Here is a 56,224-nt window from a genome sequence, read left to right as displayed (position 1 = left end):
ACAAGGAAGTCACCGCCACCGACGTTGCCCGCGTCATCGAGACCGCCAAGGCGGTGAACATCCCGACCGACCAGCAGGTGCTGCACGTGCTGACGCAAGAGTTCATCGTCGATGGCCAGGAAGACATCCGCGAGCCCATCGGCATGAGCGGCCTGCGCCTGGAAGTGCGCGTGCACATCGTGACGGGCGCGGTCAGCGCTGCCCAGAACATCGTGAAGTGCGTGCGCCGCTGCGGCCTCGAAGTGCAGGACCTGATCCTGCAGCCTCTGGCCTCCAGCCTGGCCGTGCTGACCGCCGATGAAAAAGAACTCGGCGTCGTTCTGGTCGATATCGGCGGCGGCACCACTGACGTGGCCATCTTCACCGGCGGCGCCATCCGCCACACCGCCGTGCTGCCCATCGCCGGCGACCAGATCACCAATGACATCGCGGCAATGCTGCGCACGCCGACGCCCGATGCCGAGGAAATCAAGCTGCGCTACGGCGTGGCCAAGCAGGTACTGGCCAGCCCGGACGAGTCCGTGGAAGTGCCGGGCCTGGGCGACCGCGGTCCGCGGCAAGTCAAGCGCCAGGCGCTGGGCGCCGTGATCGAACCGCGCGTGGAAGAACTGTTCACGCTGGTGCAGCAGGTCGTGCGCGACTCGGGCTACGAGGACCTGCTGGCCTCGGGCGTGGTCCTGACCGGCGGCTCGGCGCAATTGCCCGGCATGATCGAACTGGCCGAGGACGTATTCCTCAAGCCGGTGCGCGTGGCGGTACCCGAATACGAAGGCAGCCTGGCTGACGTGATGCGCAATCCGCGCTTCTCGACGGTGATGGGCTTGTTGCAGGAAGCGCGGATGCAGCGCGTGCGCGGCCGCAAGGTCGCTGCCCAGACCGGCAATTTCAAGAGCCTGCTGGCGCGCATGAAGGAATGGTTCATGAACTGAGTTGTAAAGGGGCAGGTTGGGGCCTGTCCTTGGTGCGGTCAGCGGTGGTAGCGCGGGCCGGGCCAGAAGAGGGGAGGCGCTTCAAACCCGTTGCGGGCCCGTCCGGCGACGAGTTTGAGGCGATTCACAAAACATAGGTTGTTGGGGAATTTTTGTGATTTGCGAAATCGGACTTGTGAGGGAGTCATCATGATGAACTTTGAGATGCTTGAGAACAACACCAAAGGGACCGTTATCAAGGTCGTTGGTGTGGGTGGTGCGGGCGGCAATGCCGTGGCGCACATGATTCGCAGCGGCGTGCACGGCGTGGATTTCATCTGCGCCAACACCGATGCGCAGGCACTGGCGGCGACCAACGCCCCGGTGCAGATCCGTCTGGGCCGTACCGGCCTGGGCGCGGGCGCCAAGCCCGAGCAAGGGCGCGCGTCGGCTGAAACCGCGCGCGAGGAGATCCGTGCCGCCCTGAACGGCGCGCACATGGTCTTCATCACCGCCGGCATGGGCGGCGGCACCGGCACCGGCGCAGGTCCGGTCGTGGCCGAGGTCGCGAAGGAACTGGGCATCCTGACGGTGGGCGTGGTCACCAAGCCTTTCTCCTTCGAAGGCAACAAGCGCCTGAAGATGGCCGAAGACGGTATTTCCGAACTGGCCAAGCACGTGCATTCGCTCATCGTGGTGCTCAACGAGAACCTCTATGAACTGATGGACGAGGACGCGACGCAGGAAGACTGCTTCCGTTCCGCCGACGACATCCTGCACAACGCCTGCGCAGGCATCGCCGAAATCATCAACGTCGAAGGCAACGTCAACGTCGACTTCGAAGACGTCAAGACGATCATGGGCGAGCAGGGCCAGGCCATGATGGGCACGGCGTCGGCTTCGGGCGCTGACCGCGCCCGCGTGGCCGCCGAGCACGCCATTGCTTGCCCGCTGCTGGAAGGCGTGGACCTGAACGGCGCTCGCGGCGTGCTGGTCAACATCACCGCCAGCCGCTCGCTGAAGATGCGCGAAACGCGCGAAATCATGGAAACGATCCGCAGCTACGCTTCGGACGACGCGACCGTGATCTTCGGCACCGCCTACGACGAGTCCATGGGTGAAAACCTGCGCGTGACCGTGGTTGCTACCGGCCTGGGCCGTGCGCAAGCGCGTCCGCAACTGGTGCAGAACACCGCTGAAGTGCTGCGTACCGGCACCGACAACCTGCCCATGGGTGGAATGCCGGCTGGCGGTCAAGGCGATTACCGCAACCTGGATATGCCGTCGGTCATGCGCAACCCGCGCAGCCAGGCGTCGGCCCAGGTGCGTGCTCTGGAAAGCTCGGGCATGGATCACTTCGACATCCCGGCATTCCTGCGCAAGCAGGCGGATTGAACCAAAGAGCCTGTTTCAGGCTCTAAACGTACTCCCTCATCTCCGGCCGCCTGTCCCCACAGGCGGCCGGAGGCGGAGCGGTCCGTGTTTCCCTTGCACGGTTTCAATAAGGGACGGAGGTATCGGTCGATCCGGACGCCAAATGGCGCCAGGGATCGGACAGAGTTACAATACGTCAGTTACGCCGGCAATCTGTTCGTCATCTTGCCGGCTTCCTGGCTCAAACACCCCAAGTCTCATGTTCCGACAGCGCAGCATTCAGAATCTCGTCCGCACGACAGGCGTCGGCGTCCACTCTGGACGGCGGGTCGAGCTCACTTTGCGCCCGGCACAACCGAATACGGGCATCGTTTTCCATCGCGTCGATCTGCCTCAGGTCGTGGACCTGCCTGCGCAGGCCACCGGCGTGGGCGATACGCGCATGGCATCGGTGCTGCAGCAGGGTAATGTCCGCGTGTCCACGGTGGAACACCTGATGTCGGCGTTGGCCGGCCTGGGCATCGACAACCTGCATATCGACCTCACCGCCGAAGAAGTCCCCATCATGGACGGCAGTGCGGCCACGTTTGTCTATCTGTTGCGCTCGGCAGGCATCGTCGAGCAGAACGCACCCAAGCAATTCATCCGTGTCTTGAAACCGGTCGAAGTGCGCGAAGGCGAAGGCCGCAACGAGAAATGGGCCCGCCTGGAACCCCATGAGGGCTATGCGCTGGCGTTCTCGATTGATTTCCGCCACCCCGCCATCGACTCCACGGCCAATTTCGCGGAAATCGATTTCGCCACGCACTCGTATGTGCGTGAAATCGCGCGCGCGCGTACCTTCGGGTTCGTCAATGAAGTCGAGGCCTTGCGCTCCATGGGCCTGGCCCGCGGCGGCAGCCTGGATAACGCCATCGTCATGGACGAGTACCGCGTGCTGAACAGCGACGGCTTGCGCTATGACGACGAATTTGTAAAACACAAGATCCTGGACGCCATCGGCGACCTGTATCTGCTGGGCAAGCCTTTGGTCGCGCGCTACGTTGCGTGCAAGTCGGGCCATGGCCTGAACAACCAACTGGCCCGCGCGCTGCTGGAGCAGCGCGATGCCTGGGAATTGATCACCTACGAATCGCAGGCAGAAGCACCGCAGGCGTTTCGTCACGAGTGGAAGCTGGCCTAGAGTCAGTCCCACCCCCTACCCGCTGACGCGCATCCCCTCAAGGGGGCGACGTCTGCGGACCGGCAGAGCCGGCTCCGCGACGTCCGCGCTATCATTTTGCGCGGCTGGGTTGATTCCTGATCGTTCGCGGTAATTTCCCCAGGCTGGCTTCCAGCGGATGGCTGTGGTCGTCATCCTCTAGCGCTTAAGGCGTAAACCAGCGGCAAACCATAGTACGGATCCGTCCGAGAACTTGGTTTCGCTTCGTTTCCGGGGGCCCTGGATCAAGGACAACCTGGGCGGCTTCAGCTACTCTTGTGGTGCTTCAGGAGCTTGGCCACTGCGTCGGCCAGAGGCCCGGGCCGCAGGTTGTCGTGCAGTGTCTCGAACGCGCCCAGGGCGGCATTGCCCAGCGGTTGCGCCTCTTTGGGAGGGCGCGGCTGGCGGGCGCCGGGCTTGGGCAAACCCGCTTGTACCTTGACGGCGATTTCGTTAAGGTTCCAGCCTTGGTCTGCCAGGGACCGCGCGATGCGCGGTGCCAATTGACGCATTTTGGCCGCATGCGCGGCACTCGGCACCACCAGGTGGAGGCACTGGTTTTCCAGCTTGCCCACCTGGCACACGGCGCCCAGCGGGGCGGGCAGAACCGCCGCCACCGCGTACTGAATTTGCAAGTGCTTGCGGGCGGTCGCTAGAACGCCGGCGCCCCGCATGTCATGACCCAGCCATCCCAGGGCGGTATTTTCCTGCTGCCGGCTGGAACTGGAACGTTGACGGTATGAAGTGGGTCTATTCATCCCGGCTTAAGAATTAGGAAGCAAACCTTGAAAATCGTGATTATGCACGCCCGCGACGGGCAGGACGGGCATTTCACCCTCGGCGGCGCACGCCTTGCGCTGATTCTGGGGGGCGCCTTGATCACGGCCGCCATCTTTGGCGCCGCGTTACAACGATACCTTACTCCGATCCTGCCGGCCGTACATACCGTGGGCTGGCCGCTGGCGGGCCAGCCGGGGCGAGACGCCGATTTCCTGCGCGGAAACATGAATCTGCTGGCTGCCAAGGTCGGGGCGCTGCAGGCCAAGCTGGTAAGCATCGACGGATTGGGCCAGCGCGTGGCCAAGGTGGCTGGCGTGGCCTACACCGATCCCGAGCTGGCCAAGCAACTGGCCGTGGCGCAGCCCGAGGCGCTGACCCAGCCCGAAGCCACCCAGGTCATGGATGATCTGTTCACGGACCACCCGCCTCCCAGCGCGGCCTCGGCCGAGGCCCTGGGCCGGCAGCTTGATGAGATCCAGGCCAGGCTGGCCCAACAGACGGACAACCTGAAGCTGCTGGATGCGGCGCTGACCAAGCGTTCGGCAGACCAGGCGCGCATGCCGACCGCCATGCCGATTACCGATTATCCCTATCTCAGCTCTTCCTATGGTTGGCGCCGCAATCCGGTGACCGGCCGCACCGCCATGCACGAAGGCCTGGATTTCGCCGCCCCGCCGGGCACGCCCATCCTGGCGGCCTCGGGCGGCGTCGTGCTGGAATCCAAATTCCAGCCGGGTTACGGCAATATGGTAGAAATCGATCACGGCGATGGCCTGATTACCCGCTATGCCCATGCGTCCTCACTGATGGTGAAGCAAGGCCAGCTGGTCGAGCGTGGCCAGCAAGTTGCCCGAGTGGGTAGCTCCGGCCGTTCCACCGGCCCCCATCTGCACTTTGAAGTCCGCCTGGCTGGGCAACCGTTGGATCCGCGCCTGTTCCTTGGCCCCCAGCAAACCGCCCCGCCTTCCACCGTGGCTCACGCTGCCCAGTGAACCTGGGCCGCCCGCGCCGGTCAAACCGGCCCGGCAGTGCTACCCTGGCCATAGGTCCAGGCTATTGCGCTCCAGGTGCGTTAAACTGGTTCGTTTCCCAGCGGACCCCCGCTCAACCAATAACATCAAGTCACGGGTGACGCTGCTCCGGCCTTTCGTGGGCGCGGCGTGGCTCGTGCGGCCGACATACGCATGGTTTCTCTGCTCAAAAAACTCATAGGCAGCCGCAACGACCGGCTGCTTAAGCAGTATCGCAAGCTGGTAACCCAGATCAATGGGCTCGAACCCAAGATCTCCGCGCTCTCCGACGCGGAGCTGGCGGCCAAAACCGAGGAATTCCGTTCCCGCCACGCCCAGGGCACTTCCCTGGACGATCTGCTGCCCGAAGCCTTCGCCGTCGTGCGCGAAGCCGGCAAGCGGGTGTTCGGCATGCGCCACTTCGACGTGCAGATGCTGGGCGGTATCGCCCTGCACAGCGGCAAGATCGCTGAAATGCGCACGGGCGAAGGCAAGACCCTCATGGCTACGCTGCCGGTCTACCTGAACGCGATCGCCGGCAAGGGCGTCCACGTGGTCACGGTGAACGACTACTTGGCGCGCCGCGACGCCGAATGGATGGGCCGCCTGTACCGCTTCCTGGGCATGAGCACGGGCGTGGTGGTGCCGCAGCAACCCAACGAAGAAAAGAAGGCGGCCTATCTGGCCGACATCACCTACGGCACCAATAACGAATTCGGCTTCGACTACCTGCGCGACAACATGGAATACCGTGTTGAAGACCGTCGCCAGCGTGGCCTGTTCTATGCCATCGTCGACGAAGTGGACTCGATCCTGATCGACGAGGCCCGCACGCCGCTGATCATCTCCGGTCAAGCCGAAGACCATACCGAACTCTATGTCCGCATGAACGCGGTGCCGCCCCTGCTCAAGCGCATGGCTCACGAGCCCAAGCCGCAGGAGCCGGAACCCGAAGGCGACTACTGGGTCGACGAAAAGAGCCAGCAGGTGTACCTGTCCGAAGCCGGACACGAGAACGCCGAGGGCATCCTGACGCGCCTGGGCATCCTGCCCGAAGGCGAATCGCTGTACGACCCGCGCCATATCGCGCTGATGCACCATCTGATGGTGGCGCTGCGCGCCAATACGCTGTTCTTCCGCGACCAGCAGTACGTGGTGCAGGACGGCGAAGTGGTCATCGTCGACGAGTTCACGGGGCGCCTGATGGTGGGCCGCCGCTGGTCCGACGGCCTGCACCAGGCGGTCGAGGCCAAGGAAGGCGTGAAGATCCAGCACGAGAACCAGACGCTGGCGTCGATCACGTTCCAGAACTACTTCCGCATGTACGAAAAGCTGTCCGGCATGACCGGTACGGCCGATACGGAAGCGTACGAATTCCAGGAAATCTACGGGCTCGAAACGGTCATCATCCCGACCAACAAGCCCATGGTCCGCAAGGACCAGAACGACCAGGTCTTCAAGACCGACGGCGAAAAGTACAACGCCATTCTCGAAGACATCCGGGACTGCCACGAACGCGGCCAGCCGGTGCTGGTGGGCACCACCAGCATCGAAAACTCCGAGTTGCTGTCGGGTCTGCTGAAGAAGGCCAAGCTGCCGCATGAAGTGCTGAACGCCAAGCAGCACGCCCGTGAAGCCGAGATCGTCGCCGAAGCCGGCAAGCCTGGCCACATCACCATCGCCACCAACATGGCGGGCCGCGGCACCGACATCGTGCTGGGCGGCAGCGTCGACAAGCAGGTCGATCTGATCCGCGCCGACGAATCGCTGTCGGAAGCCGAAAAGAACGCGCGCATCGAAAAGGTGCGCGCTGAATGGAAGCCGCTGAACGAGCAGGTCAAGGCCGCTGGCGGCCTGCGCATCATCGGCACCGAACGCCACGAATCGCGCCGTATCGACAACCAGCTGCGCGGCCGCGCCGGTCGCCAGGGCGATCCGGGCTCGTCCCGCTTCTACCTGTCGCTGGAAGACTCGCTGATGCGCATCTTCGCGGGTGACCGCGTGCGCGCCATCATGGAACGCCTGAAACTGCCCGAAGGCGAACCGATCGAGGCCGGCATGGTCACGCGTTCGATCGAGACCGCGCAGCGCAAGGTGGAAGGCCGCAACTTCGACATCCGCAAGCAATTGCTGGAGTACGACGACGTCGCCAACGATCAGCGCAAGGTGCTGTATTCGCAGCGCAACGACGTACTGGAAGCAGCCAGCGTGGGCGCTACCGTGCAGAACCTGCGCGATGCTGCCGTGACCGAGATGTTCAACACCTACGTGCCGCCGGAATCGGTGGAAGAGCAGTGGGACGTGCCGGCGCTGCAAAAAGCGCTGGAGGCCGACTGGCACGTGCAGCTGCCGCTGACGGAAATGTTGGAAAAGGAATCCAACCTGACCGACGACGACCTGCGCGAGCGCGTGGTGAGCGCCGCGCGCGACGCCTACCAGGCCAAGGTCGACCAGGTGGGCACGGAGTCGTGGTCGCAGTTCGAGCGTTCGATCATGCTGCAGGCCATCGACACCCACTGGCGCGAACACCTGTCGGCGCTGGACTACCTGCGTCAAGGCATCCACCTGCGCGGCTATGCGCAGAAGAACCCCAAGCAGGAGTACAAGCGCGAAGCCTTCGAGCTATTCTCGGGCATGCTGGATCGCATTCGCGACGACGTCGTGCGCGTGTTGATGACGGTGCGCGTGCAGTCGCAGGAACAGGTCGAGCAGGCCGAGGCCGAAGCGGCTCAGCCGCACGTGCAGAACGTGCAATACCACCATTCCGACTACGACGAAGCGCTGGCCCAGTCCGAACCGGAAGGCGGCGCGCAACCCATGCGCAACGCCATGCCCAAGGTTGGCCGCAACGATCCGTGCCCCTGCGGCAGTGGCAAGAAGTACAAGCAGTGCCACGGCAAGCTCGTCTGATCCCCTAGGAGACATCCATGCTGCATTCCGTCGGCCGCACAGAATTCGACCATGCCGTGGTCATGGTGCGTGACCGGCTGGATGAGCTGGCTCCGCATTTTGAACGCCAGGGCTTTCACCTCAGCGACAAGGCGGTGCACAACCTCGGGTCGTGCAACCGTCTGATCGTGCTGGAAGGCACGTATGTCGAATTGCTGGGCTGGCCGCCCGGCGCGCCGCCCGCCCGCAAGGAAATCGCGGACTCACCGTTCGGGCTGGAAGCGCTGGTGTTTCGCACCTATGACGCCGAAGCCACCCGCGAGCGCTTGCTGGCGGCGGGGTTTGCCGTCAATCCGGTCCAGGAACTGAGGCGGCCCGCCATGCTGGACGGCCAGGAAGTCGAGGCCCGTTTCCACACCGTGCGTTTTGCCGAGCAACCGCTGCCGGGCATCCGCATGTATTTCTGCCGCCATCTGACGCCCGAGTGCGTCTGGTCGCCCGAGCTCATGGCGCATCCCAACGGCGCGCGTAGCCTGCAACGCATCGATGCCCGCGCGCCCGATGCGCGGGCGGTAGCCGAACGCCTGGCATTGGTAGCCGGCGTGGACGCTGAAGCCGCCGCCAACGGCGGCTGGGACGTGCCGTTGGCCAACCTGCGCATCCATGTGAGCCAGGATGCGGCAGCTGCTGGACCCACGCTATCCACCCTGACCTTGGAAAACAAGGACGGCGCGCATTACACGCTGGATACCGGCCTGTAGTTCTCCGCCGAGCGGCTGGCGCCGCGTCACGAGTACCGCCCGCAGACATCGTTGCGGGCTTTTTTTTGCTCCGTTCCTGTCGTTGTCCCTGCGCGGGACGGGCGTGCGCTGGCCTGCGTCCGGGGAAACCCGGGTTGTTGATCAAAGTGTATGCACTTTAGTATGCACTTCATTCCCGATGATCAAACCGAACCCAGGCGATCCGGCATGACGCAATCCTCAATCGCAATCCGACCCGCGGCGCGCACCAAGGAAGCGCAGGCGGAGTTGTATGGCGCGGTCAAGGCAATGGCCGTGCGCTTCGAATTCAAGCCCGGCGAACGCATCAACGAGGTCGAGCTGGCCCGCAGGTTGAACGTCAGCCGTACGCCGCTGCGCGAAGTGCTGAATCAATTGATGGTCGAGGGTTTCCTGACCCGTTCGGTCAACCGCGGATTCATTGCGCGGCTGCTCGACGCGAAGCAGATCCACAGTCTCTACGAGTACCGGGCCGTGTTGGAGGCGGGCATCGTGCGGGCGGCCTGCGAAAGGGCAACGGACGAGGAGCTGGCCAGCCTGCGAAAGTTCGTGGAACGGTCGCGGGATGAGCCCGAAGACAGCGACGCCACGCGCCTGCTGGAGCTGGACGAGGCCTTTCATCTGACGCTGGCTCGTTACTCGCGCAACGAGGAGTTCGTGCGCGCGCTGGAGAGTGTCAACGCGCGCATCCACTTCGTGCGCTGGATCGACATGCAGCAAGGGCGGCGCAGTCATACCCAGGGCGAGCATCTGCGCATCGTCGAGGCGCTGGAGCGGCGCGACATTGGCGCCTTGCCGGACTTGATGAGCGCGCACATCGGCCGCCGCCTGGATCAGATTACCGACGTCATACGCACGGGTTTTTCGACGATTTACATGCGGGACCAGGCCGAACCCGCTTTGGCAGCGCCGGCCAACACCATACAAGCAGGGGAAAAACTATGAATCACGGGATAAAGCGCGGATTGGCTGCGCTATGCATGCTGTCGGCCACGGCAGGCGCTTTCGTCGCGGCGCCTGCTGCCGCCGCGGAAGAACGGCCGTTGGTGCTGGTCGTACCCTATCCGCCCGGTGGCAGCACCGACATCCTGGCCCGCATTCTGCAGCCGCGCTTGTCCCAGCAGTTGGGCGGCCGCGCGGTTGTGGTCGAAAACCGTCCGGGTGCCGCCAGCCAGATCGCCACGGCCTTCGTGGCGCGCGCCGAGCCCGACGGCAACACGCTGCTGGTCAGCTTCGATAACCACGGCATCAACCCCGCCGTGAAGCCGAAGCTGCCCTACGACACGTTCAAGGACTTCGTCGCCATTTCGCAGACCGTGCGCTTTCCGCTGGTATTGGGCGCCAACCCCAGCGTGCCGGGCGATAACCTGAAGGAGTTCCTGGCTGCGGCCGCCAAGCAGCCGCCCAACAAATTCAATTACGCCTCGACCGGCGTGGGTTCCTTGAACCATCTGGCGCCGGAAGAGCTCAAGCGCCTTTCCAAAGTCGAGTTGCTGCATGTGCCTTATGGCGGCGGCGGACCGGCCATCCAGGCGGTCGTGGGCGGCCAGGCCAGCATGACCTGGCTGAGCTTCGCGGCGCTGCGCGGCCAGATCCAGGCCGGCAAGATCAAGCCGCTCGCGGTGGCAGGCGACAAGCGCCTGCCCGATCTGCCCAATGTGCCCACGGTGGCGGAATCCGGTTTCCCCGGTTTTGTCGCCTATTCCTGGAGCGGCATGTTCGCACCCAAGGGCACGCCGGAAGCGACCGTGAAAAAGCTGACCGCCGATTTCCAGGCCGTGCTGGCCGACCCGGAGATCCGCAAGAAGATTACGGACGCGGGCTTCGAGATCGTGGCCTCCGACGGCCCGGCGCTGGATGCGTACGTGAAGTCGGAATACGACCGCTGGAGCGCCTTCATCAAGAGCAGCAACATCAATCTGGATAACTGAGCGACGCGCGGCCAGCGGCAATGCCGGCTGGCCGCGGCGCGTGCAACACAAGTGGAGATGACATGGAAAACATGACCGGCGCCGAAGCGATGGTGCGCATGCTGCAGCACAATGGCGTCAAGCACATTTTTGGCCTGTGCGGCGACACCAGCCTGCCGTTTTACGACGCGCTGTACCGGCTGGATCACGGCATGCAGCACGTGCTGACGCGCGATGAGCGCAGCGCCGGCTACATGGCGGACGCCTACGCCCGCGTCACCGGCAAGGTCGGCGTGTGCGAAGGCCCCAGTGGCGGCGGCGCCACCTATCTGCTGCCGGGCCTGGTGGAGGCTAATGAGTCCTCCGTTCCGGTGCTTGGCATCACGTCCGACGTGGCGGTGGGGTCGCGCGGCAAGTATCCCCTGACCGAACTGGACCAGGAAGCGCTGTACCGCCCGCTGACCAAGTGGAACCGCACCATTGATCGCGCGGACCAGATTCCCGGCATGGTGCGAGCCGCTTTTCGCGCCATGACGACCGGCAAGCCTGGCGCTGCCCATCTATGCTTCCCGTATGACGTCATGAAGCAGCAGGTGGACGCCTCTGATGTCTGGGCCCAACCCGAGCACGGACGTTTCCCGGCGATGCGCTACGCGCCGGATCCCCAGGACGTGGCCCGCGCCGCGCAGCGGCTGGTCGGCGCCCGGGCGCCGGTGATCATCTGCGGTGGCGGCGTGGTCATTGCAGGCGCCTGCGGCGCCTTGCAGGAACTGGCCGAATCGCTCAAGGCGGCAGTATGCGTGACCGTGAGCGGGCAGGGCAGCCTGGCCGACACCCATCCGCTGAACGCGGGCGTAGTTGGTTCCAACGGCGGCGTAATGGCGACGCGCGACGTGGTCGCGGCCGCGGACGTGGTGCTGTTCGTGGGCTGCCGCGCTGGCTCGACCTCGACCGAGCACTGGCGTTTCCCCAACCGCAATGTGCCCATCCTGCACATCGACATCGATCCCATGGTGATCGGCGCCAACTACCTGACCGAAGTGGGCATGGTGGGCGACGCCAAGCTGGCGCTGGAAGCCTTGGGCGCCGAGGTGGCGGCGCGCTTGGCGCACCGTCCGTCCGATGCCGCAGACGGCGCGGTGCTCGCAGGCCGCGCCAAGGAGGCGCGCCGGGCGCAGCTGGAGCCGCTGGCCAACAGCCTGGACGCGCCCATTCGTCCCGAGCGCGTGGTGCAGTCTTTGAACCGCCTGCTGCCCGACGACGCGGTAGTCTGCGCCGACCCCGGCACGCCTTGCCCGTATTTCTCGGCCTACTACGACGTGTCGCGTCCCGGCCGGCACTTCATCACCAACCGCGCGCACGGTGCGCTGGGCTTTTCCATGTCGGCGGCCCTGGGCGCCTGGGTGGGCCGGCCCCAGTCCAAATGCGTGTCGGTGATGGGCGACGGCAGCTTCGGCTTTACCGTGGGCGAACTGGAAACCATCGTGAGGCACAAGGCGCCGCTGCTGATGGTGGTGTTCTCGAACTCGGTCTATGGCTGGATCAAGGCCAGCCAGAAGGCGGGCTACGACAAGCGCTATTACAGCGTGGACTTCAGTCGCACCGACCACGCCCGCATTGCCGAAGCCTACGGGGTCAAGGCATGGCGGGTGGAGGATCCCGCCAAGTTGGACGCCGCGATCAAGGCTGCCATGGAACACGATGGTCCGGCCCTGATCGACGTGGTGGCGCAGCCCTTGCAGGATGCGGCCGCGCCGGTCAGCCAGTGGATGGGCTGATACGGTCTACCAGGTGGTTGACGCCGGTGCAGAGGTCGCCCTGGGCCACGCCGTAGATATGCAGTGACACGGCGATTTCCGTGCCGGCATTGCCCAGGCGGTGGATCTGGTGCAGCCCCTGCGTGGCGGTGACGATGTCGCCCGGACGGCGGGCAACCACGCCGCAGGCCTGGGCGGTGGCAGACTCATGGTCCCAGCGGTAATGGGTTTCGGTGAGTTCGCCCTGCAGCACCTGGTAGGTGCACCAGGTCTTGTGGCCATGCACCGGGCTGAACTGGCCCGGTCGCCAAATCAGATAGACCATCGTGAAGGCGCCATGCGGATCGGCATAGGCGACATGGCGGGTGTAGGACTCGGCCCGCCCCGCGCGCAGATCGGTCGGCAGGCCTTGCAGCATGTCGCCCGCCTGGGCGACGCTGGCGGCCAGCTCGCGCAGGAGTGCGCGCGCCGCATTCATCTGGGCGGCTTGAACCGACGCGCAAAGCGATTGCAGGCCGCCGCTGGCAACTGGAATGGAAGGCATGGCACAGGTCTCCAGGCAGAGCTTCCATGGTAGGAGCTTGCGCTGGAATGCCATTGCCAAATTCGGCGCGTGTGTGGCGCGGATTGGAAAAAAATTCCATCCCACCCGTACGTCCGGCAATCCTATACTGGTCCGCTTGGGCGGAGCGCTCCGCCGGGCAGCGCAATGACAGGAGAGTCAGGCATGGATCTGGGGATCAGCGGCAAGACGGCACTGGTATTCGGCGGCAGCCGCGGCATGGGCCGGGCATGCGCCATGCAATTGGCGCGGGAAGGCGTGGCGGTCACGATAGCGGCCCGCAACCCCGCGACACTGGAGCAGGCCGCCGCCGAGATATCGCACGAAACCGGGATAGGGGTGGGCTGGGTGTCGGCCGACCTGACCCAGGCCCAGGGGCGGGATGCGGCCATGGCCGCTTGCCCGCATCCCGACATCCTGATCAACAACGCGGACGGGCCGCTGCCAGGGGATTTCCGCAACTGGAGCCACGACGACTGGATCGCCGCGCTGGACGCCATGATGCTGGGTCCCATCGATATGATCCGGCGGGTCGTGGACGGGATGGTGGAGCGGCGCTTCGGGCGCATTGTGAACATCGTGTCGCGCAGCGTGAAGGCGCCGCACGCCGAGCTTGGGCTGTCCAACGGCGCGCGTTCCGGCCTGGTCGGCTTCGTGAGCGGCCTGGCGCGCCAGACCGTGCGCCACAACGTCACCATCAATAACCTCCTGCCGGGCGCGTTCGCCACGGACGCGCAGGTCCGGCACATCCAGGGCATGCTGGATCAGGCTGGCGGGAAGAGTTTCGAACAACTCTGGGACGAGCGGGGCCGGGCGAATCCGGCGGGCCGCTATGGCCAGCCAGAGGAGTTGGGCGCCCTGTGCGCCTATGTCTGTTCCGCGCAGGCCGGCTACATGACCGCGCAGAACATCCTGATCGACGGCGGCGGCTACCCGGGCACGTACTGAGGCGGGTGATCCGGCGCGGGGCGAGGCTGGACGCCGCCAGGCGGAACAGGCAACATTGGTGCCGATCCAGCCGAGGAAACCCATGGACCAGACGGACATCAAGATACTGGCCTTGCTGCAGAAGGACGCCACCTGTTCGGTCGCCGAGATCGCCGAGCAGGTCCATCTGTCCGTCACGCCGTGCTGGCGCCGCATCCAGAAGCTGAAGGATGACGGCGTGATTGCCCGCAACGCCATCTTGCTGGATCCCTGCGCGCTCGGGTTGAACCTGACGGTCTTCGTGTCCATCAAGACCAGCCAGCACAACGAGAAATGGACGCAAAGCCTGATCAACGCCGTGATGGCCTTGCCCAACGTGGTGGAGTTTCACCGCATGGCCGGCGACGTCGATTACCTGCTCAAGGTCGTCGTCGAGGACATGGCGGCCTATGACCGTTTCTACCGGCGCCTGATTGCCGCCGTGGACCTGCTGGACGTCAGCGCCAGCTTCTCGATGGAAGTCATAAAAAGCACCACCGAACTGCCGCTTGATGCGGTGTAGGCGGGCGCGCGCAATTTTTTTTCCATGGCGGGGGCCGCCGGGGATGCAAATTCCATTCGACGCTTCGGCCAGCCCCCATCACGCAATTCTTTTGCGCGGGCTACGGCGTAGGATATTCCTCACTCCCAGCATGGGATGAATCGGGACATCAGAGGACCCTATGTCGTTGGCAGTACCCGCCGGCTGCGCCGGTACGGAAAATTCGCGGCGCGCGCTTTCGGTGGATGACCTGCTGGTCGGCTGGAACGGCGTCGACGATCTGTGGGTATTCGCCTACGGGTCCTTGATCTGGCATCCGGGTTTCGCCTGGCGCGAGCGCCGGCTGGCGACGGTGCGCGGCTACCACCGGTCCTTGTGCCTGTGGTCGCACGACCATCGCGGATCTCCCGACAATCCGGGGCTGGTGTTTGGCCTGGACCGCGGGGGCTGCTGTCGCGGCGTGGCTTTCCAGATCGCCGCCGACGACGTGCCCGCGGTCTTCAACGCACTGTGGCGACGTGAAATGGTCACCGGGGCCTACACGCCCCGCTGGCTGACCTGTCATACCGAAGCTGCGCCGGTACGCGGACTGGTGTTCCTGTTGAACCGTGCCTGCCAGGAATATGCGGCGGGCATTACCGACGATCGCCTCTTGGCGTCGGTGCGCAACGCCGTGGGCCACTCGGGGCCTTGCCTGGACTACGTCATGGAAACCGAGCGCGCTCTGCGCGCGCATGGCATAGACGATTGGCGCTTGGGCGATCTGGTGCGCAGGCTAGGCCAGGCCTTCTGAGGCCAGGGGGCTTCAGAAGCTCCAGCGGCCGAACATGAACAGCACGTTGCCGGCGCCGGCGGATCCGGGGATGTAGGTCGCGTACAGCATCGCGTCCTTGTAGCCCGCGCTCACCAGCGGCAGGATGCCGGGAAACGGCACGTAGCTCATGATGTCGTGGCGCGCCGTCAGGAAGACGGTATAGCCCGCGCCGAGGCGGAAGTTCTCGCTGACATGCCCGATCTTCAGGAAGCCATAGCCGGCGATGGGCTCGATCTTGCTGTGCGAATCCAGGAAGGCCATGGCGTACAGGCCTTGCCAGTCGCCATCTTCGTCGTAGATGCTGCGGCCGTAGCCGCCGCCCCAGGCCAGCTCGTTGAAGCTGTCGATCTTTTCTTTGCTGTAGGTGGCACGGTTGTGCCAGGAGTAGCCGGTCAGGTACAGGTCATTGCCGCCCTCGGTCCAGATCTGGTCCAGGCGGTTGCAGGCGGACTTGGCCCATGAGGGCATGCTGTCACAGGCTTGGGCGGTGGCGGCGAAGGTGGCGAGCAGCAGGCTGAAAATTGCTGCCCGGAATCTTGCGGTCATTGTGGGCACTGAAAAAGGGGAGATGACAATTCCATTACTGTAATGGAACAGTCGTCATCCACCCTGTCAGCTAGCTGTCAAGCTTGCGCTGCTAGAGGGAAGCGGGCGTATTTTGCTGTTGTATCAGGGCTACAGCAGGAAAATTGTCGCCAGCCCCAGAAAGATGAAGAAGCCGAGCGAATCGGTGGCAAAGGTCAAAAGCACCGACGAGCCCATCGCGGGATCCTTGCCAAACCGGGCACGGACCATTGGTACCAGCACCCCCACGGATGCGCCGACCAGCATATTGCAGACCATGGCCGCCATCATCACCAGCGCGATGGATACGGAGTGCGAAATGACCCAGGCGAACAGGGCGGCCACCAGGCTGCCGCACAGCCCCACCATCAGGGTGACGAAAAGCTCGCGCTTGACCAGTTGCCAGAGGTTGCGGCCGGTGATCCGGCCCATGGCCAGGGCCCGGATGATCAGGGTCATGGTCTGGTTGCCCGAGTTGCCGCCGATGCCGGCCACAATGGACATCAGGAAGGCCAGGATCACGATCTGGCTCACCGTGCCTTCGAACTGGGAGGCCACGAAAGACGCCGTGGCGGCGGTACAGAGGTTGAACAGCAGCCAGGGGGCGCGGTTGCGCAAGGCCGTGGAAACCGGGGCGAAGATGTCCTCTTCCTGCAGACCGGCGCGCGACAGGGCCTGTTCCTGGGAGTCTTCGCGCATCACGTCCACGACGTCGGCGATGGTCACGCGGCCGATCAGGCGGCCCTGGTCGTCCATGACCGGCGCCGAGACCAGGTCGTAGCGTTCGAAGGCGCCGGCGGCGTCCGCGTCGGAGTCCAGCGGGTTGAGCGTCAGGAAATCGGAATTCATGACGGCGCGCACTTCGGTTTCAGGCTCGCTGACCAGCAGCTTCGACAGGGGGAGGATGCCCTGCAGCTTGTCCTGGCGGTCCACCACGAAGATCTGGTCGGTGTGGTCGGGCAGTTCGTGCAGGCGGCGCAGATAGCGCAGCACCACTTCCAGCGTCACGTCCTCGCGCACCCGCACCATCTCGAAGTCCATGATCGCGCCCACGCTGTCTTCCGGATAGCCCATGGCTTCCAGCAATTGCGCGCGTTCTTCTTCGGTCAGGCCTTTCTGGACCTCGGCCACCACGTCGGGCGGCAGGTCGGGCGCCAGGTCGGCCAGCTCGTCGGCATCCATGTTGCCGGTGGCGGCAACCAGGTCCTGGCGGTCCATCGCTTCGATCAGCGATTCCCGCACCCAGTCTTCGACTTCCAGCAGCACGTCCGCGTCGTGCTCGGGGCTGACCAGCTTCCAGATGGCCTGCCGCTCGTCCTTGGGCAGCGACTCCAGGATGAAGGCGATGTCGGCCGGATGCAGGCCATCCAGCAATGTCTTGAGTTCGGCTTCGTGCTGGCGATGCACCAGGTCCTCGACCAGCGAGGCCTTGGAATCGCCTTCTTCCTGGCGATGCACCAGGTCGGCAACCAGTTGCTGGCGGCGCAGGCGTTCCTGCACTTCCGCCAGGGCGTGTTGGGCGTCTTCCGGGTCGAGGCGGCGGGGCGTCGCGGGCGGTTTCTGCGCGGCGGCGGACTGCGTCATGCGTTACGGCTCAAAGGGTGGGAAGGGGGCGGCGGCGGCGGGCTTCGTCGGTAGCGACGTAGGTCAGCGTGGCCTCGGTGACCTTGACGATCTCGGCGTCCAGCCGCTGGCGCTCCGCGTAGACCTCGACGGACACCGTGACCGACGTCGTGCCTGTCTTGATGATGGAAGCATAGAAACTGAGCAGGTCGCCCACGAAGACCGGCTCTTTGAACTGGAAGGCATTGACCGCCACGGTGGCCACGCGTCCGGCGGCGCGGCGCGCGGCGGGGATCGAGCCAGCGATGTCGACTTGGGACATGATCCAGCCGCCGAAGACGTCCCCGTGGATATTTGCGTCCGCCGGCATCGGCATGACGCGCAATACCGCGTCGCGATCGGCGGGCAAAGTCGTAAACGGGGTTTTGGTGCTGGAGGTCATGCGGCCGACTCCACTGCTAGGGAACCAGCCGATTATGCAGGAAAAACGAGACAGCGGCGTGCATGTGCAAGGCCCGCCGCGGCCGCCGGGCCGCGGTGGGCCGGGATCAGGAGGCCAGCTTGACGATGCCGTAGCCGCCAACCAGCAGCCAGAGGTACAGGATCAGGCCCAGCGCCATCACGCGCGGACCGGCCTTGCGAATCTGGGCGAAGCGCGTTTCGATGCCGAGGGCGGTCATGGCCATGGTCAGGGCAAAAACGTCCAGGCGGCGGATGGCAGCCACCAAGTCCGCGGGGATGATATTCAGCGAATTGATGATGGCCAGCACCAGGAAGCCCACCGCAAACCAGGGAATGGGGAGCTTTGCGCCCTTGGACTGGCCGCTGGCGGCATGCGAGGCCGCGCTGCGCAGGTACATGCCCAGGATCAGCAGGACCGGCACCAGCAGGGCCACGCGGGTCATTTTCACGATGGTGGCGACTTCGGTGGTGGCTGGGTCGATGTTGCTGGCCGCGCCGACCACCTGGGCCACTTCATGGATGGTGCCGCCGATGTAGATGCCCAGCGCCTGCGTGTCGAAGTTCAGCCAGCCTGCGTGGTAGAACACGGGGTAGAGGAACATCGACAAGGTACCAAACAGCACCACGGTGGCCACGGCCACCGCGCTCTTGTGGGGCGCGGCCCGCAGCGTGGGTTCGAAGGCCAGCACGGCTGCGGCGCCGCAAATGGCGCTGCCCGCGGCGGTCAGCATGGCGGTGTCGCGATCCAGGCCCAGCAGCCGTTGGCCCACTACCGTGCCGATCAGCAGGGTACCCACCACCACCGCGACCGAGACCGCGAGGCCGGGCAGGCCCACCGCCGCGATCTGCTGGATGCTGATGTTCAGGCCGTAGAAGGCGACGGCGATGCGCAGCAGGCGCCGCGCCGTGAAGTTCACGCCTACCCCCCAATCTGCAGGCATCGTGCCGCGCAGGAAGTTGCCGTAGAGCATGCCACAGACGATGCCCACGACCAGCGGCGAGAAGCCCAGCTGGCGGATGGCGGGCAGATCCGCCAACTGCATCACCGCGCCCGCCATCAGGCCGACGAACAGCACGCCATTGAGCTTGTCGCGCCAGGGCGTGGCGGCGGGAGCGGAGGCCGGCGAGGCCGGGGCGGCGGGCAGGGGGACGGCGGTGCTGGACGAGGTACTCATGGGCTGGCCTTTTGGGGGAGGCATATCTAAATAACTTCACGAAATATTAATTTCTCCCCTACTATTTGAAAAATCTTTATTTCGGATATGTAATATCCAAAATTCTGATATTTGTGTGCTCATGACCCCTGACCAACTGCTCACCTTCGCCAGTGTGGCCGACGCTGGCAACATCAGCCGCGCTGCGCAACTGCTGAATCTGTCCCAGCCGGCCGTTTCGGGCCAACTGCGGATGTTGCAGGAATGGTTCGGCGAGCCTCTGTATCGCCGCAGCGGACATGGCATCGCACTGACCGAGGCCGGCGAGCGCCTGGCCGAGCAGGCCCGGCAGTTGCGCCAGGTCTATCGACAGGCGCAGGCGGTGCGTGAATCCTGGCGCGGACTGGAAACCGGCGACCTGCGGCTGGGCGCCAGCACCACGCCTGCCAGCTATCTGCTGCCCAGCCTGGTGGCGGATTTCCGGCATGCGTTTCCGTCGGTCAGCCTGCATCTGTCCGACGGCAACACGCGTGAGATCGTCGAACGCCTGCCGGCTCTGGATCTGGCGTTCATCGAAGGCGATGTGCCGGCTGGCCTGCCTGCGGACACGGCGGTGCATGCCTGGCGCCAGGACGAGGTAGTGGCGGTGGTGCGCGCGGACCACGCGCTGGCAGGGAAGGGGGCGGTAACGCTGCGCGACCTGGCCACCTCACCACTGATCATGCGCGAGCCTGGTTCGGGTGTGCGCCGGTTGGTGGAGCGGGCCTTTGCGGATGCGGGCCTGGCACCGTCGGTGGGTCTGGAACTGGCCGGCGTGGAAGGAGTTAAGCAGGCGGTGCGGGCCGGCCTGGGCGTGGGTTTCGTGTCGGTTATGTCGATGCGGCACGAGGATGGCGCGCTGGCGGCTTTGCGCCTGTTGCCCAAGCCGCTGACGCGGACCTTGAGCATTCTGGTGCCGCATGCGGACGCCGCCGCCCGCGCCGCCGAACGCTTTCTGGCAATGTGCCTGGCGGTCGGGGCGGCGGAAGGCGTGTGAGGCTCAGGCCTTGGCCAGGCGCTTGAGCGCCAGTTGTACCCAGTAGGTGCCGCCCAGCGGCAGCAGTTCGTCATTGAAGTCGTAGCTGCCGTTATGCAGCATGCAGGGACCCAGGCCGTGACCGCTGTCGCGGTGCTCGCCGGTGCCGTTGCCGATCCAGACATAACAGCCTGGCAGTTCCTGCAGCATGAAGGCGAAATCTTCCGCGCCCATGGTGGGCTGCACGTGATCGTTGACGTTGGCTTCGCCGACGATGTCGCGCAGCACGTCGGCGCAGAACGCAGCTTCCTCGGCGTGATTGATGGTTGGCGGATAGTTGCGCTGGAACGTGAACTGCACTTCGCAGTCCATCGCGGCGCAGGTGTGGCGCGCGATTTCTTCCATACGGCGTTCGATCAGGTCCAGCACTTCCAGCGTGAAGGTGCGCACGGTGCCGCGCAGTTCAGCATGATTGGGCACGACGTTGTCGGCGCTGCCAGCGTGGATCTGCGTGATGCTGAGCACCGCCGCGTCCAGCGGGTTGCGGTTGCGGGTAATGATGGTCTGCAGGGATTGCGCCAGTTGCACCGCTGCCATGACGGGGTCGATGCCCAGGTTGGGCATGCCGGCGTGCGTGCCCTTGCCCTTCACGACGATGGAGAACTCGTTGCTGGAGGCCATGATGGGGCCGGCGGTCAGGCCGAACTGGCCGGCTTTCATGCCGGGCCAGTTGTGCATGCCGAATACGGCTTCCATGGGGAAGCGCGTGAACAAGCCATCGTCGATCATGCGCTTGGCGCCGCCGCCGCCTTCTTCCGCAGGCTGGAAAATCACGTAGACCGTGCCCGCGAAATCACGGTGCTGCGACAGGTATTGCGCCGCGGCCAGGAGCATGGCCGTGTGGCCGTCATGGCCGCAGGCGTGCATCTTGCCGGCATGGGTGCTGGCGTGTTCGAAGGTGTTGGCCTCTTGCATGGGCAGGGCGTCCATGTCGGCGCGCAGGCCCACCGCGCGATTGCCCGGCTGGTTGCCGCGGATGATGCCGACCACGCCCGTGCCGCCCAGGCCGCGGTCGATTTCTATGCCCCATTCTTCGAGCTTTGCCGCCACGACATCAGCGGTGCGGAATTCTTCGAAAGCCAGTTCGGGATGCGCGTGAATGTCGCGTCGGATCTTGGAAATGTCGTGATGCCACGCGACGATGGGTTCGAGCAGTTTCATGGAGCTCTCGGGCGAAAAAAGGGAACGCAACAAGGGTATCATCAATCAAAAACCAATTTAATGGAGACAAATACCATGACGCGTCCGTGGCTTGCCCATTATCCGCAGGGGGTTCCGGCGGAAATATCCACAGAGGGTTATGCCTCCCTGACTGACTTGCTGGACCGGGCCTGCAAGCAGTACGCATCACGCATCGCATGCACCGCCATGGGCAGCGACATCACCTACGCGCAACTCGACGCTCATGCGCAGGCTTTCGCCAATTGGCTGCAAAGCGTGGGCCTCGCCAAAGGCGAACGCGTAGCCTTGATGATGCCGAACGTGCCAGCCTATCTGGTCAGCATGCTGGGCACGCTGCGCGCGGGCCTGGTCGTGGTGAACGTCAATCCCCTCTACACCGCCGAAGAACTGCAGCGGCAATTGCTGGACAGCGGCGCGTCGGCCATCGTCATCCTGGAGAATTTCGCTCACACCCTGCAGCGCGTCACCGACCGCGGACAGCTCAAGCACATCGTCGTCACGGGGCCGGGCGATCTGCTCGGCGGCCTGAAGGCGCCGCTGGTCAACCTGGCCGCCCGCTATGTCAAGAAGATCGTTCCCGCGTGGCGGATTGATGGTGCCCGCATGCTGCCGGACGTGCTGAGCGACGGCGCGCGCCAGCGCTTCACGCCGCCTGCGCTGTCGATGGATGATGTGGCCGTGCTGCAATACACGGGCGGCACGACCGGCGTGCCCAAGGGCGCGATGCTGTCCCATCGCAATCTCGTGGCCAACGTGCTGCAGACGGAAGCGGTGGCGCAGCCCGTCGTGCACGACCTTGCTGACCAGCAGCTCACCATCATCAGCGCGCTGCCGCTCTACCACGTGTTTGCCATGACCGTATGCGGGTTGTATGGCCTGCATGCCGGCATGCGCAACGTGCTCATCATCAACCCGCGCGACCAACCCTCGCTCATCAATGCGTGGCGCAAGGTGCCCATCAATGTGTTCCCCGGCGTCAATACGCTGTTTAACGCCTTGGCGCACAACGAGGACTTTGCGCGCCTGGATTTTTCCGGTCTCCGGCTGACGTTGGGCGGCGGCATGGCGGTCCAGCAGCAGGTCGCCGAACGCTGGCTCAAGATCACTGGCAGGCCGTTGATCGAAGGCTATGGCCTGTCGGAAACCTCGCCGGTGGCCACCGTGAATCCCACCAATGCGACCGCGTATTCCGGATCCATCGGTCTGCCCTTGCCTTCCACCGACGTGGCCATCCTCGATGACGAAGGCCGTGAAGTGCCCCTGGGCGAGCGAGGCGAGGTCGCCATCCGCGGGCCGCAGGTCATGCTGGGCTATTGGCAGAAGCCCGAGGAAACCCGCCACTCCATGACCGCCGATGGATATTTCCGCACGGGCGACATCGGCATCATGGACGAGCAGGGCTATACGCGCATCGTCGACCGCAAGAAGGACATGATCGCGGTGTCGGGGTTCAAGGTCTACCCCAACGAAGTCGAGGCCGCCGTGGCGCAGCACCCCGGCGTGCTGGAATGCGCGGCCATCGGCGTGCCGGACGAGCATTCGGGCGAGGCGGTCAAGGTGTTCGTGGTGAGGCGGGATCCGACGCTGACCGAGGCGCAGATCCAGGACTGGTGCCGGGAAAAGCTCACCGGCTACAAACGGCCGCGTTACGTGGAGTTCCGCGACGAACTCCCCAAGAGCAATGTGGGCAAGATCTTGCGCCGGGAACTGCGTCCGGATGCCGTCGCGGGCACGCCCGGAAGCAAGGCGGCGTAGGAGGGCGTCAGTCCTCTTTGTCGAGGTGCGGGGCGATCATCTCGTGCAAGGCGCGTTCGATGAGCTTGTTGCCCGCCACGACGCGCCCACCGATGGGCCAGGGGTCCTGCTGGTGCATGTCCGAACATGCGCCGCCCGCTTCGCGCAGGATCAGCGTGCCAGCGGCCACGTCCCACGGCGCGAGGCCCATTTCCCAATAGCCGTCATAGCGGCCGCAAGCCGTCCATGCCAGGTCCAGCGCGGCCGCGCCCATGCGGCGCACGCCGCGGGCGCGGTTGATCGCGTCGTGCAGCATGGGCATGTATTGCGCGGCGAATGAAAAGTCGCGGAACGGAAAGCCCGTGGCCAGGACTGCGTCTTCGATGGTTTGCGTGCGCGAGCACGTGATGCGGCGGCCATTGAGCCACGCGCCCAGGCCATGGACCGCGGTAAAGAGTTCTTCGCGGCTGGGGTCATAGACCACGCCCACCACGGGCGTGTCCTCGGCCAGCGTTTCGGTGGCCGACAGGGGAGTACCCGCGTGTGCGATCAGCGCGATCGACACCGCGTAATGCGGGATGTCGTGCAGGAAATTGGTAGTGCCGTCCAGCGGGTCGATGTACCAGGTGGCGTGGCCCTGGGGCTTGCCGCCGGTCTCTTCGGCGACGATGCCGAACTTGGGCGTGCGCGCCTGCAGCTCCTGGATAATGGCAGCCTCCGCTTCGCGATCGGCCTGGGATACGAGATCATTGCGCGCCTTGCGGTCGATCACGAGATCCGCGCGGTGATGCGCGTAGGATTGCAGTATGGCTGCGCCGGCATGGGCTGCCGTGACTGCCGCGTCGATGGCGGCGCACAGGTCGATGGGCGAGGTCTGCGAACGGGACTTATCGTAAGTATCCATGAAACCAGTGTAAGCCCATGTATGCGTCAAATCCGTGGCGGAACCCGGAAACCGCCCCGCCGCGTGGCGTCCATCCAACGCGGCCACGTCCGACTATCCACGCTGATTCCTATTCTCCGTCCTGCCTGTTGCCGCCGTCCCCATGTCCTTCACTTATGCTCCCCTGATCCCCGCCAAGACGGAATTCGACGCCGACGGCCGGCTCTACAGTCCCGTCTATGGCGATGTCTACCACTCGCCGTCCGGCGCGCTGGGACAGGCGGAACACGTGTTCCTGCGCGGTAACGGCCTGCCCGAGCGCTGGCGCGGACGTGGGGCCTTTACGGTTTGCGAGACGGGGTTTGGCCTGGGATTGAACTTCCTGGCGCTCTGGAAAGCCTGGCGGGACGATCCCCAGCGTAGCGGCGCGCTGCATGTGGTATCCCTGGAAGGGCACCCCTTCGAACGAGAAGACCTGGCGGGGTTGCTGGCGCGTTACGCGCCCGAGCCCCTGGCTGAACTGGGGCGGCAGTTGGCGGCCCAATGGCCGGTTTTGTTACCTGGCCTGCATCGTCTGGAGTTCGAGGGCGGCGCCGTGACCTTGACCCTGGGTTTCGGCGACGCGCAGGTCCTGGCGTCCCGCCTGAGCGTCGCGGTCGACGCGTTCTTCCTGGACGGCTTCGCGCCCGAACGCAATCCCGAGATGTGGGCTTTGCCGCTGATGCGCAACCTGGCGAAGCTGGCGGCGCCAGGCGCCACGCTGGCCACCTGGGCCTGCACGGGCGAACTGCGCCAGACCTTGCGGACGGCGGGTTTTGATGCCCGGCGCGCGCCGGGCTACGGGGGCAAATGGCATATGACGGTGGGGGCTGCCACCGCGCCGGGCCGCGCGGCCCCGGGCATTCCCGGCGGGGATGTTCGCCACGCGGTCGTGGTGGGGGCGGGGCTGGCCGGCGCGGGCATTGCCCAGGCGCTGGTCGCGCGCGGATGGCGCGTGACGGTGATCGATGCAGGCCGGGCGCAGGACGCGCCGGCGCACGCAGGACATGCCGCGGCGGCGTTGACGCCCGTCGTGGCGCGCGATGACAACGCGCGGGCGCGCTTGTCGCGAGCCGGCAGCCAGCGCGCGCTGGCGCGTTGGCAAGGCCTGCCGGCGGGCGCGGCCCCTCGCGTTTGCGGCACTGTTCAGCTGGAGCGGGACGAGGGGCGGGCCGCCGCGTTGGCGGGCACCCTGGAGACCCTGGCCTTTCCCGAACACTGGGTGCGCCAGGTCGACCGTGATGAAGCCAGCGCCTTGGCGGGTTTGCCGCTGGCGCGGGGCGGCGTGTATTTCGGGCAGGGCATGTTGCTGCGGCCGAACCTGCTGATAGAAACCTTGCTGGCGGCGGATGGCGTGACGATTCTGCCTGGCAAGGTGGCGAAGGTCGATCGGGCCGGTCCGGGCTGGCGCGTTTTCGACCAGGCCGGCGCCGAGCTCGCCCGTGCCGATACCGTCATCCTGGCCAATGCGTTCGGCGCCCGCGCCGTGCTGGCCGAAAGCGGCCTGCTGGATCTTTTGCCGCGCGTGGCGCAAATGCATGCGCTCGCGGGAGAGGTGACGCTGGTGCCGGCGCAGGCGTTGGGCGGCGGCCCTCGCTGCATTGTCGGCGGCGAGGGCTACCTGCTGCCCGAAGTCGCCGCGGCATGCGTGGTGGGCAGCACCTATGTGCACGGCGCGGAACAGGCGCGGATAGGCGCCGAAGGCCAGCGTGTCACCCTGGACAAGGCGGCAGGCCTGCTGGGCGGCAGCTTTCCGGACTTCGATTCGCTGGAGCCCGGCAGTTTGCCGGGTTGGGCTGGCTGGCGGGCCGTGTTGCCGGGGCGCTTGCCGGCGGTGGGCGAAGTGCCGCAGGCGCCGGGCCTGTGGCTGGCCGTGGGTTATGCATCGCGGGGCCTGTCGTGGTCCGCGCTCATGGGTGACCTGATCGCAGCGCGCCTGAACGGCGAACCTCAACCCCTGGAAACGGACTTGGCGCAACTTATTGCACCACGATGAAAAAAGCAGGGAACGAGGGCCGGAGACTGGTCGCGGGTGGCGTAGAATGGCAGGAATTGCCAGGATTTGGCGCCAAATCGGCCCGAGTTGGCCGCGAACCTGGCTTTTTGGCGGTTAGAAGGCCTTCATGCCCCAAGGGCGTTGGCCGAAGGCTTTAGACCCCTTTTATGGATGAGATCGCAGTCCAAAAGAGGGACCGAGTTTATTTCAAAGCCCAAATCCGTCAAAATAGCGTCTTTTGATGGTTTTTGGCTTAAGCCGGGGGATGCTCTGTGCCGCCCAAGTTCGACTTTGCCCATACTACCCAGCTCGAAAACATCGAGCTGCTGACGTCCCGCCCCAGTCGCATCGATTTCGACGCGGGCGATGGGTTGCACCTGGTAGTCGAGGCGCATGCGCCGGGCGTCTTTCGCCTGCGCTGCGGCGAGGCTAATCACCTTAACGATGACAAGCCCGGCGCGCGTGCTCGCGCCGTGGCGGAGATGCTGCTCGCGCGCCAAGAGGCCGTGGGCGAGGCCACCATCGCTCCCGTGGAAGGCGGGGACGGCTGGCGGATCGCTCAGGGCGACGTCGTGCTGGAAGTCCAGTCCAACCCCGTGCGTATTGCGATCCATCGCAACGACGAGCGGGTGTTCGAGTCCGAGGTCTCCGCGCATACGCCTGCATTCGGGCATAACGCGCTGGACCAGGCCGACGACGCCGTCTGGACGGCAGGATTCACGCTACAGCCCGACGAGCGCGTCTACGGCCTGGGCGAGACTCCGGGCGACCTGAACCGCCGCGAAGAATCCGTGGTTTCCGACGATCCCGAGCACCGCGCCCTGCCATTGGCATGGAGCCCGCGCGGCTGGGGCGTCTATGTCAACACGATGCGGCGTGTGGAGCATTCGGTGGGTGTGGCCCCCGCGGATTCCGCCTACGTGCTGACCGTGGACGACGCCGTGCTGGATATCTTCCTGTTCGCTGGCGAACCGGGTGAAATCCTCAATCAGTACACCGCTCTAACGGGCCGCGCCGGCCAGCCGTCGCTTTGGGCGATGGGCGCGTGGCTGCAGCAGGCCCCGGGCGAAATGCCCACGCAGACCGTGGCCTTGGTGGCGCGCATGCGTGAAAACCAGATTCCGGTGGATGCCGTGACGCTGGCGCAGCCGGCGGCCTGGGGCTTTCAGTCGGACAAGACGGTTTTCGAATGGGATGCCCAACGCTACCCGGACGCCAAGCAGATGCTGGCGCTGTTCCATAAGCACCATGTGCACGTCGCCGCCTCGGGCTTCCCGGGCGTGCTGAAGACCAGCCCGCTGTTCGAAGAGCTCGAAGATCGTGGCTGGCTGCTGGCCAAGGACGACGGCTCGGCGCAGGTGTTCGACGGCAATGCCGCCACCTCGGGCCAGCCTTACGGCCTGTTGGATCTGACCTACCGCGACATCTACAACCTGTGGGTGGAGCGTCATCGCCAACTGGTGGAAGACGGCCTGGATGCACCCGCATGCGACGCCCAGATCGCCATTCCCGACGGCGTCACCGCCCGCAACGGCGAAACCGGCCCTGCGCTGCGCAGCATGTATCCGCTGCTGGTGCGCCGCGCGCTGTTCGACGCGGTCGCGGGCCTGAAGGTCCCGCCGGAAGGCGTGGTGCCGAGTTCCGACCTGTTCCCCGCCGCCCAGCGCTTGCCGTGGCAGGTGGGCCCGCAGGCCGAGAACACCTGGGAAGGTCTGCGCCACACACTGCGCACCGCCTTGTCGATCGGCGCCAGCGGTTTGCCCGTCCAAGTGCATGGCATAGGCTCGGCCACGCGCGACCGGGCTGGCATGACGCCCGAGCTTTACCTGCGCTGGCTGACCGCCGGCGTGTTCTCGTCGAACTTTGCCTTCCAGGGTGTGGACGGCCTGATGCCCTGGGACTTCGGTGAAGAAACCCTTGCGCACGCCAAGACCTGGATGCAGTGGCGCTACCGCCTGGTGCCCTACGTGCTGGGCGCCATCGAGGATTCGGCGCGCACCGGCCTGCCAGTGCAGCGTTCCATGGCCATGTCGTTCCCGAACGATCCCCATGCGCACGACTGGGACCTGCAGTACCTGCTGGGGCCGGCCTTGTTGGTGGCCCCCATCACCGAACCCGGCAAGCAGGTGCGCGTGTACCTGCCCAAGGGCGAAGCCTGGTGGGACCTGAACACGGGGCACCGCTACGAGGGCGGCACCACCTGGACCATCGACTGCGAACTGGGCCAGTTCCCGGTGTTTGGCCGCGAAGGGCACATGCTCTGTCTCGGACCGGCGGCGCAGCATACGGGCGAGTTCAACTCGGCCCGCATCCTGGACGAGGTCTGGATGTTTGGCATGCCTGTGCACAATCCGGTCGTCATGCGCAACAAGATCCGCGTCATGCAGATGCAGGGTTCCAGCTACATCAAGGGGCTGGAAGGCCTGCGCATTTCTCCGTCCGAGGGCCTGGAAGTCAAGCGCCGCGGCGCGGAAGTCCGCATCTCGCGCGCACGCTGACGAACCGGCTGCGGCCGGTCGGCAAAAAAATGGGCAGTCAGGAAGGCTTTCCTTCCTGACTGCCCTTTCCGCGTTATGGCGTATCTCCCGATAGAGGGCGGCCATGCACGGGTTCGGGGTTTTATATTACTTGTAGTTATAAAAAATGAAAGAAACAGTCGTTCTCTGTAGAAGAGAAAAGATACAAAATCGCTTGCCATGATTCAGATCGAGAACCTATCCAAGACCTACGCCACGCCGCATGGACAATTCCAGGCGTTGCGGGGCATCAACCTGCACATCCAGCAGGGCGAGGTCTTCGGCATCATTGGCCCCAGCGGGGCCGGTAAAAGCACGCTGGTCCAGTGCATCAACCTGCTGGAACGGCCCAACGAAGGCTCGATCTCCATCGGCGGCCAGTCGCTGACCGGCCTGAACGAAGCGCAGCTGCGGGAGCAACGCCGCCGCATCGGCATGGTGTTCCAGGGCTTCAACCTGCTGTCGCGCCGGACCGTTTACGGCAACGTCGCGCTGCCGCTGGAAATCGCCGGCGTCGCCAAGGCCGAGATCCCGGCCCGCGTGGAGCGCTTGCTGGCGCTGGTGGGCCTGGAGCATCTGCGAGACAGATATCCCAGCCAGATCAGTGGCGGCCAGAAGCAGCGCGTCGGCATTGCGCGCGCCTTGGCCAACAACCCGGACGTGCTGCTCAGCGACGAAGCCACGTCCGCGCTGGATCCTGAAACCACCCACAACATCCTGGCCTTGCTGCGAGACATCAACCGCAAGACCGGCGTGACCGTCGTCATGATCACGCACCAGATGGAAGTCGTGCGCGAAGTCTGCGACCGTGTTGCCGTGCTGTCGCAGGGCGAGGTGGTCGAAATGGGCAGTACGCGCGAAGTCTTCGCGCAGCCTCGCCACGAAGTGACCCGCGCCATGGTGTCGGCCGCCACCGCGTCCGACCTCACCGACGCCACGCTGGCCGCGGTCAAGGAACGCATCCAGGCGCTGGCAGCGGCTCAGCCGGGCCAGGCGGTGCGCCTGCTGCGCCTGTCGCTGACCGGCACCGACGCGTCGGGCTCGTTCCTGTCCGACCTGTACAAGCAGTATTCCCTGGACGTGGGCCTGATCCAGGCGCGCGTGGAAGACATCCAGGGCGTGGCCGTCGGCACGATGTTCGTGCTGGCGCAAGGCGCGCCCGCCGCGGTCAAGGACGCGATTGCCGCGTTGGCCGCCCGTGACATTACCGTTGAAGAAATAGCTCATGAGTCCGCAACTGATCGACCTGCTTATTACGTCGCTGCTTGACACCCTGCTGATGGTGGGCGTGGCCAGCGCCATCGCGGTGGTGATCGGCATTCCGCTGGGCGTGATCCTGACGGTGACGGCGCGCGGCAACATGCTCGAGAACCAGTCCGTCAACCACGTGCTGGGGGCGGTCATCAACGCCACGCGCTCGGTGCCGTTCGTCATTCTGATGGTGGCTATCATCCCCTTCACGCGCCTGGTGGCCCAGACCTCCATTGGAACCACGGCCGCCATCGTGCCCTTGTCGGTCGCTGCGATTCCCTTCATGGCGCGTATCGCAGAGAACGCCATGCGCGAGGTGGATCCGGGGCTGATTACCGCCGCGCGGGCCATGGGCGCGTCGCCGATGCAGATCATCATGAAGGTCCTGCTGCCTGAATCGTTGCCCGGCCTCATCGCCGCCACCGTCGTCACCGTCGTCAGCCTGATCGGCTATTCGGCCATGGCGGGCGCCATCGGTGGAGGTGGCCTGGGCGACCTGGCCATCCGCTACGGCTATCAGCGCTTCCAGTCTGACGTGATGGCCGCCGTGGTCATCGTGCTGATCGTCCTGGTTCAGGTCATACAGAGCCTGGGCGACCGCTACGTGCGCCGCATTTCGCATCGTTGATCCTGCCGGCGCCGCTACATTTTCTCCTCACTTCCGACATTCGGGATATCGCAACATGAGCATCAAGGTTTTGAAGTCGCTGGCCGCGTTCGCACTCGGCGCCGCCGTATTCGCCCAACCGGCGCTGGCCCAGGACAAGCCGCTGAAGATCGGCGTGACCGCCGGCCCGCACGCCCAGATCTTTGATGTGGTGAAGCAGGAAGCGGCCAAGCAGGGCCTGAACATCCAGGTCATCGAGTTCACCGATTACGTGCAACCCAACGTGGCGCTGTCCTCGGGCGACCTGGACGCCAACAGCTACCAGCACCAGCCCTACCTGGATAACGCCAATGCTGACCGCGGCTACAAGCTGGTCAGCATCGCCAAGACGGTGATCTTCCCCATCGGTATCTACAGCAAGAAGATCAAGTCGCTGTCGGAGCTGAAGGAAGGCGCCCGCATTGCGCTGCCCAATGATCCGACCAACGGCGGTCGCGCCTTGCTGCTGCTGCAAGCGAATGGCCTGATCAAGCTGCGTCCCGACGTCGGCTTGAAGGCGACCCCGATCGACGTGGTCGAGAACCCCAAGAAGCTGCGCTTCATTGAGCTGGACGCTGCTCAGCTGCCGCGCTCGCTGGATGACACCGATGCATCGGCCGTGAACACCAACTTTGCGCTGGAAGCGGGCCTGAACCCGGCCACGGACGCCATCGCCCAGGAATCGCCCGATTCGCCGTACGCCAACGTGCTGGTCGTGCGTGAAAAGGACAAGGATCGTCCCGAGTTCGCCAAGCTGATCAGCATCTATCACAGCCCGGCCGTGAAGCAGTTCATCGAGACGAAGTACAAGGGCGCCGTGGTGGCCGCCTGGTAAGTCCAGGACCGTGCTCAGGCCTTCGGGCTTTAGCTGACCGTCCAACTTGTGGGGGTCAGTTCAGACATGCGGCCGTTTTTGTTGCAGCCCCGCGCCGTTGCATGGGGCTGTTAGCATCTAATTTTGACAAACGGCGCCAAATCGGCCATAATTTCTGGCTTCGGTCGGGCTGATAGCTCAGTCGGTAGAGCAGCGGACTTTTAATCCGTTGGTCGCGAGTTCGAGTCTCGCTCAGCCCACCACCCCCCGCTTTTTTGCGAAGGCGGTAAGAGAATCAAGCACCTGCGAGTGATCGCGGTGCTTTTTTTTCGTCTGCGTTTTGGTGGTGCCCGTTCGCTGTGTGCCCAGTATTCACCGAGCCAGCACGGGGACGGGGGACGGGGTAATGGGACAACGGGAAAACGGGACAGCGGGACAGCGGGGCAACGAACAACGCGGCCGGAGCCTGTCATCTTGCCGGCCGGTCCTGCGCATCGAGATCAATGGCGAGCGATGTGGTGAACGTCAGGACAGGGTGCGGGCCGGCATGGCCGAGAGATCGTGCAGGCTCAGGCCGCAACTGCGGGCGCGCTCGGACAGCGATTCGCTGTGCGCCAGCGCGCGCCTGCTTTCTTCCAGCAGCACGTCCAGCTGCTCTTGCAGGGTGGCCGCCATGAGCCAGGCGCGTTCGGCGAACAAGGCCGAGAAGTTGTCGGCGCAAGTCTTGCAGATGGCCGCTCCGTTCTTTTCGAGCAGCGGGGCGCCTTGCGCAAGCGTCGATTGGCAAAAGATGCAGGCAAGTGCGCGGTTCATGCTGAGGCGGCCGGTCCTGGTGTGGGCGAGAGCGCGGACCCAGCAGGTATCCGCGCGATGACACCATAGACAACGGCGCGGGAGGCCAACTCTTAAGTCACGGGCCTTAGTCCACGACGAAGCCGCCAGGGCCGGACTGGCCCAACAGTTCTCGGGCGCATTGCGCGGCCTGGCCGACAGTGGCCACGGCCAGGAATGGCACGCCGAAAGCCCGGGTCATCTTTTCGCCGCGCTTGCGGATCTTGTCCAGCGCATCGGCGTTGCCCTCCACGGCGATGAACGCGCGGCAGCGCGCTTTCAGGCGCGGCATGTTGGCGGTCTGCCATTCGATCATTGCCTTGCGGTCGGCCTGGCCGGCTTCCTGCCGCATGTCGGGCACCACCATGACGAAGCTCTGGGGGTTGTCCACCAGCATCTCCATTTCGCGTATCCAACTGGCCGAATAGCCGTCGGGCGCGCCGCCATGCTTGGAGGTGACGATGGGAAACTGGGAAAGGTCGTGGAAGAAAAATTTTTCGGGGTTCATTCGAATTCTCCGTGAGGAAGGGCTGCTGCGGTTTTGCCGCAGCCGCAGTGGCCGTAAAGCACCAGGCTGTAGGAGTCCAGCAGGAAGCCGCTGCGCTTGGCGATCTTCCTGACCAGTTGACCCACGGCGGGATCGCTGGACTCCAGGATCCGTCCGCAATCGGTGCAGACCAGGTGGTCGTGGTGTCCTTTGTCATTGAGCTCGTACACCGTGGTGTGGGCGTCGAGCTGAGTACGTTTGAGCAAACCGGCGCCTTCAAGTTGCGTGATGACGCGGTAAACCGTGGCCAGGCCGATATTGCTGCTGTCCGAAAGCAGGTTGCGGTACACATCCGCCGGGCTCATGTGCAGGCCCGCGCGCTGATAGAAAAGATCCAGGATCTTCATGCGTGGGAAGGTGGCCTTGATGCCCGCATGGCGCAGCCTTGAGTGGTCCATAGGGGTTCTCCTTTTGGGGCTGATATCCAGGTGAGAATGATGTACATTTCCAACTGGATCCGCTCGCCGGAAACCGTCAACCTGTAGCTCAAACCTGCCAACCATGCTCCACGTGGCCGTTGCGCCCCCCCTGCCAGACGTATTGCTGACGCCGTTCAGCGTCCGGGGGCGGCGTGAATCCAAAGGCATTGCCGTGCCCTCTCATGTCCATGACGAGGGCATGCTGGTGCTGGTGCACGAGGGCCTGGTGGTGGTGCAGGCGGGCGTGCAGGTGTGGACGGTGATGCCTGGCAGCCTGGGCTGGATTCCACCGGGGGTGCAGCACGGCGCCCGCTGGTTCGGCGAGGCACGCGGCTCGTTCCTGTATGTGCGACGCGATGCCTGCGCCCGCCTGCCGGACCGTTGCCGGTCCTGGCCGGCATCCCGGTTGATCGAGGCCCTGATGGACCGCTTTACCTCGGTCCAACCGAACACCGTTTTGTCTCCTGCCTACCAGGAGCAACTGTTCGACGTGCTGCTGGAAGAGCTCAAGCAGCGCGAGCACGAACCCGTCCTGTTGCCCATGCCCGCCGATCCGCGCCTGCAGGATCTGGCCAATACGCTGCTGGATCGGCCCGAGGACACCGCCAGCATCGATGAATGGGCGCAGCGCCTGAATATGTCTTCCCGCACGCTGATGCGCCGTTTCCGCCAGGAAACCGGCGTCACGCTGGGACAGTGGCGCCAGCAGGCTCGCTTGCTGCGCGCGCTGGAACTCCTGTGCCGCGGCGGCTCGGTCACGGAGGCCGGCCTGTCGGTCGGCTATGAGAGCACCAGCGCCTTCATCGGCAGCTTCCGCGCCGCGTTCGGCGTGACGCCCACGCGTTATCTGGCGGAACGCGAGTAGCGCGGCCCCTGCCGGGCTTTACGGATTTTCACGGTTCTCCGACAGTTTTGCCGATCTTCCAAGGCACCCCCTGCCTAGTATGACGCCAGGGTCGGACAGGCTATTTCGTCCTGCCCGCCATGCTTCAGGGGTGTTTCATGAATGATCAGTTTTATCTGGCGTTGGCGCCGGCCAGGAGCGCGCCGTGAGCCAGCAACGTGTGGGCGCGCTGCTCATCCACGGCTTGGGCGGCACCGAATTCGACATGGGCGCCTTGCACAAGGTGCTGGCGCGCGCCGGGGTCGAACCCCACGGCGTGACCTTGCCCGGCCATGCCGGTTGTCCGGAAGACCTGCTGGACGTGCGGGTCGAGGACTGGATGGCGGTGGTGACGCAACGCTATCGCGAACTATGCGCGCAGTATGACGTGTTGCACGTCATAGGCATGTGTCTGGGCGCCTTGCTGGCGGTCGAGGTCTGCAAGCGCGAATCGCATACGCGCGGCGCCTTGGTGTCGCTGGCCGCGCCGGTATTCCTGGATGGCTGGAGCATGCCCTGGTACCGGGCCGTGCGCTATCTGGCTTATCGCCTGCCAGGCGTGCGGCGGCATATCCGCGTGCGCGAGGAAGATCCTTATGGCGTGAAGAGCGAACTGGTTCGCGCCTTCATCAAGGCGGGCTTTGCCCGCGGCGACGGATTCCACTACCAGTGGGTGCCGTTGGCCTGCGTGCGCCAGGTCGATCGGTTGCGCGGCATGGTCCGGCGGGGGCTGGAGCGGATGCGTTGTCCTACCCTGATCATGCACGCGGAAGAAGACGAGCTGACCAGCCCGCGTTCGGCCCGCTATCTGGAGCAGCGCATTCCCCACGCGACGCTGGTGATGCTGCAGGACAGCTACCACATGATCTGCGTGGATCAGGAGCGCGAGCGCGTCATGCGCAACGTTCTGGGTTTTCTGGGCAAGGATCCAGATATCGTGCGGGTGCGCAAACGCGTGCAGGCGCCCGCCGCTGATGCCCGCTCCGCACCCGCAATGCTGGCGCACGCCGGCCATTCCTGCGCGGGCTGAAATCCTCGCGCTTCAGGCCGCGGCGGGTTGGTTGGGATGCAAGGGGCCTTGCGGATCGTTCTCGGCGTCCGGCCGGGGCGGGACCGGGGCCAGGCCCAGCGACACGCGCAAACGCTGGCAATCGGGATTGGGCGAGCCGTCCGGCATCCAGATATCGAATTCCCTGCAGGGCGTGGGACGGTTTTCGTAGATGGCGCAATGGATGCCTGGCTGGCCGAGCTCGCCTCGTAGCGAAATGCAGCGGCCGCCGCCTTTTTCCGTGCCTTTCATGCAGGCGCGCAGCGGACTAAGTTGTGTGACCAGTTCGACGGGCACGTGGCCGCCGTTTTCGCCGGCCAACTCTCCGCAATAGAACGACACCCTGAAATGCGCGCAGCATGCGCCGCAGTCCAGACAGGGGTTGGCGGCCGGGTCGTCTCCTGCCAGGACGGCGGGCGAGACGAACGAGATGAGAGAAGACTCTAACAGGGTCATGGAGCGCGGAAGGCTGGAAACCTGTCCAAGGCCCGGCAAACTCGCAAAACGGGCCGCGTCCACGCAGGCCCCCCGTACAGCGCCGGGACGCGCGCGGACACGGCCGGCGCGGGATCAGGGCTGCAAATATTAGCTGGATATGATCCGCGGCCGCCATGATTTTTTTGTCCGGCTACCGTCTTTTATCGGGGACGTTGCTGCGGTAGCATCGGTAGCCCGAATGTCGCCAGGAGCCTGCCTTGAACGCCAATTCCGAATCTTCCGACGGCCTGGTCCGCTGCGGCTGGGTGGACACGTCCGCCGAATACATGGCCTACCACGACACCGAGTGGGGCTACCCGGAAGGCGATGACCGCGCGCTGTTCGAGCAACTGTGCCTTGAGGGATTCCAGTCGGGGTTGAGCTGGCGCACCATTTTGACCAAACGGGATGCGTTTCGCCGCGGCTTCGCCAATTTCGAGCCAGCCAAGGTGGCGCGCTTCGGGGAAAAAGACGTGCAGCGGCTGCTGGCGGATGCGGGCATCGTGCGCCATCGCGGCAAGATCGAGGCCGTGATCAACAATGCGGCCCGCGCGCTCGAAATGATCGAGCGCGAAGGTTCGCTGGGCGCCTACCTGTGGCGTTTCGAGGCCCCGGCCGGCGCGCCATCGACGCGCGGCGCGTCCACCTCGGCGCAATCCGAAGCCCTTTCCAAGGCATTGAAGAAACTGGGTTGGAAGTTCGTCGGGCCGACCACCGTCTACGCTTTCATGCAGTCGGTGGGCATGGTGAACGATCACAGCCCCGACTGCCACTGCCACGCTGCCAGCGAAAAGGCCCGCAAGGCGTTCAAGCGGCCGGCGTAGCGGGCGCCGGCCCGGGCTTCAGGCGGTGGGCCGCTCGCCTGTGCTGGTGGATTCGGGCGTCTGGCCCGGCAGGCTGTACCGGCCTTCGCGATAGGCCCAGCTGGGCCATAGCGCATGCGCCAGCGCTTCGGCGGCCAGGTCCGGATCCAGCGGCGCGGGCGTGTATTCCTCGGGCGCCGTATAGCGGTATTGCAGCGGCGTCTTGTTGGGCGCCATCACCAGCAGCGAGTCTTCCTTCAGATAGCCATAGGTGCTGTCGTATTGCATGATCGCCCGGCCCGGCGTGCTGCGGGTGAGGTCATGGCCGATCATGGGATGTTCGGTGTCCACGCCGATCAGCGACAGCAGGGTCGGGGCCAGATCGATCTGGCTGATCAGGCGGTCGTCGCGCCGCGGCTCGATGCCAGCGCCCAGGATCACGGCCGGAATATGGAAGTGGCGCACCGGCACCAGGCTGGCGCCGAAGACGCGCGAATCATGGTCCGCCGCCACCAGGAATACGGTGTTTTCCCAGTACGGCGAGGCCTTGGCACGTTCGAAGAACCGGCCCAGCGCCCAGTCGGCATAGCGCACGGTGTTCTCCACGGTGGCGGGGTTGCCGTCGGTCTGGATGCGGCCCGCCGGGTACTCCCAGGGCGAGTGATTGGATACGCTGAAGGCCAGCGTGAAGGTGGGCTGGTCGCCGTCTTCGCGCAGCAGCCGGTCCAACTGGTTGAACATGTCTTCGTCCGAAGCGCCCCAGGTGCCGACGAAGGCCGGGTCGACGAAGTCGGCGCGGTCCACGATCTGCTTGAAACCGTTGCCCAGGAAGAAGCCCTTCATATTGTCGAAGTGCGACTCACCGCCGTAGATGAAGCGTGAGTGGTATCCGTGGCGGCCCAGCAGGTCGGCCAGCGAGAAGAAACCGCGCTGCGAGCGCGGCAGCTTCAGCACCGCCTGGGCGGGAGTGGGCAGAAAGCCGGTGACCACCGCTTCCAGTCCGCGCACCGAGCGGGTGCCGGTGGCGTAGGCGCGGGTGAAGGTCCAGGCCTCGCGCGCCAGGGCATCCAGTTCCGGCGTGAGGTCCGCGCCGCCCAGGCCGGCGCAATATTGCGCGCCCAGGCTCTCTTCCAGGATGATCACCAGGTTGAGGGGCCGCGCAGTCTTGCGGGTGGCCAACTGGCGGTGCAGGCTTGGATAGTCGGGGTTGGAGGGCGGGTTGGGCAGGCCGGCCTGCGCCAGTACCAGCCCATGCATCTTGTCGTCGTCCATGCCGCCATAGACGGCAGAGGCGGACTTCTCGTTCTTCATGCTGTAGACGGCATAGAAGACGTTGTAGAGCGAATTCAGCGCCAGTGTGTTGAGCATGCCGTCCGAGCTGTACGCGACCGAGGACGGGTTGATCGGACGATGGCCCAGCGTGCCGCGGATGGCCAGGATGACGATGGCGAGGATCGCCAGGCTGGCCAGCGGCATCTGCCACCAGCTCAGCTGTGCATCGGGCTGGATGTGGCCGAACAGGCCGTAGGCACCCCAGGCAATGAGCGCCACGACGGCCAGGCCTCCCACCAGCGCGCCCTTGTAGCCGCGCCAGAGCATGCCGGAGACTTCGCGGGGATGCTTCAGGTATTCGACGAACAGTCGGTTGGGGCGGGAGTCGTATTCCAGGATGAAGGGCGGCGTGGCTACTTCCAGGAATGCCAGCAGAACGAACGCGACCAGATACCAGTACCCGGCAAGCGTGGCCGCCAGCGGAATGTGGCCGAACAAGGGTGACAGCACGGCCGGCAATGCGGCCAGCACGGCGATCTGGTGCGCATCAATGCGCAGCCCGCCGAGCAGCAGGGGGACCAGCCCCCCGGCATCGCGCACACGCTTGGACTGCCAGGCGGCCAGCGCCAGGCGGCTGAGCGTCAGCAGCGCAAATGCCGCCACCACGAAAATCAAGGTCGAATGCCGCATCGGGCCTCCAGGTTGTTCTGCTTTCCGGCCCCGGGGCCGGTTATTGTCGTTCAGGCATTTGAGCTGCGCCGGCGCCAAAAATTCGTTGTGCGTCGGCGTTCGGGCCCCATTTCGCGGCCTGCACTCATTTCGCTTTGTAACCGGCCGCTGCGGGGCCGGGCACGCGCCATGCTGCGCAATCCCCGGGCGACACGTGCCGCGCGGCATCGCGAGGGATGCAGAGCCTGGAAAAATCCGCACACATTATGGGGCCGGCAAGTCCGGCCAGGGCCGCGGGCCGCGATACCCTTGGAGGTAACGGAAGCCGGCAGCGGTACGCCGGCCGCAATGCCAAGGATAATAACCATGACGCGCTCAAGAAAAATAGCGATCGGGATTGTAGGGGGAGCGGCGCTCCTCGTGGCGATACTGGTAGTGGTGATCGCCACCTTTGACTGGAATCGCGCCAAACCCTTCATAAACGAGCGAGCCAGCGCCGCCATCGGGCGTCCTTTCGCCATCAATGGGGACCTTAGCGTCAAATGGACGCGCGAGCCCGACGAGGGCGGTTGGCGGGCCTGGGTGCCATGGCCGCACGTCATCGCCAACGATATCTCGGTGGGCAATGCGCCATGGGCCAAGGCGCCCCAGTTCGCCACGCTCAAGCGTGGGGAATTCAGCCTGGCCCCCTTGCCATTGCTGCGTCAACGCGTCGTCATCCGCCGCATCCAGCTGACCGAGCCCGCAGCCAACCTTGAGCGGCTGGCCGACGGCCGGGCCAATTGGGAGTTCACCCTGCCCGAAACCGGCGAACCTTCTCCCTGGGTGCTGGATATCAACGAGATCGGCTTCGACAAGGGCCGTGTGGGGCTGGTCGATGAAGTTCTCAAGGCGGACCTGAACGTGCAGGTGGATCCGCTGGGCAAGCCGGTGCCATTCGCCGACGTGGCCGGCGCAGCCTTCGCGGCAGAGGAGGGCGGCGCGGCGCCCTCGCCGCGCGACTACGTTTTTGGCTGGAAGGTGGAAGGCAAGTACAAGGGCCTGGCCACCAAGGGAGAAGGCAAGGTCGGCGGCATGCTGGCCTTGCAGGACGCCAAACAGCCCTTTCCGGTGCAGGCCGACGTGGCAATAGGCGGCACCAAGGCGTCGATTACGGGCACCCTGACCGATCCCGTCAACCTGGGCGCGCTGGACCTGCGGTTGAAATTGGCGGGTGCGTCGATGGCGCAGCTGTATTCGCTGACTGGCGTCACATTGCCAGACACGCCGCCGTATTCCACTGACGGCCATCTGGTTGCCAAGCTGCGCAATCCCGGGGGCGCGGTGTTCGAGTACAAGGACTTCAACGGCAAGGTGGGCAACAGCGATCTGCATGGCGACATCACCTTCGCATTGGGCCAGCCCAGGCCCACGCTGACGGGCAAGCTTTCTTCGCGGCAGCTGCGGATGGTGGACCTGGGGCCGCTGATCGGCGTGCCGTCGGGCAAGGTTGCGGGCGCCGAAACCGACAAGGCTAAGGACGCGCCGGCCAAGCCCAAGGGCGGCAAGGTGCTGCCCACGCAGGCATTCCGCACCGACCGCTGGCGCGACATGGACGCGGACGTCGCCCTGGATGCGGGCCGCATCGTGCACGACAGCAAACTGCCGTTATCGGACCTGTCCGTGCACCTGGTGTTGCAGGACGGCAAGCTGACTCTCGAACCTCTGCGCTTCGGAATGGCAGGCGGCACCATCAATTCCACGATACGGCTGGATGGCTCCAGCGCGACCCTGACCGGGCGTGTCGACATCAGTGCGCGCCGCCTGCGGCTCAAGCAGCTTTTTCCCGCTACCCCCGCCATGCAGAAGACGCTGGGTGAACTGAATGGCGATATGGCGGTGAGCGGCACGGGCAACTCGGTCGCGGCATTGCTGGGCACGGCCACCGGCGACGTGAAGATGCTGGTCAACGACGGAGTGATCAGCCGCAGCCTGATGGAGATCGCGGGGCTCAATGTCGGCAATTACGTGGTGTCCAAGCTGTTCGGCGACGATGAGGTGAAGATCAATTGCGGCGCGGCCGACCTCGAAATGAAGAACGGGGTCATGACGCCGCGGGTGTTCGTATTCGATACCGAGAACGCGCTGATCAGCATTACCGGCACGGCCGATTTCAAGAACGAGACGGTGGACATGGACATCACCCCCAGCAGCAAGGGCTTCCGGATATTCTCGCTGCGCTCGCCGTTGTATGTGCGGGGCACTTTCGGCTCGCCGGACGTAGGTGTGCATGTGCTGCCCCTGGCGGCGCGCGGCGCCGGCATGGTGGCGTTGGGCGTGCTGCTGACGCCGGCTGCCGGTCTGCTGGCGCTGGTCGCGCCAAGCACCACCGAAGAGAACGCTTGCGGCCCCTTGCTTGAACAGATGCGCAAGCCGCCCAAGGCGCCTGCGCCGGCCAAAGGCAAGTAGGGGACTCAGCCCGTAGACGCCATGCGCGAGCCGGCCCGGGTGTTGTCGTCCGCGACGCAGACCGTGTTGCGGCCGTGGTTCTTGGCGTAGTAAAGCGCCTGGTCGGCGCGTTGCAGGGCCGCGTCCATCGTTGCGCCATGTTCCGGATAGGCGGCCACGCCAGCCGAAATGGTAAGAGGCCCGGCCACGGCGGCGGGCTCGCTGGCCATGCGCAGGCGCAACCTCTCCACCAGGCTGATCGCAGCCTCCAGCGGCGCGCCGGGCAGCAGCATGACGAACTCTTCGCCGCCGGCGCGTGCCAGCGTATCGCCGCTGCGCGAGCCCTCGCTCATCAATTTCGCCAGGGCCTGCAGCGCGCGGTCGCCCGCCGCGTGGCCGTAGCGGTCGTTGACGGTCTTGAAATGGTCGATATCGATCGCCACTATCGCCACCGGCTGCTCTTCTGCCTGCAGCAGCGCGGCCGCTTCGTCCAGGCCCCGCCGATTCAACAGACCCGTCAACGTGTCCGTGGTGGTTTCGCGGCGCAGGTCGCGGATCTTGTGATGGATGGAGGCCAGCCCCATCAACAGTGCGCGCTTGAGTTCCGCGGCTTCGAAATACCATGAACGCACATGACGAATACGGTCGGCAGAGTCCGGGTTCTGCATATGCTTGGCGATACCGGCCAGCTCGCCCAGCGGACGCGCGATCCAGCGCGACAGCAGCCAGATGGACGCCACTGAAAGCAGCAGCAGCGGCAGGGTATGGCGGGCCGTGGCCAGCAACAGATTGCTCAAGGGCTGCAAGGTGGCGTCCACTGGGCGCTGCGCGATGATGCTCCACCCCATGCTGGGCACAGGCGCGTAACCGGCGAGCATTTCGCGGCCCTGTTCATCGGCGAAATGCATCTCGCCGGTTTCGCCGCGCAGTGCGGAGGCGAAGGCGCTGCGGTCGGGGACGGCGCGGCCCAGGCGGCTGCGGTCGGGGTGGTAGATCAGCGTGCCATTGCGATCCACCACGTACAGCGAGGACTCGCCCAGATAGAAGTGCTGGCCCAGCAGGTGGTCCAGCGCATTGTGCTCGTGCAGGTAGAGCGTGCCGCCAAGAAACCCGAGATAGCGGTCGTCCTTCGAGAAAATGGGATACGTGTACAGAATCATCCAGCGCGCGTTGCGGCCCATGAACGGAGGGCTGACCGTCGGTCGCTGACTGGCCAGTGCATCCCTGGCGGCCTCGCTGCGCAGCTGCTGGCCCAGCAGGTCATGGTTCGTGGTCGACGTTGCCAGCACCTTGCCTTGTGGCGACACCACGAAGGTGGAGTTGAAGTGGCCGAACTGCCGCCTCTGCCGCAGTGTCTCTGCCTCCATGTGTTCGGGGTGGGCTTCCATGTCGGCCAGCATTTCGGCGCTGTACGAGAGATAGCGCCGCAGATCGATCAGGAAAACATCGGTCGCGAAAGCGACCTTGGAGGCATAGGCGCGATTCAGTTCCAGCGCGTTGCGCAGCAGCAGATCGCGCTGCACCAGGTAGCTGGCATGCAGGCTGCCCGCCAGGGCGAGGATGACCGAAAAGAGGCTGATCCACAGGATGAGACGCCGCAGATCGATACGGAACATGACGCGATCCGTCAGGCCCGGGCCCGGCCCGGCGGCAAGCCAGAGGGAGGCGCGCTCCCGGTCAGCGCATCCCAGGCGCACATCGCTTGCTTGGCCACGGACTGCAAAGTCTTGCGGGTGGCGCCGTCGCGCGCCTGGATCGACATGCCGTGCAGCACGGTGGTGTAGAACGCGGCCAGGCTCTTGAGGTCCGTGCCGGTGGGCAGTTCGCCGTTGGATGCGCCGGCCTGCAGGCGGGCCAGGATGCGGCTTTGCATTTCGCGCCGGTTGTCACCCAGGAAGTCGCCTACGCCGGCCGGGTTCACGCAGCCTGCCGGCGCGCCCAGCACGATCAGGCAACCAGGCGGTGTGCCGCTGGCGGTGAAGCGTTCGGCGGAGGTGAGCAGCATGGATTGGACGCCTTCGCGGGCGGTGGGCGCTTCCTGAAGCGCGCGCCGCGCCGAACCGCCCTCGGTTTCGCGGTAAAGCTCCACGGCTTCGCGGAATAGTCCTTCCTTTGAGCCGAATGCGCCATACAGGCTGGGCGAATTGATGCCCATCGCCGCCGTGAGGTCGGTCAGCGATGCTCCGTCATATCCCTTCGACCAGAAGACGTCCATGGCCTTGCGCAAGGCCTGGGCCCGGTCGAAGTTCCTGGGGCGCCCACGTTCTGCCATGCGCATGATTTTACTCGCCGGAGATTTTTGTGGTGATCGATAAAAAAATGATTGACGAGCGAGGTTGCGGCAGGCGAATATATTTGTACTGATCACTACAAATATGGATCTATCCATGCGAAATCTGACTGGAAAAGTGGCCTTCGTGACTGGCGGCAGCCGTGGCATTGGCGCCGCCATCGTGCGGCGTTTGGCGGCCGACGGCGCCGATGTGGCCTTTACATATGTGAGTCCCGCGTCGGCGGCGACCGCGCAGGCGCTGGCGGCGGAACTGTCCGTGGATGGCCGCCGCGCGCGCGCCATCCAGGCGGACGCCGCGGACGCGGCCGCAGTCCGCGCCGCGGTCGAGCAAGCCATTGGCGAACTGGGCCCGATAGACGTGCTGGTGAACAATGCCGGCATTTTCCTCACCGGCGCGATCGGCGAGACCAGCCTCGACGACTATGAGCGCACCATGGACGTCAATGTGCGCGCGCCCTTTGTCGCCATCCAGGCTGCCCAGGCCTCCATGCCGGATGGCGGCCGCATCATCAACATCGGCAGTTGCCTGGCTGGCCGCGCGGGCCGTGCCGGCGTGGCGCTGTATGCCGCCAGCAAGTCCGCGCTTGTCGGCCTGACCCAGGGCTTGGCGCGCGACCTCGGAAGCCGCGGCATCACGGCCAACGTGGTCCACCCCGGCCCGATCGACACCGACATGAACCCCGCCGACGGCGCGCACGCCGCGGACCTCGTGGCCGTGCTGTCGTTGCCTCATTATGGCGAAACCAGCGACATCGCCGGCACGGTGGCATTCCTGGCTGGTCCGGAAGGGCGCTACATCACCGGCGCGAGCCTGTCGGTGGACGGCGGTTACGCCGCCTGACGCGACATGGCGCGAGCCTGCCGCAAAGTTTTTTCGGGGCGGCTTGCACAAACCAAAAAAGCTGCATATAATCTTGCTTCTTCGCACTACACACATAACGAAACGCAGCGGCAGCGGACTAAAAAACGCCCCATAAAGCGAATCGAAACTGAGTGAAGTAGCAGGGCTGTTAGCTCAGTTGGTAGAGCAGCGGACTCTTAATCCGTAGGTCGAGTGTTCGAGCCACTCACAGCCCACCAGAATTCAAAGGCCGTTGACGCACATCGTCAACGGCCTTTTTGTTTTCGTTTCTGTTCCCCGCTTCGGGGCCTGTGCAACGCGCCGCGCCCAGCACCGGGCATGGACATATCTCTGGCACGCTGTATGGAATCTCGCCGGGTTAAGCCCGAGCTTAATTCTGGGTAAACCATCGCTGAATCACAGCGGATGCAAGCCTCTTTATAGTGGTCTGACTGCCATCCCAGAGAGCCACGCATGTCCAGTCCCTCCGCTGTTCCCGCCTATCCCCGTGCCGTGCTGTTCGATCTGCTGACTGCCTTGCTCGATTCCTGGACCGTATGGAACCGCGCCGCCGGGTCCGAGGCTGCAGGACGGGCCTGGCGCGCGGAGTATTTGCGGCGCACCTATGGTTGCGGCGCCTATCAGCCTTATGAGCGCCTGGTGCAGGAAGCCGCAACGGCGGTCGGTCTGCCCGCAGCCGCGCCCGCTGCGCTGGAGGCCTGCTGGGACGAGCTGCCTGCGTGGGACGGCGCCCGTGAGCTGTTGTCGGCGCTGCGGCCGCATTGCCGCCTGGCCGTGGTCACGAACTGTTCCGCCCGCCTGGGGCGGCGCGCCGCCGATTTGCTTGGTGTGGACTGGGACGTGGTGGTGACGTCGGAGGAGGCTGGCTTCTACAAGCCCGACCCGCGTCCTTATGCGCTGGCGTTGTCGCAGCTGCGGGTGGAGCCATCACAAGCGGCGTTCGTCGCCGGTTCCGGGTACGACATGTTCGGCACCAGCAAGGTGGGCTTGCGCACTTACTGGCACAACCGTATCGGACTGACACTGCCGGAAGGCGCGCCGCGGCCGGAAGTCGAATCCGCCCGGCTGGACGCGGCGCTGCCATGGTTGCAGCGCTTTGGCTGAGCCGAGTCCCGGCGCTACCCGATCCGTCAATCCGCCGGCAAGGAAATCGCGTCGCCCAGTCCCTTGACTTCCTTCAGCACGAAAGAGGTGTAGACCTCTTTCACGCCCGGCAAGGCGCCAAGGACATAGCGCGCCAGATCGCCGAAAGCATCCAGGTCGCGGGCGATGACCGTCAACTGGTGATCGTAGCGGCCTGACACGCAATGGCAGGTCAGGACTTCCGGCACATGCCGGATGGCGTCCTCGAACGCCTTGACGTGTTCGGCGCCTTTTTTATCCAAAGAAATCCACACGAATGCGGTTACGCCAAAGCCGAGCTTTTTGACGTCGACTTCGGCCCGATAGCCGCGGATGACGCCTTCGTCTTCCAGACGCTTGACGCGCCGCCAGCAGGGCGAGGGCGTCAGCGACACGCGTTCGGCCAGATCGGCGCTGGACAGCCTTCCGTCGACCTGCAAAGCGGCCAGGATTTGGAGGTCAGTAGGATCGAAATTCTTGTTCTGCACAATTTTTCCAAGAAATTGAGAGTTTTGATAATTTCAATCCAAAATATTACACATTTGCGTTGAAAAATCGGAAATCTTCGCGATTCTGCTCCGGTATCTTTGTTTGGCCATTTGAGGGGGCATCGGCACTGGAAATGCTCCCCGTTTGATCACTATGGAGCAGACATGAAAGATCCGAATCCGATACGCGCGGCGCTGCGCGCCCTGGAGCCTTCCGAGGGTTGCTGGCTGACCCTCGCAAGTCCCGCGGTGGCCGAGGCGATGGCGCATTGCGGCTTCGACTGGCTGGTCGTCGACATGGAGCATGCGCCCAACGACGTGGCGGGCCTGACAGCGCAATTACAGGCGATCGATGCCGCGCGCGCGCATGGCGCCGCCGCGCATCCGATCGTGCGCGTGACGACGAACGATCCGGCGCTGGTCAAGCGCGCCATGGATTGCGGCGCCAGGACCGTCATTTTCCCGAATATCGACACCGCCGACGATGCGCGCAATGCCATCGCCGCGATGCGCTTTCCCTTCGAGGGCAATGGGGGCGTGCGCGGCGTGGCGGGACTGGTGAGGGCCGGCACCTACGGAATGGACCCTTCCTACGTCACGCAGGCCAATGAGCAGGCTTGCGCGATCCTGCAGATCGAGTCGGCGCAGGCGGTGCGCAACGTGGAGGCCATTGCGGCCTTGCACGGAGCGGACTGCCTCTTCGTTGGCACGGCCGATCTGGCGGCCAGTCTCGGCCGCTTGGGCGATATGACCCATGCAGACGTCCGCGATGCCGTCGCCCGCGTGATCGAGGCCGGCAAGGCGGCGGGCAAGGCGGTCGGCATCTTCGCCAACGATCCCGACGAGGCGGCGCGCTACCGCAAGCTGGGCGTGCAGTTCATTGCCTTGCACTCCGATGTGGCCTGGCTGGCCCGTGGCGCCCGCCAGGCGCGCGCGCAGTTCGACACGGCATGCCTCTGAGCGGGCAGCGCAACCCCCAACGTCCAAGGCGACAGGAATAGGAACAGGCATGAACACAGCAGTATCTTCCAGCGACTTCAGTGCGACGGCGCGCGCCAGCGTGCAGACTTTGCGTTCGTCGCAAATCCGGGAGGTCGCCAATGCAGGCATGGGCAGCGCCGACGTGCTGCCATTCTGGTTCGGCGAGCCCGACGAGCAGACTCCGGCCGAGTTCCGCGAGGCCGCCATTGCCCACATTGCCTCGGGGCAGACGTTCTACGTCCAGACGCTGGGCGTGCCTGCGCTGCGCGAGCGCCTGGCCGCCTACGTGAGCGGTTTGCACGGCCAGCGCGAGGTCGACAACATTGCCATCACCAGTTCGGGTACGTCGGCGCTCATGACCGCGGTCCAAGCCATCGTGGGCGCGGGAGACCACGTCGTCGCGGTGACGCCCCTGTGGCCCAACCTGGTGGAAATGCCCAAGGTGCTGGGCGCGCAGGTGACCACCGTTGCACTGTCGTTTTCCGAAAGCGGTTGGCGGCTGGACCTGGACGCTTTGCTCAGTGCGTTGACGCCGGATGTGCGGGCACTTTTGGTGAATTCGCCGAACAACCCCACGGGCTGGGTGATGACGGCGGAGCAGCAGCGCGTCGTGCTGGAGCATTGCCGCAAGCATGGCATCTGGATCATTTCCGACGACGTTTACGAACGCTATTACTACGAAGGCGCCGTGGCGCCTACCTTCCTGGACATCGCCGCGCCGGATGACCGTGTGGTCAGCTGCAACTCTTTTTCCAAAGCCTGGCTGATGACGGGCTGGCGCGTGGGGTGGGTCGTGGTGCCGCGAGGCTTGCTGCCGGAGATCGGCAAGCTCATCGAATACAGCAATACGTGCACACCCGGCTTTGTGCAAACCGCCGCGTTATGCGCGCTGGAACGGGGCGAGCCCGTAATTGCGCGCACGGCGGCGCGCTTGCGGCTGGCGCGTGACCACCTGGCCGCCAAGTTGGGGGCGGTGCCCGGCGTCGAGCTCGCTGGCGCCGCGCCCGGCGCGATGTACACGTTTTTCCGCATCCGCGGCGTCTCGGACAGCCTCGCGTTCTGCAAGGACCTGGTCGTGCGAGGCGGGTTGGGCCTGGCGCCGGGAACGGCTTTCGGTCCGGAGGGCGAGGGCTATCTGCGCTGGTGCTACGCCAGCGCGCACGACCGCCTGGACGAAGGCGTGGCTAGACTATCGCGCTTTCTGGACGCGGCCCGGAGCAAGACAGCCTGAACGGCGGCGCCAGACCTCAACTTTAGGTATGACTCATGAATACTGCAGAGCTTCCCCGTTCTCTGGAATGGATAGAACGGCTGGTGCGCTTTGACACGACCAGCCGCCTGTCCAATCTTGGCCTGATCGAAACGGTGCGCGACCACCTGGTCTCGGTGGGGCTGGCGCCCAGGCTCATCTACAACGCCGATGGCAAGAAGGCCAACCTTTTCGTGACCGTGCCTGCCCACGACGGCGGCACCCAGGGCGGCGTGGTGCTGTCGGGCCATACCGACGTCGTGCCGGTGGACGGCCAGGCCTGGAGCAGCGATCCGTTCGCGCCCGAAGTGCGCGATGGCCGGCTGTATGGACGCGGCACTTGCGATATGAAGGGCTTTATCGGGACGGCGCTCGCCATGCTGCCGGCCTTCACGTCGCGACGGCTGCGCGTGCCGCTGCATCTGGCGCTGAGTTATGACGAAGAGGTCGGCTGCCTGGGCGCGGACGCGATGCTGCGCGAGCTGGCGCGGCTGGAGATCCGGCCCGACAGCTGCATCGTCGGCGAGCCCACCGAAATGCGGGTCATCTCCGCGCACAAGAGCAGCAATCTGTACCGCTGCACCGTGCACGGGCATGCCGCGCATTCATCGTTGACCCCGCGTGGCGTGAACGCGATCGAATATGCCGCGCGGGCGATCTGCCACATCCGCGACATGGCCGATGGCCATCGGCAGAGCGGCCCCTTCGACCGTGATTTCGAGGTGCCGTACACCACGGCAAACACTGGCACGATCTCCGGCGGCCTGTCCGTCAATACGATTCCTGACCGCTGCCAGTTCGAATTCGAATTCCGCACCATTCCAGGCGTGCTGGCGCCAGACGTGATCGGCGGCTTGCGCCGCTACATCACCGGCGAACTGCGCGACCGCATCAAGGCGGAGAACCCGCAGGCCGACATCAAGCTGGAGGCGCTGGCCGAGGTTCCCGGCTTCGATACCGCCGCGGCCGCCGAAATCTCGCAATTGGCGCAGGCGCTGACCGGGTCGCGTGGCACCGAGAAGGTGGCGTATTGCACCGAGGCCGGCTTGTTCCAGCGGGCAGGCATGACGGCCGTCATTTGCGGACCGGGCAACCTGCAGCAGGCGCACCGGCCCGACGAGTATGTCGCGCTGGCTCAGATCAGCCTGTGCGAACAGTTCATGGAAAAGCTGGCGGGCCATCTGGCGATAGCCGGCCCGAGCATTGATCGATAGTTACTCTTCAAAAAAACAGAGGGAAAAATGGCTTACTCGGAGAAGACAACGTGGAACGCGGCGGCCGTTGGCCGCAACCAGGCGGCGCCATCAACCGACCGGCGCGCCCAGGCACGGCGCGCGGTGATCGCGGCGTCCATAGGCAACGCGCTTGAATGGTTCGACATGATCGCGTATGGCACTTTTGCGCTGATCATCGCCAAGCTCTACTTTCCGTCCGCCAGCGAGAGTTCCTCGCTGTTGCTGGCCTTGGCCACGTTCGGCGTGTCATTCCTGATGCGCCCGTTGGGCGCCATCGTGCTTGGCAGCTATGCCGACCGGGCGGGCCGCAAGGCGGCGTTGACGGCATCCATTTTCCTGATGATGCTGGGCACGCTGATCATCGTTCTGGTGCCCACGCACGCGCAGATCGGCGTGGCCGCCTCGATCATCATCCTGGTCGCCCGGCTGATCCAGGGCTTTTCTGCGGGGGGCGAGTTCGGCAGCGCGACGGCGTTTCTCATCGAGTACGCGCCGGACCGCCGGGCTTATTACGCGAGCTGGCAGGTCGCCAGCCAGGGGGCAGCGATTTTGTTGGCCGCCCTGTTTGGCGCGGTGCTTAACGCGACGCTGACCCAGGCGCAGCTGGAAAGCTGGGGCTGGCGCATTCCGTTCGTTTTCGGCCTGCTGATCGCCCCTGTGGGCTACTACATCCGCCATCATATGGATGAAACGCCGGAGTTCAGCGCGGCGCAGGCATCGGCTTCGCCGCTGAGCGACATGTTCGCCGGACAAAAGCTGCGCCTTTTGGTCACGGTGGGCTTCGTGGCGCTGGGCTCGGTGGGCAACTACCTGGCCCTGTACATGCCCACGTACTCGATCCGCCAGCTGGGCCTGCCGCCCACCATCGGCTTTCTGGCAACGCTGGTCACGGGCGTCATCATGACCGCCGGCGCGCCTTTCGTCGGCGCATTGGCCGACCGGATCGGACCGGCGCGCATCATGACGGCCGCGGCCCTGCTGACGGCAGTGCTGTGCTACCCCTTGTTCTATCTGCTGGTTTCGTATCCCACGGTGGGCATGTTGATGATCGTCCAGGTCATTCTGGGCTTGCTGGCGACGGCATACTTCGCGCCCATGCCGGCGCTGATGTCCGCCATCTTCCCCGTGCAGGTGCGCACCACCGGCCTGTCCCTGGGCTACAACATTGCGGTGACGATCTTTGGCGGTTTCGCCCCGTTCATCCTGACCTGGCTGATCGCCACCACCGATTCCAAGCTGTCGCCCAGTTACTACCTGCTGGCCATGGCCCTCATGGCCATGGTGTCGCTGAACGTGGCGCGCCGGACGTTCCAGCAGCGCTAGGGACCGGCGCCGGCCTCCACCCCGCAGGCCGGCTGCCGTGACCGCAGGAATGTAGCCTATTGTTGCGCGGTGGACCGCTAGCCACTTCGGTGAGCGGCCGCGCTATCTCTGCAGCCCTTCCGGAAGTACAAAATGTTGCCGGTCTTGCGTCCCGCGCTTGCTAGCATGTTCTGGCCGGAATCATCCGGCACACCGACGGATTAAGTGGAGGTTGCCATGAGCTCAAGAACAATATTCAACCGGATCGCAGTGGTTGCGGCAGCGGGGGCGCTGCTGGCGGGATGCGCCACGCAGCAGCAGACCAATACTGCCGTAGGTACGGGCGCCGGCGCGGCGATCGGCGCCGGTATCGGCGCCTTGATCGGCCATGGCAAGGGCGCGGCCATTGGCGCCGGTATTGGCGCGGTGGCGGGCGGCCTGGTCGGCTACAACTGGAAGGTCGTCAAGGAAGACGTGCAGAAATCGGGCGCTTCGTCGCTGGGTATCGACGTGGTGGAAATGCCCGATGGCAGCCTGAAGGTCAACATTCCCAGCGGCGTGTCGTTCGATACCGACAAGACGCAGCTCAAGCCGGCCTTGCTGCCCGTGTTGGACAGCGTGGCGCGTTCGCTCAACCAGCATCCTGAACTGCGGGCCAAGGTCGTCGGCCACACGGACAGCACCGGTGCGCTGGCGCACAACCAGACGCTTTCGGTCAACCGCGCCAAGAGCGTGACGGACTACCTGAGCAAGCAGGGTGTCGCCGCCTCGCGTCTGACGGTCGAGGGTCGCGGGCCCAACGATCCTATCGGCGACAATGCGACCGCCGAAGGCCGCGCGCTGAACCGCCGGGTGGAAATCTACCTGTACGCAGTGCAGCAGTAAGCCTGGGCCAGCCCAGTGTACGAGGCGGCTGGCGCAATGCGCCGCCGCCTTTTTTTCCGGAGTCCGTCATGAGCATGTTTCCTCCCGCCCGCATCGGCACCGATACCGCCGTGGCCGCCTTGTCCGGCTGGCAGGCGGTAGCGATGCGCGATGCCATTGAAAAGCGCTTCCGCTTCCCCAATTTCAATGCGGCGTTCGGCTTCATGGCGCGCGTCGCCATGTTCGCGGAGAAGCTGAACCATCATCCCGAATGGACCAACGTCTATAACCGCGTGGACGTGACCTTGACCACCCATGACGCCGGCGGCGTGACCGAACTGGACGTGCGCATGGCGCAGTTCATGGACGAAGCCGCCGCGCAGATGGGCGCCACCGCACCCAAGTCCTAGGGCAGGGCGCGCTCCGTCCCGGGACAGGCCGCCTAGTCGTCTGCGCCGGCATTCGGTTGCAGATGGTCGATCAGGCGATCCAGCAGATTGCCCAGCAGGCGCTGTTCGTCGGCGCTTAAGCAGCCGAAGATTTCGTCGTTGCGGCGGGCAATCAGGTCGATGATGCGTCGGTACTGCGCCAGCCCGGTCTGGGTAGGCGCCAGCACCACGCCGCGTCCGTCGGTCGCGGACAGGGTTTTCTCGACCAGGCCGCGGTCGACCAGCGCCTGCGCGGAACGGCTGGCCTGACCCTTGTTCAGATTGGCCGCGCGCGCCAGGTCGTTGACGGACAAGGGCGCGTAGCGGCCGATGGCCGCGAGGCAGCGCGCTTCGCCTAGCGGAATACCGCAGTCTTCCAGATAGGCTCGATTCGTGTCCCGATCCGTGATCTTGTTGAGCACGTGCAGGCGGTAGGTCAGGAATCGTTCGAGAGCGGGAGGGTTCACGTGGGCGGGAGAGGATCGGAGGCGGGATAGTTTGCCACAGCGCCATTGGCGAGGCAGGCGGCTTCCGCCTGCGCCAATAGCGCGGCCGCGTCGCGCGCGTCCGTCAATCGCGCGATCAGCGATAGGCTCAGGATCGACAGGAAAAGCGAAGTCTGCGCTTCGCCCACGCGCGTCAAGGTCTGCGCCATGGCGGTGTAGACCTGGTCCAGTTCGTCGTGGTTCATGCTTGTTCTTCCTTCCGCGCATCCAGAGTGATCGAAGGGTAGTAGGGCGTGAGCGCGGCGCGCAGGGTTGCGGCCGCAGGCGCGATCCAGCGTCCCAGTACGTAGCCGTCGGGCCGTAACAGATAGACGGTGCCGGCTTGCGCGCCATAGCGCTGCCGAAGTTGTCCGTGGGCATCCTGCAAGGCGCCGTTGCCGGCCTTCAGCACGCGGAGCGGGCGGAGGGCGCCGTGCGTGGCGGCCGCCAGGGCGTCCAGTTCCGCCGCCAGCCCGGCGTCCGGATCCAACGCCAGCGCCACGAAGCCAGCACCGAAGCAGGCGCTGAGGTACAGCGGCGCGCCTGCATCCTCCAGCAGGGCCTCGGGCGCGGGCTGGCCGGGTGCGGCGGCGGCGCCCGCTTGCGACGCGCCATCCTCCAGGTTCAGGGGCGAGGCGTCATACGAAATGGGCGCGGATTGCCGCGGGTTTATCAGCGGGCGCACACGCTCGTCCGATAACGCCAGGCGCAGGGCGGCTTCGCGCATCAGGCGGAAGCCGAAGTCTGGTGGGGCCATGAATTCCGTGCTCTTGGCGCCATAGGCCAGATTCTGGCGGGTGGCATGGACGCGCTCGACGCTATAGCTGTCCAGCAGGCTGTCGGGTGCCAGTCCGCGCATTACCCAGGCCAGCTTCCAGGCCAGGTTGCCGGCGTCGTCCAGTCCGGAATTCAGGCCCCGCACGCCGAAAATCGGCACCAGATGGGCGGCGTCTCCGGCAAACAGCACGCGTCCGTGGCGGTAGCGGTCCAGCGTCAGGCACTTGGCGTTGTAGATGGAAATCCATAGCGGCTTCCAGGGCGCGGTTTCGCCGATCATGTCCAGATGGCTCTGCACGCGAGGCAGTACATTCTCCGGCTTGACGGCCTCTTGCGGATCTTCGTCGTCGCGGATCTGATAGTCCACCCGCCAGACATTGCCGGGCTGGCGGTGCATGAGCAGCGTGGAGCCGGGGTTGGACGGCGGGTCGAACCAGGCCAGGCGCTCCACCGGGCGGGTCGATTCCTGTTCGATGTCGACGATGACATAGCGGCCTTCGTACTGCATGCCTTCCAGCTTCAGGCCCATGGCCTCGCGCACGGTGCTGCGGCCGCCGTCACAGGCGATCAGCCAGTCGGCGCGCACGGTCTGGCGGCTGCCTTCGGCGTCCACCTCCGCGCTGACGCCCGTGGCAGTCGCCCGCAGGCCGACAAGCCGCGCGGACCAGCGCAGCGCGGCCAGTTCCGGATGCCGCTGCATGGCCTGGTGGGCGTACTCCTCGACGGCGTACTGCTGGATATTGACCATGGGAGCGTACCGCTGCAGCGGATCGTGCGGCATTTCGAAATGCAGGACTTCGCTATTGCGGAAGTAGCTGCGGCCGCCGGTCCAGGGCAGTCCCGTGGCCGTCAGCGGGGCGTCGGCGCCGACCCAACCCATGATTTCCTGCGAGCGCCGCGAAATGCAGATGGCGCGGCTGCCGCTGCAATAGTCGTCGTCCGCCTCCAGCGTCAGCGAGGCGATGCCGTATTCGGCCAGCAGGGCGGCAAGTGTCAGGCCGACGGGGCCGCCGCCGGCGATCAGGACGGGGACGTGCGCGGGGAGCGGCATGATGTCTCCAATAATTGGTTGTTTGCGCAACTATATGCGCAAAAGGTTGCGCACGCAACCATATTCGACAGGCAAAAAAAACCCGCCGGATCAGGGCGGGTCTTGGGGCGCGAACCGGTATCAGTTGCGCACGTAATAGATACGCATCGCTTGCTGTTTCTGGGCGCCGTCCAGCACGCGCAGCACCACGACCTTGGCCGTGAAGCCGTCGGGCAGCTTCAACTGGCCCAGCGCGTAGTCATAGCGGTCGACGTTCAGGGCAGGGCCTTCCGGCGTGACGGTGGCGGCGCGCCCATTGGGGTAGGTGCCGTCGATGGAGAAGGTCAGTGTGCCCTTGAACGGCGCGCCCTGGCGGTCTTCGCGCATGACCAGCACTTGGTAGTCCAGCAGGCCGGGGGCGCGCTTGAAGGTGGCGGAGCGGATGCCCAGGTTGCCGCCGCGGGGATCGGCGGGCATGGCGTCCTGGAACAGCACCAGTTCCTTGTTCAGGGTTTCGATCTTGCTGCGGGCCTCGGCCAGGTCAGAGGTCAACTTTTCATGGCCGGCCTTGTTGGCGTCGCGCTGCTGCGTGGCTTCCTCGAGCTGGCTTTGCAGGCGCTGGCGTTCCAGGTTGGCCGTGCTGAGCTCGCTATGCAGTTGCTCGGATTGCTCCACGGTCAGGCGTTGCGGGCCGTAGTTGGTCTGCAGGAAGAGCACGCCACCGGCGCCCAGGGCGATGCCCACCAGCAGCAGGACCAGCCAGCGCGGCATGCGGCGCGTGCGTTGGCCGGGCTGGTACACGGAGGGCTTGAATACAGCCCGTTGCGATCTTCCAAACATCCCCATTCCTAGAAAACTTCCTGTGTGTTTGCTCGCCCGCGCGCAGCGCGCGCAGGTCAAAGCGCTAGAGAATACCCCGTTAGCCGGGGCCGTTGGGTGCGCGGACAAGCCTGGTTGCGCACCTTGATATTGTGAAATATGTGGACATCAGCGCGGCCGAGCGTCGAGTTCTGCATCCAGGTCCGCGAGCCGCTGCGGCGTGCCGACATCCGTCCACTTGCCTTCATGGCGCGCGCCGTGCACCAGATTGCGGGCCATGGCCTGCCGGAGCAAAGGCGCCAGAGGCGCCGCCGCGCCCCGAGGGACGTCGGCGAACAACGAGGGATGGTAGACGCCGATGCCCGCAAAGGTCAAACGCGGCTCCCCCTGGGCATGGACGGTGCCGTCGGCCTCGAGCCGGAAATCGCCAGCGGGATGCTGGGGCGGGTTGTCCACCAGCAGCAGCCAGGCGCCACCATCGGGCAGGGCGCGGGCCCGGCCTTCGGCCGCGGCGGGATCCCAGTCGCACCAGACGTCGCCGTTGACAACCAGGAAGGGCGCGTCGCCCAGCAGGGGCAGCGCCTGGGCGATGCCGCCGGCGGTTTCCAGGGCGGTGGCCTCCGCGGAATAGCGGATGCGCACGCCATGTGCGCCGCCATCGCCCAGCGCCCGCTCGATTTCGTGGCCGAGCCAGGCGTGATTGATGACGATGTCGCGTATACCTGCGGCCGCCAAGCGTCGCAGGTGCCAGACAATCAGCGGCTGGCCTCCCACGGACAATAGAGGCTTGGGCAGGCGGTCGGTCAGCGGGCGCATGCGTTCGCCGCGTCCCGCCGCAAGTATCATGGCGCGCATCAGAACGTGTACCCGACGCTGACCTGGCGGTTGTCCAGCTGGTCCAGCAGACGCAGCAGCGGCGTGAAGACGCCATAGCGTTGGGCCACCTGCCGGACGTAGCCGCTCACGCGCGGCATGTGAGCCTGGTAGTGCGCCTTGCCGTCGCGGTGGTGCAGGCGGGCGAATACGCCCAGGATGCGCAGGTTGCGTTGCAGTCCCATCCATTCATAGGCGCGGTGGAATTCGGCGAAATCCGCGTCTACAGGCAGGCCTGCGGCGCGTGCCATTTCCCAGTAGCGGATGGCCCAGTCCAGTTGCTGGGGTTCTTCCCAGGTGGTGCGGGCGTCCGTCACCAGCGAAGCCAGGTCGTAGGTAATGGGTCCCGCCAGCGCATCCTGGAAGTCGATGATGCCCGGGTTGGGGCCATATTGGGGCTGGTCGCAGACCATCAGGTTGGGCGAATGGTAATCGCGGTGCACCAGCACCTGGGCCTGGCCGCCATTGCTCGTCGACAGCAGCGCAAAGATCTTGTCCAGCCCGTTCGCGGTCTTGTCGTCCAGCGTGACGCCGTGGTGCTTCTGCACGTACCACTCGGGGAACAGCTTGAGTTCGTCGGCCAGGCGGGCGGTGTCATAGGTGCCCAGGCCGGCGGTGGACGCCTGCTGCAGGCGGACCAGGGCGGCCAGGGCCTCGCGGTACAGCGTCTGGAGCTGGCTGTCCGGCAGGCCGGCCTGGATACGCTGGT

At 65.2% G+C, this 56,224-nt stretch carries 53 protein-coding genes and 2 tRNA genes (2 of these 55 only partly in view); 33 read left to right on the top strand and 22 right to left on the bottom strand.

Translation table 11 applies throughout. From position 1 onward, the window contains the following. From ftsA to lpxC, 3 genes are all read left to right on the top strand, one after another. Positions 1–929: the 3' portion of a cell division protein FtsA gene (ftsA, locus tag CEY08_RS05360; protein WP_006217473.1), read on the top strand. Its footprint begins 298 nt before the window's first position; only the last 929 of its 1,227 coding nucleotides appear in the window; its start codon lies beyond the left edge, outside the window; the stop codon is at positions 927–929. A 189-nt stretch (positions 930–1,118) separates the two neighbouring features. After that, on the top strand, positions 1,119–2,303 hold the full coding sequence (ftsZ, locus tag CEY08_RS05355; RefSeq protein ID WP_063642288.1) for a cell division protein FtsZ: 1,185 nt from the start codon (positions 1,119–1,121) through the stop codon (positions 2,301–2,303). 238 nt (positions 2,304–2,541) lie between these two features. Next, positions 2,542–3,465 (top strand): UDP-3-O-acyl-N-acetylglucosamine deacetylase, encoded by a 924-nt coding sequence (gene lpxC / locus CEY08_RS05350; RefSeq protein WP_008160097.1) that lies wholly within the window; start codon positions 2,542–2,544, stop codon positions 3,463–3,465. Positions 3,466–3,749: 284 nt separating this feature from the next. On the opposite strand, the gene CEY08_RS05345 is transcribed toward lpxC, so the two are convergent. Continuing rightward, entirely contained in the window at positions 3,750–4,157 is a 408-nt protein-coding gene (locus tag CEY08_RS05345; RefSeq protein ID WP_082884715.1) for a DciA family protein, read from the bottom strand. 126 nt (positions 4,158–4,283) lie between these two features. Here CEY08_RS05345 and CEY08_RS05340 point away from each other — a divergent pair, with 126 nt between their 5' ends. The 6 genes from CEY08_RS05340 (at position 4,284) to CEY08_RS05315 (ending at position 12,629) form a co-directional block, all read left to right on the top strand. Then, a complete protein-coding gene (locus CEY08_RS05340; protein ID WP_063642362.1) occupies positions 4,284–5,255 on the top strand; it encodes a M23 family metallopeptidase in 972 nt (323 codons plus the stop codon). 192 nt (positions 5,256–5,447) lie between these two features. Next, on the top strand, positions 5,448–8,183 hold the full coding sequence (gene secA, locus CEY08_RS05335) for a preprotein translocase subunit SecA (RefSeq protein ID WP_042796420.1): 2,736 nt from the start codon (positions 5,448–5,450) through the stop codon (positions 8,181–8,183). A gap of 17 nt (positions 8,184–8,200) precedes the next feature. Then, a complete protein-coding gene (locus CEY08_RS05330) occupies positions 8,201–8,923 on the top strand; it encodes a VOC family protein (RefSeq protein ID WP_076816275.1) in 723 nt (240 codons plus the stop codon). A 207-nt stretch (positions 8,924–9,130) separates the two neighbouring features. Next, complete coding sequence (locus CEY08_RS05325; RefSeq protein WP_042796422.1) at positions 9,131–9,886, top strand: GntR family transcriptional regulator; 756 nt, start codon at positions 9,131–9,133, stop codon at positions 9,884–9,886. Further along, entirely contained in the window at positions 9,883–10,872 is a 990-nt protein-coding gene (locus tag CEY08_RS05320; protein ID WP_042796423.1) for a tripartite tricarboxylate transporter substrate binding protein, read from the top strand. Before CEY08_RS05325 ends, CEY08_RS05320 begins: the two co-directional genes overlap by 4 nt. A 62-nt stretch (positions 10,873–10,934) precedes the next feature. Next, on the top strand, positions 10,935–12,629 hold the full coding sequence (locus CEY08_RS05315; RefSeq protein ID WP_084738625.1) for a thiamine pyrophosphate-binding protein: 1,695 nt from the start codon (positions 10,935–10,937) through the stop codon (positions 12,627–12,629). On the opposite strand, the gene CEY08_RS05310 is transcribed toward CEY08_RS05315, so the two are convergent. Then, the gene (locus CEY08_RS05310) at positions 12,610–13,152 is read right to left on the bottom strand and encodes a cysteine dioxygenase family protein (protein ID WP_063961756.1); all 543 of its coding nucleotides are present in this window, start codon (positions 13,150–13,152) and stop codon (positions 12,610–12,612) included. The genes CEY08_RS05315 and CEY08_RS05310 overlap by 20 nt on opposite strands. Positions 13,153–13,335: 183 nt before the next feature. Here CEY08_RS05310 and CEY08_RS05305 point away from each other — a divergent pair, with 183 nt between their 5' ends. The 3 genes from CEY08_RS05305 (at position 13,336) to CEY08_RS05295 (ending at position 15,431) form a co-directional block, all read left to right on the top strand. Next, positions 13,336–14,118, top strand: coding sequence for an SDR family NAD(P)-dependent oxidoreductase (locus tag CEY08_RS05305; RefSeq protein ID WP_076816273.1), 783 nt, complete (start codon positions 13,336–13,338; stop codon positions 14,116–14,118). Positions 14,119–14,200: 82 nt separating this feature from the next. Further along, positions 14,201–14,659 carry an Lrp/AsnC family transcriptional regulator gene (locus tag CEY08_RS05300; RefSeq protein ID WP_042796425.1) on the top strand — a complete coding sequence of 153 codons (459 nt, stop codon included), beginning with the start codon at positions 14,201–14,203 and terminating at the stop codon, positions 14,657–14,659. A 160-nt stretch (positions 14,660–14,819) separates the two neighbouring features. After that, positions 14,820–15,431 carry a gamma-glutamylcyclotransferase gene (locus CEY08_RS05295; protein ID WP_063642283.1) on the top strand — a complete coding sequence of 204 codons (612 nt, stop codon included), beginning with the start codon at positions 14,820–14,822 and terminating at the stop codon, positions 15,429–15,431. A 12-nt stretch (positions 15,432–15,443) separates the two neighbouring features. Here the strand turns inward: CEY08_RS05295 and pagP are convergent, their stop codons facing one another. The 4 genes from pagP to CEY08_RS05275 form a co-directional block, all read right to left on the bottom strand. Then, positions 15,444–15,998 (bottom strand): lipid IV(A) palmitoyltransferase PagP, encoded by a 555-nt coding sequence (gene pagP / locus CEY08_RS05290; RefSeq protein ID WP_042796427.1) that lies wholly within the window; start codon positions 15,996–15,998, stop codon positions 15,444–15,446. Positions 15,999–16,127: 129 nt separating this feature from the next. Beyond that, a complete protein-coding gene (mgtE, locus tag CEY08_RS05285) occupies positions 16,128–17,600 on the bottom strand; it encodes a magnesium transporter (RefSeq protein ID WP_054457586.1) in 1,473 nt (490 codons plus the stop codon). A 10-nt stretch (positions 17,601–17,610) separates the two neighbouring features. Beyond that, positions 17,611–18,021 carry an acyl-CoA thioesterase gene (locus tag CEY08_RS05280; RefSeq protein ID WP_042796428.1) on the bottom strand — a complete coding sequence of 137 codons (411 nt, stop codon included), beginning with the start codon at positions 18,019–18,021 and terminating at the stop codon, positions 17,611–17,613. A 106-nt stretch (positions 18,022–18,127) separates the two neighbouring features. Further along, positions 18,128–19,216, bottom strand: a complete 1,089-nt coding sequence (locus CEY08_RS05275) for a YeiH family protein (protein WP_076816271.1) — start codon at positions 19,214–19,216, stop codon at positions 18,128–18,130. Positions 19,217–19,337: 121 nt separating this feature from the next. On the opposite strand from CEY08_RS05275, the gene CEY08_RS05270 reads away from it, so the two are divergent. Beyond that, positions 19,338–20,231: a LysR family transcriptional regulator gene (locus CEY08_RS05270; protein WP_042796429.1), complete on the top strand. Its 894-nt coding sequence runs from the start codon at positions 19,338–19,340 to the stop codon at positions 20,229–20,231. Between the two features lie 3 nt (positions 20,232–20,234). On the opposite strand, the gene CEY08_RS05265 is transcribed toward CEY08_RS05270, so the two are convergent. Further along, positions 20,235–21,431, bottom strand: a complete 1,197-nt coding sequence (locus CEY08_RS05265; protein WP_063642361.1) for a M20 aminoacylase family protein — start codon at positions 21,429–21,431, stop codon at positions 20,235–20,237. A 75-nt stretch (positions 21,432–21,506) separates the two neighbouring features. On the opposite strand from CEY08_RS05265, the gene CEY08_RS05260 reads away from it, so the two are divergent. Further along, entirely contained in the window at positions 21,507–23,207 is a 1,701-nt protein-coding gene (locus tag CEY08_RS05260) for an AMP-binding protein (RefSeq protein WP_063960633.1), read from the top strand. 7 nt (positions 23,208–23,214) lie between these two features. On the opposite strand, the gene CEY08_RS05255 is transcribed toward CEY08_RS05260, so the two are convergent. Then, positions 23,215–24,090 (bottom strand): inositol monophosphatase family protein, encoded by an 876-nt coding sequence (locus CEY08_RS05255; protein ID WP_076816269.1) that lies wholly within the window; start codon positions 24,088–24,090, stop codon positions 23,215–23,217. A 142-nt stretch (positions 24,091–24,232) separates the two neighbouring features. Between CEY08_RS05255 and mnmC the strand changes: the two genes are divergently transcribed. From mnmC to CEY08_RS05225, 6 genes are all read left to right on the top strand, one after another. Beyond that, positions 24,233–26,104 carry a bifunctional tRNA (5-methylaminomethyl-2-thiouridine)(34)-methyltransferase MnmC2/FAD-dependent 5-carboxymethylaminomethyl-2-thiouridine(34) oxidoreductase MnmC1 gene (gene mnmC, locus CEY08_RS05250; protein WP_076816267.1) on the top strand — a complete coding sequence of 624 codons (1,872 nt, stop codon included), beginning with the start codon at positions 24,233–24,235 and terminating at the stop codon, positions 26,102–26,104. A 272-nt stretch (positions 26,105–26,376) separates the two neighbouring features. Further along, the gene (locus tag CEY08_RS05245; protein ID WP_076816264.1) at positions 26,377–28,602 is read left to right on the top strand and encodes a glycoside hydrolase family 31 protein; all 2,226 of its coding nucleotides are present in this window, start codon (positions 26,377–26,379) and stop codon (positions 28,600–28,602) included. Between the two features lie 198 nt (positions 28,603–28,800). Further along, positions 28,801–29,889, top strand: a complete 1,089-nt coding sequence (locus tag CEY08_RS05240) for a methionine ABC transporter ATP-binding protein (protein WP_063642279.1) — start codon at positions 28,801–28,803, stop codon at positions 29,887–29,889. Next, positions 29,846–30,499: a methionine ABC transporter permease gene (locus CEY08_RS05235; protein WP_042796433.1), complete on the top strand. Its 654-nt coding sequence runs from the start codon at positions 29,846–29,848 to the stop codon at positions 30,497–30,499. The genes CEY08_RS05240 and CEY08_RS05235 overlap by 44 nt, the downstream gene beginning before the upstream one ends. 55 nt (positions 30,500–30,554) lie before the next feature. Next, complete coding sequence (locus CEY08_RS05230; protein ID WP_076816262.1) at positions 30,555–31,352, top strand: MetQ/NlpA family ABC transporter substrate-binding protein; 798 nt, start codon at positions 30,555–30,557, stop codon at positions 31,350–31,352. A gap of 166 nt (positions 31,353–31,518) precedes the next feature. After that, positions 31,519–31,594: transfer RNA gene (locus CEY08_RS05225), tRNA-Lys, on the top strand. Positions 31,595–31,856: 262 nt separating this feature from the next. Here CEY08_RS05225 and CEY08_RS05220 read toward each other — a convergent pair. The 3 genes from CEY08_RS05220 to CEY08_RS05210 all read right to left on the bottom strand — a co-directional run bounded on the left by CEY08_RS05220 (position 31,857) and on the right by CEY08_RS05210 (position 33,107). Further along, on the bottom strand, positions 31,857–32,144 hold the full coding sequence (locus CEY08_RS05220; protein ID WP_076816260.1) for an MSHA biogenesis protein MshH: 288 nt from the start codon (positions 32,142–32,144) through the stop codon (positions 31,857–31,859). 106 nt (positions 32,145–32,250) lie between these two features. Beyond that, positions 32,251–32,670, bottom strand: coding sequence for a hypothetical protein (locus CEY08_RS05215; protein WP_042796436.1), 420 nt, complete (start codon positions 32,668–32,670; stop codon positions 32,251–32,253). Further along, entirely contained in the window at positions 32,667–33,107 is a 441-nt protein-coding gene (locus tag CEY08_RS05210) for a Fur family transcriptional regulator (RefSeq protein ID WP_063642276.1), read from the bottom strand. The genes CEY08_RS05215 and CEY08_RS05210 overlap by 4 nt, the downstream gene beginning before the upstream one ends. Before the next feature lie 103 nt (positions 33,108–33,210). Between CEY08_RS05210 and CEY08_RS05205 the strand changes: the two genes are divergently transcribed. Then, positions 33,211–33,993, top strand: a complete 783-nt coding sequence (locus tag CEY08_RS05205) for a helix-turn-helix domain-containing protein (RefSeq protein ID WP_084738624.1) — start codon at positions 33,211–33,213, stop codon at positions 33,991–33,993. 184 nt (positions 33,994–34,177) lie between these two features. Next, on the top strand, positions 34,178–35,041 hold the full coding sequence (locus tag CEY08_RS05200) for an alpha/beta hydrolase (protein WP_076816258.1): 864 nt from the start codon (positions 34,178–34,180) through the stop codon (positions 35,039–35,041). 12 nt (positions 35,042–35,053) lie between these two features. On the opposite strand, the gene CEY08_RS05195 is transcribed toward CEY08_RS05200, so the two are convergent. After that, positions 35,054–35,515, bottom strand: coding sequence for a YkgJ family cysteine cluster protein (locus CEY08_RS05195; RefSeq protein WP_076816256.1), 462 nt, complete (start codon positions 35,513–35,515; stop codon positions 35,054–35,056). A 239-nt stretch (positions 35,516–35,754) separates the two neighbouring features. Here CEY08_RS05195 and CEY08_RS05190 point away from each other — a divergent pair, with 239 nt between their 5' ends. Then, positions 35,755–36,360, top strand: a complete 606-nt coding sequence (locus CEY08_RS05190) for a DNA-3-methyladenine glycosylase I (RefSeq protein ID WP_076816254.1) — start codon at positions 35,755–35,757, stop codon at positions 36,358–36,360. A gap of 18 nt (positions 36,361–36,378) precedes the next feature. On the opposite strand, the gene CEY08_RS05185 is transcribed toward CEY08_RS05190, so the two are convergent. Beyond that, positions 36,379–38,301 (bottom strand): LTA synthase family protein, encoded by a 1,923-nt coding sequence (locus CEY08_RS05185; RefSeq protein ID WP_076816251.1) that lies wholly within the window; start codon positions 38,299–38,301, stop codon positions 36,379–36,381. 345 nt (positions 38,302–38,646) lie between these two features. Between CEY08_RS05185 and CEY08_RS05180 the strand changes: the two genes are divergently transcribed. Next, positions 38,647–40,728: an AsmA family protein gene (locus CEY08_RS05180; protein ID WP_076816249.1), complete on the top strand. Its 2,082-nt coding sequence runs from the start codon at positions 38,647–38,649 to the stop codon at positions 40,726–40,728. 5 nt (positions 40,729–40,733) lie between these two features. Here CEY08_RS05180 and CEY08_RS05175 read toward each other — a convergent pair whose 3' ends face one another. Both CEY08_RS05175 and CEY08_RS05170 read right to left on the bottom strand, forming a co-directional pair. Beyond that, positions 40,734–42,323, bottom strand: coding sequence for a GGDEF domain-containing protein (locus CEY08_RS05175; protein WP_076816246.1), 1,590 nt, complete (start codon positions 42,321–42,323; stop codon positions 40,734–40,736). Positions 42,324–42,334: 11 nt separating this feature from the next. Continuing rightward, a complete protein-coding gene (locus tag CEY08_RS05170) occupies positions 42,335–42,979 on the bottom strand; it encodes a TetR/AcrR family transcriptional regulator (RefSeq protein WP_076818002.1) in 645 nt (214 codons plus the stop codon). A 115-nt stretch (positions 42,980–43,094) separates the two neighbouring features. Between CEY08_RS05170 and CEY08_RS05165 the strand changes: the two genes are divergently transcribed. The 3 genes from CEY08_RS05165 (at position 43,095) to CEY08_RS05155 (ending at position 44,966) form a co-directional block, all read left to right on the top strand. After that, positions 43,095–43,841 carry an SDR family oxidoreductase gene (locus CEY08_RS05165; protein WP_042796443.1) on the top strand — a complete coding sequence of 249 codons (747 nt, stop codon included), beginning with the start codon at positions 43,095–43,097 and terminating at the stop codon, positions 43,839–43,841. A 163-nt stretch (positions 43,842–44,004) separates the two neighbouring features. Further along, positions 44,005–44,080, top strand: a tRNA-Lys gene (locus CEY08_RS05160). Positions 44,081–44,315: 235 nt separating this feature from the next. Beyond that, positions 44,316–44,966, top strand: coding sequence for an HAD family hydrolase (locus CEY08_RS05155; RefSeq protein WP_076816244.1), 651 nt, complete (start codon positions 44,316–44,318; stop codon positions 44,964–44,966). A 26-nt stretch (positions 44,967–44,992) separates the two neighbouring features. Here the strand turns inward: CEY08_RS05155 and CEY08_RS05150 are convergent, their stop codons facing one another. Continuing rightward, positions 44,993–45,472 carry an Lrp/AsnC family transcriptional regulator gene (locus CEY08_RS05150; protein ID WP_042796445.1) on the bottom strand — a complete coding sequence of 160 codons (480 nt, stop codon included), beginning with the start codon at positions 45,470–45,472 and terminating at the stop codon, positions 44,993–44,995. Between the two features lie 165 nt (positions 45,473–45,637). On the opposite strand from CEY08_RS05150, the gene CEY08_RS05145 reads away from it, so the two are divergent. The 6 genes from CEY08_RS05145 to CEY08_RS05120 all read left to right on the top strand — a co-directional run bounded on the left by CEY08_RS05145 (position 45,638) and on the right by CEY08_RS05120 (position 51,513). Next, on the top strand, positions 45,638–46,432 hold the full coding sequence (locus CEY08_RS05145) for an HpcH/HpaI aldolase family protein (protein WP_042796446.1): 795 nt from the start codon (positions 45,638–45,640) through the stop codon (positions 46,430–46,432). 49 nt (positions 46,433–46,481) lie between these two features. Continuing rightward, complete coding sequence (locus CEY08_RS05140; RefSeq protein WP_063642269.1) at positions 46,482–47,684, top strand: pyridoxal phosphate-dependent aminotransferase; 1,203 nt, start codon at positions 46,482–46,484, stop codon at positions 47,682–47,684. Positions 47,685–47,719: 35 nt separating this feature from the next. After that, entirely contained in the window at positions 47,720–48,916 is a 1,197-nt protein-coding gene (argE, locus tag CEY08_RS05135) for an acetylornithine deacetylase (RefSeq protein WP_076816242.1), read from the top strand. Between the two features lie 27 nt (positions 48,917–48,943). After that, on the top strand, positions 48,944–50,260 hold the full coding sequence (locus tag CEY08_RS05130; RefSeq protein ID WP_076816239.1) for an MFS transporter: 1,317 nt from the start codon (positions 48,944–48,946) through the stop codon (positions 50,258–50,260). A 216-nt stretch (positions 50,261–50,476) separates the two neighbouring features. After that, entirely contained in the window at positions 50,477–51,124 is a 648-nt protein-coding gene (locus CEY08_RS05125) for a YiaD family glycine zipper/OmpA-like lipoprotein (RefSeq protein WP_076816237.1), read from the top strand. Between the two features lie 68 nt (positions 51,125–51,192). Continuing rightward, complete coding sequence (locus CEY08_RS05120; RefSeq protein ID WP_042796450.1) at positions 51,193–51,513, top strand: 4a-hydroxytetrahydrobiopterin dehydratase; 321 nt, start codon at positions 51,193–51,195, stop codon at positions 51,511–51,513. 32 nt (positions 51,514–51,545) lie between these two features. On the opposite strand, the gene CEY08_RS05115 is transcribed toward CEY08_RS05120, so the two are convergent. The 6 genes from CEY08_RS05115 to CEY08_RS05090 all read right to left on the bottom strand — a co-directional run. Then, positions 51,546–51,998 (bottom strand): MarR family winged helix-turn-helix transcriptional regulator, encoded by a 453-nt coding sequence (locus tag CEY08_RS05115; protein ID WP_076816235.1) that lies wholly within the window; start codon positions 51,996–51,998, stop codon positions 51,546–51,548. Beyond that, positions 51,995–52,222, bottom strand: coding sequence for a hypothetical protein (locus CEY08_RS05110; protein ID WP_042796452.1), 228 nt, complete (start codon positions 52,220–52,222; stop codon positions 51,995–51,997). The genes CEY08_RS05115 and CEY08_RS05110 overlap by 4 nt, the downstream gene beginning before the upstream one ends. Then, entirely contained in the window at positions 52,219–53,844 is a 1,626-nt protein-coding gene (locus CEY08_RS05105; RefSeq protein ID WP_076816232.1) for an FAD-dependent monooxygenase, read from the bottom strand. Before CEY08_RS05105 ends, CEY08_RS05110 begins: the two co-directional genes overlap by 4 nt. 120 nt (positions 53,845–53,964) lie before the next feature. Beyond that, positions 53,965–54,663: a DUF6776 family protein gene (locus CEY08_RS05100; protein ID WP_063642263.1), complete on the bottom strand. Its 699-nt coding sequence runs from the start codon at positions 54,661–54,663 to the stop codon at positions 53,965–53,967. Between the two features lie 147 nt (positions 54,664–54,810). Beyond that, positions 54,811–55,497: an N-acetylmuramate alpha-1-phosphate uridylyltransferase MurU gene (gene murU, locus CEY08_RS05095; RefSeq protein WP_042796453.1), complete on the bottom strand. Its 687-nt coding sequence runs from the start codon at positions 55,495–55,497 to the stop codon at positions 54,811–54,813. Beyond that, positions 55,497–56,224, bottom strand: partial view of an aminoglycoside phosphotransferase family protein gene (locus CEY08_RS05090; protein WP_042796454.1) — the 3' portion only. The gene runs 313 nt beyond the window's last position; 728 of the gene's 1,041 nt are visible here — the last part of the coding sequence; its start codon lies off the right edge, out of view; the stop codon is at positions 55,497–55,499. Before CEY08_RS05090 ends, murU begins: the two co-directional genes overlap by 1 nt.

It is taken from the genome of Achromobacter insolitus, from assembly GCF_002209555.1.
Taxonomy (GTDB): Bacteria; Pseudomonadota; Gammaproteobacteria; order Burkholderiales; family Burkholderiaceae_B; genus Achromobacter; species Achromobacter insolitus.
This window is presented reverse-complemented; position numbering and strand designations above follow the sequence as displayed.

Coding starts and splice junctions, on each gene's coding strand:
- CEY08_RS05170 (WP_076818002.1), bottom strand. CDS start 42,979: ATGGCAGAACGTGGGCGCCCCAGGAACTTCGACCGGGCCCAGGCCTTG.
- CEY08_RS05240 (WP_063642279.1), top strand. CDS start 28,801: ATGATTCAGATCGAGAACCTATCCAAGACCTACGCCACGCCGCATGGA.
- CEY08_RS05280 (WP_042796428.1), bottom strand. CDS start 18,021: ATGACCTCCAGCACCAAAACCCCGTTTACGACTTTGCCCGCCGATCGC.
- CEY08_RS05195 (WP_076816256.1), bottom strand. CDS start 35,515: ATGACCCTGTTAGAGTCTTCTCTCATCTCGTTCGTCTCGCCCGCCGTC.
- mgtE (WP_054457586.1), bottom strand. CDS start 17,600: ATGACGCAGTCCGCCGCCGCGCAGAAACCGCCCGCGACGCCCCGCCGC.
- pagP (WP_042796427.1), bottom strand. CDS start 15,998: ATGACCGCAAGATTCCGGGCAGCAATTTTCAGCCTGCTGCTCGCCACC.
- CEY08_RS05210 (WP_063642276.1), bottom strand. CDS start 33,107: ATGGACCACTCAAGGCTGCGCCATGCGGGCATCAAGGCCACCTTCCCA.
- CEY08_RS05270 (WP_042796429.1), top strand. CDS start 19,338: ATGACCCCTGACCAACTGCTCACCTTCGCCAGTGTGGCCGACGCTGGC.
- murU (WP_042796453.1), bottom strand. CDS start 55,497: ATGCGCGCCATGATACTTGCGGCGGGACGCGGCGAACGCATGCGCCCG.
- CEY08_RS05310 (WP_063961756.1), bottom strand. CDS start 13,152: ATGCCTTCCATTCCAGTTGCCAGCGGCGGCCTGCAATCGCTTTGCGCG.
- CEY08_RS05260 (WP_063960633.1), top strand. CDS start 21,507: ATGACGCGTCCGTGGCTTGCCCATTATCCGCAGGGGGTTCCGGCGGAA.
- ftsZ (WP_063642288.1), top strand. CDS start 1,119: ATGATGAACTTTGAGATGCTTGAGAACAACACCAAAGGGACCGTTATC.
- CEY08_RS05165 (WP_042796443.1), top strand. CDS start 43,095: ATGCGAAATCTGACTGGAAAAGTGGCCTTCGTGACTGGCGGCAGCCGT.
- CEY08_RS05205 (WP_084738624.1), top strand. CDS start 33,211: ATGCTCCACGTGGCCGTTGCGCCCCCCCTGCCAGACGTATTGCTGACG.
- CEY08_RS05140 (WP_063642269.1), top strand. CDS start 46,482: ATGAACACAGCAGTATCTTCCAGCGACTTCAGTGCGACGGCGCGCGCC.
- CEY08_RS05110 (WP_042796452.1), bottom strand. CDS start 52,222: ATGAACCACGACGAACTGGACCAGGTCTACACCGCCATGGCGCAGACC.
- argE (WP_076816242.1), top strand. CDS start 47,720: ATGAATACTGCAGAGCTTCCCCGTTCTCTGGAATGGATAGAACGGCTG.
- CEY08_RS05125 (WP_076816237.1), top strand. CDS start 50,477: ATGAGCTCAAGAACAATATTCAACCGGATCGCAGTGGTTGCGGCAGCG.
- CEY08_RS05185 (WP_076816251.1), bottom strand. CDS start 38,301: ATGCGGCATTCGACCTTGATTTTCGTGGTGGCGGCATTTGCGCTGCTG.
- CEY08_RS05215 (WP_042796436.1), bottom strand. CDS start 32,670: ATGAACCCCGAAAAATTTTTCTTCCACGACCTTTCCCAGTTTCCCATC.
- lpxC (WP_008160097.1), top strand. CDS start 2,542: ATGTTCCGACAGCGCAGCATTCAGAATCTCGTCCGCACGACAGGCGTC.
- CEY08_RS05130 (WP_076816239.1), top strand. CDS start 48,944: ATGGCTTACTCGGAGAAGACAACGTGGAACGCGGCGGCCGTTGGCCGC.
- CEY08_RS05235 (WP_042796433.1), top strand. CDS start 29,846: ATGAGTCCGCAACTGATCGACCTGCTTATTACGTCGCTGCTTGACACC.
- mnmC (WP_076816267.1), top strand. CDS start 24,233: ATGTCCTTCACTTATGCTCCCCTGATCCCCGCCAAGACGGAATTCGAC.
- CEY08_RS05300 (WP_042796425.1), top strand. CDS start 14,201: ATGGACCAGACGGACATCAAGATACTGGCCTTGCTGCAGAAGGACGCC.
- CEY08_RS05155 (WP_076816244.1), top strand. CDS start 44,316: ATGTCCAGTCCCTCCGCTGTTCCCGCCTATCCCCGTGCCGTGCTGTTC.
- CEY08_RS05145 (WP_042796446.1), top strand. CDS start 45,638: ATGAAAGATCCGAATCCGATACGCGCGGCGCTGCGCGCCCTGGAGCCT.
- CEY08_RS05305 (WP_076816273.1), top strand. CDS start 13,336: ATGGATCTGGGGATCAGCGGCAAGACGGCACTGGTATTCGGCGGCAGC.
- CEY08_RS05175 (WP_076816246.1), bottom strand. CDS start 42,323: ATGTTCCGTATCGATCTGCGGCGTCTCATCCTGTGGATCAGCCTCTTT.
- CEY08_RS05275 (WP_076816271.1), bottom strand. CDS start 19,216: ATGAGTACCTCGTCCAGCACCGCCGTCCCCCTGCCCGCCGCCCCGGCC.
- CEY08_RS05265 (WP_063642361.1), bottom strand. CDS start 21,431: ATGAAACTGCTCGAACCCATCGTCGCGTGGCATCACGACATTTCCAAG.
- CEY08_RS05180 (WP_076816249.1), top strand. CDS start 38,647: ATGACGCGCTCAAGAAAAATAGCGATCGGGATTGTAGGGGGAGCGGCG.
- CEY08_RS05345 (WP_082884715.1), bottom strand. CDS start 4,157: ATGCGGGGCGCCGGCGTTCTAGCGACCGCCCGCAAGCACTTGCAAATT.
- CEY08_RS05315 (WP_084738625.1), top strand. CDS start 10,935: ATGGAAAACATGACCGGCGCCGAAGCGATGGTGCGCATGCTGCAGCAC.
- CEY08_RS05105 (WP_076816232.1), bottom strand. CDS start 53,844: ATGCCGCTCCCCGCGCACGTCCCCGTCCTGATCGCCGGCGGCGGCCCC.
- CEY08_RS05340 (WP_063642362.1), top strand. CDS start 4,284: ATGCACGCCCGCGACGGGCAGGACGGGCATTTCACCCTCGGCGGCGCA.
- CEY08_RS05100 (WP_063642263.1), bottom strand. CDS start 54,663: ATGTTTGGAAGATCGCAACGGGCTGTATTCAAGCCCTCCGTGTACCAG.
- secA (WP_042796420.1), top strand. CDS start 5,448: ATGGTTTCTCTGCTCAAAAAACTCATAGGCAGCCGCAACGACCGGCTG.
- CEY08_RS05295 (WP_063642283.1), top strand. CDS start 14,820: ATGTCGTTGGCAGTACCCGCCGGCTGCGCCGGTACGGAAAATTCGCGG.
- CEY08_RS05325 (WP_042796422.1), top strand. CDS start 9,131: ATGACGCAATCCTCAATCGCAATCCGACCCGCGGCGCGCACCAAGGAA.
- CEY08_RS05220 (WP_076816260.1), bottom strand. CDS start 32,144: ATGAACCGCGCACTTGCCTGCATCTTTTGCCAATCGACGCTTGCGCAA.
- CEY08_RS05120 (WP_042796450.1), top strand. CDS start 51,193: ATGAGCATGTTTCCTCCCGCCCGCATCGGCACCGATACCGCCGTGGCC.
- CEY08_RS05320 (WP_042796423.1), top strand. CDS start 9,883: ATGAATCACGGGATAAAGCGCGGATTGGCTGCGCTATGCATGCTGTCG.
- CEY08_RS05330 (WP_076816275.1), top strand. CDS start 8,201: ATGCTGCATTCCGTCGGCCGCACAGAATTCGACCATGCCGTGGTCATG.
- CEY08_RS05255 (WP_076816269.1), bottom strand. CDS start 24,090: ATGGATACTTACGATAAGTCCCGTTCGCAGACCTCGCCCATCGACCTG.
- CEY08_RS05230 (WP_076816262.1), top strand. CDS start 30,555: ATGAGCATCAAGGTTTTGAAGTCGCTGGCCGCGTTCGCACTCGGCGCC.